This is a genomic window from Caballeronia sp. LZ008 (assembly GCF_031451435.1).
Lineage (GTDB): Bacteria > Pseudomonadota > Gammaproteobacteria > Burkholderiales > Burkholderiaceae > Caballeronia > Caballeronia zhejiangensis.
Genome location: NZ_JARUXK010000004.1, coordinates 531,520 through 587,525 on the forward strand (window position 1 = coordinate 531,520; position 56,006 = coordinate 587,525).

Genomic DNA, 56,006 nt, shown 5'->3' on the forward strand with positions numbered 1-56,006 from the left:
GGGCGTATCGGAAGCTGCTTTCTTTGCTTACTTTCTTTGCAGCAGCAAAGAAAGTGAGTGCCGCCCCGCACAGGGGCAGTGCTAATAGACCGACACGAACAAAGGATTTCACGAGGGCGGAAGCGAACAAGCAACGCAACGCAACGCAACGCAACGCAACGACAACCCCCGGAGGGACACTTCAATGCCAACATTGATCCGCGGCGGCACCATCATCGACGCTGACCGCACCTACCGCGCCGATGTTCTCTGCGCAGACCCGCAAGCCGGTGGCACGATCCTGGCGATAGGCCTCGACATAGAGGCACCGTCCGATACGCACACCATAGACGCCGGCGGTCAGTACGTCATGCCGGGCGGCATCGATCCGCACACGCACATGGAACTGCCCTTCATGGGCACCACCGCGAGCGACGATTTCTATACCGGCACCGCAGCGGGATTGTCAGGCGGCACGACGAGTATCATCGACTTCGTGATTCCGAGCCCGAAGCAACCACTCATGGATGCGTTCAAAGAATGGCGCGGCTGGGCTGAGAAAGCATCGGCGGACTACGGCTTTCACGTCGCGGTGACGTGGTGGGACGAGTCGGTGCATCGCGACATGGGCCTGCTCGTTCACGAACACGGTGTGTCGAGCTTCAAGCACTTCATGGCCTACAAAAACGCAATCATGGCCGACGACGAAGTGCTCGTGAACAGCTTCACGCGCTCGCTTGAACTCGGCGCGCTGCCGACCGTGCACGCGGAAAACGGCGAGCTCGTCTTTCAGTTGCAGAAGCAACTACTTGCGAAAGGCTTCAGGGGACCGGAGGCGCATCCGTTGTCGCGTCCGCCCGAAGTGGAAGGCGAGGCGGCCAATCGCGCGATCCGCATCGCGCAAGTGCTCGGCGTGCCGCTCTATATCGTGCATGTGTCGGCGAAAGATGCAGTCGATGTCATCGCCAAGGCGCGCAACGAAGGACTGCGCGTGTTCGGTGAAGTGTTGCCGGGCCATCTGGTGATCGATGAATCGGTGTATCGCGATCCCGACTGGACGCGCGCCGCCGCGCACGTGATGAGCCCGCCGTTTCGCACGAGCGAGCACCGCGAAGCATTGTGGCGCGGGCTGCAATCGGGACAGCTTCATACGACGGCGACGGATCATTGCGTGTTCTGCGCATCGCAGAAGGCGATGGGCCGCGAGGACTTCACGAAGATCCCCAACGGTTGCGGCGGCGTGGAAGATCGCATGTCGGTGCTGTGGCATCACGGCGTCAACATGGGACGTCTCACGCCGAACGAATTCGTGCGCGTGACATCGACGAACGCGGCGCAAATCTTCAATCTCTATCCGCGAAAGGGGGCGGTGCAGATAGGCGCGGACGCAGATCTCGTCGTATGGGATCCGAACGCGACCCGCACGATCTCCGTAAAGGCGCATCATCAAAAGGTCGATTTCAACGTCTTCGAAGGCATGCAAGTGCAGGGCGTCGCGACGCACACGCTCACGCGCGGCGCGCTCGCGTGGACCGACGGCGATCTGCGCGCGGAACGCGGCGCGGGACAGTATCTGAAGCGTCCGCCGAACGCGTCGTACTTCGAGGCGGCGCGCGTCGCCAACAAGCTGAAGGAACCGCATCCCGTGAATCGCGCTGAATCGGCTTGATTTGCGCATCGGTCGACGAAGCTCCGCGTTGCATTCGACGCGGAGTTTTGTCACGTTTCGCGGCGTGGTCACGCGCCTGCAAGCATAATCCGGCAGGCTATCGATTTTTTGCGCCGCCCGATCATGCCGATGAAAATCACAAAGAAGCTACGCCGCCTCGCCGCGCCAGGTTTGCTCTGTCTGCCGCTCGCGTGCGCGGCAAATCCCAACGCGCTGTGGGAAATCGTCCACGACTACTGCGAGCCCGCCGCCGAGGGCGCGCAGGTCCGGCAGAAATGCGCGGACGTGAATCTGGCGGGCGGCTATGCGGTGCTGAAGGATATCGTCGGCGTCGCGCAATATCTGCTGATTCCGACCGCGCGCGTGAGCGGCATCGAAAGTCCCGAACTGCTCGAGCCCCACGCGCCGAATTACTTTCGCGACGCATGGAATGCGCGCGGCTATGTCTTTCGCGCGTTGCGCCGGACGCTGCCGCGCGACGAAATTTCGCTCGCGATCAACTCGGCAAGCGGGCGCACGCAGAATCAATTGCACATTCATATCGACTGTCTCGCGTCGGATGTCGCCCAGACGCTGCGCGAACTGGGACCGGGCATCGGCACGGCGTGGAAGCCGCTGCCGGTGAGATTGCGCGGCCATGTGTACAGCGCGATGCGTATCGATGATGCTGATCTCGCGCATACGGATCCCTTCAAGCTCGTCGCGCCCTATGCCGCAAGCCGCGGCCAGACCATGGGCGAACAGACGCTGCTGCTCGTCGGCGCCGTGCGTGGCGATGGCGTGCATGCGTTCTTTCTTCTCAACGATCACGTTCAGCCAGGCAACTGGGCGTCATCCGAAGAGCTGCAGGATCATACGTGCTCGTTGGCCAATCGGTCTATAGAAAAGCCGTGAGGTTTTCAGAAGAATGAAGTGACGCAAATCGTTCGGAGTTCGGATGAATCGCAATCCGCAAATCAGAACTTTCGCGCCTTGTCACTTCTACTTCTGGGAACCACAATGAATGCACTTCGACATCACGTTTGACCCGTTGAAGGACGCGATCAATCGGCTTCAGCATGGTGTGTCGCTGGAGCTTGCGAGGGAGATTGCGTGGGACGATGTCGCGCCGAAGGTTGATGGTCGTCGCGACTATGGAGAGGTACGCGAAGTCAATTTCGCGCCCATTCGAGGCTTCATGTTTTGCGTAGTGTTCACGCAGAGAAGCGAAACGCGGCGCATCATCAGTTTGCGCCGCGCCAACAGAAGAGAGATAAATCGGTATGCAACAAACGTATAAAGGATTCATCCTTCCTACGCCCGAGGAAGAGGCGGCGATTCAGCGCGGCATCGAACTCGATCCGGATACGTGGAATCTGTCCTACGAAGAGTTTGAGCGACTGGAATCATCCGCCGCTTATCATCGTCGGCAGTCGATGTCTGGCGAGCTTCCGGCCGCATGACCCTCACCCCGCGTCGCGCGTGTTCATCCGATGCGCAAACACACGCGGCGCAATCCCTTCGACACGCGCTTCCGGCAACACGCGCTTCAACGTTCGCAAGGTGAACGCAAGGTCTTCGCTAGCAGTATCGAATTCGAGCCGCAGTTCGCAGCCTTCACGCTGCGCCTGACTCACGTAGATGCCAAGCGGCGAATGAAACAACGCGCGTATGCGTTCCCGCGACGCTTCGCTATCCGCGAAATGCGCAAGCGCCAGAACCCGCACACGTTGACATGCACCTAACCCATCATCCTGCAATTTTCGACGGCTGACCGCCCACGCAAGCGACATATCCATGGCCGTTGCTCCATCACGTTTCCCTTGTGTAGAAGGATACGGCGGCTCGCGTCAACGTCGCGCAAAGACATGTGCGCCGCGTGTAAAAAACGTATCAATCGAAGCCATGAAAGACCGCATCGTCCGGACCGATGGAAGCAGGCGACTTCCATGCCGCATCGCGCATCGAGTGACGCACCTGATGCTCGACGCCGAGCAGCACCGCGAAAATCGCCATGCGAACCGCAATGCCGTTGTCGGTCTGACGGAAGATCGCGAGGCGCGAGTCGTGATTCAGGTCGGTGGCGAGATCGTTCGCACCGGGGCGGCTGTCGCGCGGCAGCGGATGCATGATGAGCGTGTCGCGTCCGCATACATCGTCGACGAGCGCCTGGTTGATCTGGAAATCCGGCGTATAGCCTTCGATGGACTCATCGGCGAAACGCTCTTTCTGAATGCGCGTCGCGTAGACCACGTCGGCGCCCGCGAGTCCCGCGCGCAAGTCGCTCGTCTGTTCGATCACATGATCGCCGCGCGCGATGCGCTCGATGATATGCGCCGGCATCTCCAGCGAACCCGGCGACACGAGCGTAAATTTCAGTCCTTTGTAAAGCGAGAGCAGCTTGGCGAGCGAATGCACGGTGCGGCCGTACTTGAGATCGCCGACCATCGCGATATGCGCGCCATCGACGATCTTTCCGAGACGCGAAAACTCGCGCTGGATCGTATACAGATCGAGCAGCGCCTGACTCGGATGCTCGCCGGGGCCGTCGCCGGCATTGATGACGGGAATGTTCGTCGCGCGCGCGAATTCCGCGACGGAGCCTTGCTCCGGATGCCGCACGACAATCGCGTCGGCGTATCCGCTGATGACGCGGCTCGTGTCGTAGATCGACTCGCCTTTCGCCATCGACGAAAAGGTGAAGCCGGTCGTGTCGCACACGGAGCCGCCGAGGCGCGCGAACGCCGCGCCGAAACTCACGCGCGTGCGCGTGCTGGCCTCGAAGAACAGGTTCGCAAGCACCGCGCCTTCGAGCACGCGCGTGATTTTTTTGCGCCGCGCGATGGGCTGCATCATGTCGGCCGTGCGGAACAGCGCTTCAGCCGAGTCGCGCGAAAACTGGTCGATGGAAAGCAATTGCGGCCGGCCTTCGAAGTCGATGGTCAAATGTGCGCTTTGCGTATATGGGCCACCTTCCGGCAAACCGCCGAGAATCTCGCCGACATAGCGCGCGGCGATCTCCGGCATCGCGCGCGACTCCGGCGATTCGTCCGGCAGCAACCATGTGTCCAGCGCACGCCGCGACACGCCGATGCGCGATGCGAACGCGTCGCGCGTCATGTTCAGACGCCGCATCGCATCGCGAAGAATCGTCTGCTGCTGAAGTTCCTGAGTCACCGTCACCGCTCCCGAAATATACGCGGTGCGTATATTAGGTCACTCGCCGATCAGATGCAAGACGAGTTCGCGCTGATGCTGCGCCGTCCGGTGCTCGAACACGTAGATGCCCTGCCAAGTGCCGAGCACCATCCGGCCGGCCTCGACGGGAATCGAAAGCTGCACCGTGGTCAGCGCGGTGCGCAGATGCGCGGGCATGTCGTCGGGGCCTTCGGTGTCGTGCACGTAGCGGCCGGGCGCTTCCGGCGCGACCGACTCGAAATAGCGTTCGAGATCCACGCGCACGTCGGGGTCGGCGTTCTCCTGAATCAGCAACGATGCCGACGTATGCCGGCAAAACAGCGTGAGCAAGCCAGTGCGGATGTCCTGAAGGTCGATCCAGTGATCGACGTCGCGGGTGACTTCGTGCAGGCCGCGCGAGCCTGTCGCGACCGTCAGATGGTGGAGTGCCTGTTTCATGTCGGTCTCGGTGCGAGGAATGGGCGGTGCGCCACATCGTGAGTTTACCGGCTTCCCGCGTGGCGTTCGATTCGACGCGATGAACTATGCTGTCTGGACGATGGCTCCACGAAAGGCGCGCACGATGACACGAAACGCGGCTTACGGAACGCTCGCGCTGGCGGCTGTGCTCGCCGCGGCCCCGTACGGGACACACGCCGAAGAAAGGCGCGAGAACCGCGGCAACGATCCGTTTCTGCACGTTTCGAGCGCCATCGCCGATTGCGCCGCTCCGCGCGGCCCGGTCGAAACGCATCAGGAATGGCTCGACGAAGCGCATTACCGCATCGAACGCGGCAATAGCTGCTGGATCGCGGGGCGCTGCCGGCTCGCCAACAGCTACGACTACGACAAGGAAATCGCCGAAAGCGTGACGCGGCGCCTGAATTCGCTCAACGCCTCGCTGCAGTGGCGCGAGAAAACGAGTTTGTGGCTCACGTTGCAGCGCCGCTTCATCTATCTCGACGGCTGCGTGTCGGGCGACTTCGACACGGCGCGCTTCGTGAAAGAGCTCGGCGAAACGGCCGATGTCGAAAAGGTCATCGACCGAACGACGCGCCGGCCGTGATCTCGCAATTGACCTAAGCTAAAAGAGAGACCAAACACGAGGAACCGCCGCGCATATGCGCGTCCGGCTTTCGCCGATGAAAACGAACTTCGCTGACTGGCTGTGCAGACGCGTGCGCCACGCGCTGCTGCTGATGGCGTTCGCCCTCGTGCCGATGAGCGCCGTAGCCGCCGTGGCGGCGCCCGTCGTCGTGATTCCGCTGAAGGGCGCGATCGGGCCGGCGAGCGCGGATTACGTCGTGCGCTCGCTCGCCCGCGCCGCAGACGAGCACGCGCAACTCGTCGTGCTCGAACTCGACACGCCCGGCGGCCTCGATCTCTCGATGCGCTCGATCATTCAGGCGATGCTCGCGTCGCCGGTGCCGGTGGCCGCGTTCATCGCGCCGAGCGGGGCGCGCGCTGCGAGCGCGGGCACGTACATCACGTACGCGAGCCATATCGCCGCGATGGCGCCCGGCACGAATCTGGGCGCGGCGTCGCCGGTGCAGCTTGGCATCGGCGGATCGGCGCGCGAGGGCAAGGCGGCGTCGAACGCAGACGCGCAATCGACCGAAACGCGCAAGCAGATGCAGGACGCCGCCGCCTACATCCGCGGCCTCGCGCAATTGCGCGGACGCAACGTGCAATGGGCCGAGCGCGCGGTGCGCGAGGCGGTCGCGTTATCGGCGACGGAAGCGCTGGAGCAGAAAGTCATCGACGTGACCGCCAACGACGTTCCCGACCTGCTCGCGAAACTCGACGGCCGTCATGTCAAAACCGCGAGCGGCGATCGCGTTCTCGCGACGAAACAGGCGCCGCTCGTCGTGCTGCAACCCGACTGGCGCAGCCGCTTTCTCGCGACGATCACCGACCCGAGCGTCGCGCTCATCCTGATGATGATCGGCATGTACGGCCTCTTCTTCGAGTTCGCGAATCCGGGCATGGTGCTGCCGGGCGTCGCGGGCGCGATCTGCCTGCTCGTCGGATTGTTCGCTTTGCAACTATTGCCGATCAGTTTCGTCGGACTCGGATTGATCGTGCTCGGCATGGGCTTTCTCGTCGCGGAAATGTTTCTGCCGACATTCGGCTCGCTCGGCATCGGCGGAATCATCGCGTTCGCGATCGGCGCGCTCATGCTGATCGATACCGACGTCCCCGGCTTCGGCATTCCGGTCGGGCTCGTTGCCGGGCTCGCGCTCTTCACGGCGCTCTTCGTGTTCACCGTGTCGGGCGTCGCGTTGAAAGCGCGCAAGCGGCCCGTCGTGAGCGGCGGCGAAGCGATGCTCGGCACCATCGGCGTGATGCTGGCGCACGAATCCGGCAGCGGCTGGGCGCGCGTGCAGGGCGAACGCTGGCGCGTGCAGGCGGACGCGCCGCGAGCGTTGCCGCAAGAAGGCGCGCGCGTGCGGGTGATGTCGCGCCACGGTCTCACGCTGACCGTCGAGCCGCTCGAAGGCGAACGCGAGGCGGGCCATTCCTGAACACATCGACAACGAGGCTTGAAAATGGGGCTTACCTTCGGTTTCAGCGGCATTGTCATTGCGTTCGTCATCTTCATCGTCGCGTCGGCGGTGCGTATTTTTCGCGAGTACGAGCGGGGCGTCGTGTTCATGCTCGGGCGCTTCTGGAAGGTGAAAGGGCCGGGGCTCGTGCTCATCATTCCGGTCGTGCAGCAGGTCGTGCGAATGGACTTGCGCACCGTCGTGTTCGACGTGCCGCCGCAGGACGTCATCACGCGCGACAACGTGTCGGTGAAGGTGAATGCGGTCGTGTACTTTCGCGTCGTCGATCCGGAGAAGGCGGTGATTCAGGTCGCGCGTTTTCTCGAAGCAACGAGCCAGCTCGCACAAACCACGTTGCGCGCGATTCTCGGCAAGCACGAGCTCGACGAGTTGCTGTCCGAGCGCGAGCGCCTCAATACCGACATCCAGCGCGTGCTCGATTCGCAGACGGACGCATGGGGCATCAAGGTATCGAACGTCGAGATCAAGGACGTCGACATCAACGAAACGATGATCCGCGCGATCGCCCGCCAGGCCGAAGCGGAGCGCGAGCGGCGCGCGAAGATCATCCATGCGGAAGGCGAGTTGCAGGCATCGGAGAAGCTGCTGCAAGCTGCGCAGATGCTCGCGCAGCAGCCGCAGGCGATGCAGTTGCGCTATCTGCAAACGCTCACGTCGATCGCCGGCGACAAGAACTCGACGATCGTCTTTCCGGTGCCGGTCGATCTCGTGAGTTCCGTCATCGACCGGCTGACCAAAGGCTCGACGCAAACTTAGACGAGAGCAGGGAAGTCGATCACCGTGTCGTTCACGCGGTTCACGAGGTTCGTGAAATTGATGACGCTCATCGCAAACAGCGTGTCGATGACTTGCGCTTCCGAATAGCCCGCTTCGCGCACTTCGGTAAGACGCGCCGCGTCGATCGTGCCGGTCGTGCCCGCGACATGCCGCACGAAGCGCACGAGCGCATCGCGCTTTGCATTGCCGGTCGCTTCGCCCGCGCGAATTTGCTGCGTTTCCTTCTGCGACAGCCCGACCATCTTGCCGACGAGCGTATGCGCGGCGGCACAGTAATCACAGCCCGCGAGTTCGCTGACGGCGAGCTTGATCGCTTCGACATCGGCCTTGTCGAGGCTGCTCTTCGCGAGAATCGCATCGCCGTTGAGCGCTGCGCCGAGCGCGGCCGGGCTATGCGTGCCGATGGTCGCGTAAGCGTTCGGCACCTTGCCCGCGGCCTTCTTGATCGCGGCGAAAAGATCGGCGGTGACGCCCGTTGCTTCGTTGACGTTGATTTGGGAAAGACGTGACATGGTGTGCTCCTTCGTTCGGTGGTTGGCCATGTGGATGGCATGGGTTGAACTTTAGGCGCGTGCGTCTTTCGCGTGAATGCTCGCGCGGCTCGTAAAACCGCGCGATCGTCTCATCGTGCGAATGCGTCGGCTTCGTGCCATGATCGGGCTTCCGCACGCATCGCGAACGCGCACATGGACTATCTGACGAGCCTGAAGGTGTTTTGCACGGTGGTCGAAGCGAAGAGCTTCGCGCGTGCGGCCGACATACTCGGCTTGTCGCCGCCCGTCGTATCGCGTGCCATCGCCGGCCTCGAAGACCGCCTCGGCAGCCGGCTCTTCAATCGCACGACGCGGCAGATCTCGCTGACGGAAACCGCCGAGCGCTTCTTCGCCGACTGCTCGCGTCTGCTCGACGAATTGCAGGCGATGGAAGAGCGCGCGTCGAACCGCGCGAGCGAAGCGACCGGCCTGTTGCGGCTCGTCTCGCACACGACCGTGATGATGAGCCGCTACGCGCCGCTCGTCGCGAGCTTCAGGCGCGCGCATCCGCATGTGCGCCTCGACGTGACGCTGACGGAGCGACCCATCGATCTCGTCGGCGAAGGCTACGATCTCGCCATCGTGCTGCCTTTCATGCTATCGACCGATACCGCCGTCACGCGCCTGCTGGAAACCATTCCGCTCGTGCTCGTCGCGAGCCCCGCGTATCTCGCGCAACGTCCCGCGCCGCGCCATCCGTCCGAACTCGCCGATCATGTGTTCGTGCCGATGTCGCCGTCGATCCGCAAGCCGGCGCTCACGTTCCGCATCGGCGGCGAGGAACTGCGCGTGCCGCTCAGTCACGACATCACGTCGAACAGTGCGGTGTTCAATCGCGAGATGGCCTTGCAGGGCTTCGGCATCGGCGTGTTGCCGACGGCGCTCGTGGCCGACGAGGTCGCGTCGGGGCGGCTCATCACGCTGCTCGACGCCTACGAGCGCGTCGATTCCGCGATCGAAATCCGGATCGCGTACAGCACGCGCGCGCTGTTGCCGGCCAAGGTGCGCGCGTTCGTCGAGCATGCCGTGCGCTTCTGCGCCGACGAGAGCCTGCGTCCCGACGCGCCGGCAAACCGTCTTCGCGCCTTGTAGCACAAGGCTCGGCGCGATTCTTTCCGTCTGCGTCATTCATTCATGCGCGCCGTGACGGTTGACTTGGTGCATATGCACAACTAGTCTTCCGGGCTATGACGGGCAATGGATTCAGGCCTTCCTTCAAACTTAATTGTGCATATGCACTTATCGCAAATGACGACTCCTACGACGAATATTCCTTCGGTAGCGGCGCCGGCGCTCGCGCGGCCCACGCGCAAGATTCCCTGGATGCTGCTCGCGCTTGGCCTGGTCGGGCTCGTGCTGATCGCGGCGGCGACGTACTGGGCGCTCGTGCTGCGCTTCATTCAGACGACCGACGATGCCTACGTCGGCGGCGATGTCACCGTGCTTGCGCCGAAGGTGAACGGTTTCGTCACCGACGTGCTCGTGCAGGACAATCAGCCCGTTAAGGCGGGGCAAGTGCTGATCCGCCTCGACGCCCGCGACTACGATGCGCGCCTCGCTCAAGCCGACGCCGAATTGTCGGGCGCGCGCGCGGCGGTGGTCGAGTTGCAGGCGAAGGACGCGCTGCAGGCGGCCGTCATCAACCAGCAGCAGGCGGAAGTGCGCGCGTCGTCGGCGGAACTCACGCGCACCGGGCAGGACCGTTCGCGCTATCGCGAACTCGTGAAGGACGATGCGGTGTCGAACCAGATCGTCGAGCGCGCGGACGCGGACTACACGAAGGCGCAGGCGGCGGTGGATCGCAGCGGCGCGTCGCTCGTCGCGGCCAAGCGTCAGTTGAGCGTGATCGAAGCGCAGATCGCCGATGCGCAGGCGCGCGTCGCGACAGCGGAAGCGGCACGTCGTGTCGCGGAGCTGAACGTCGAATACACGACGATCCGCTCGCCGGTCGATGGCTATGTCGGCAATCGCACGGCGCGCGTGGGCGTGCTCGCGAACGTGGGCACATCGCTGCTGACCATCGTTCCGTCGACGGGCCTTTGGGTCGATGCGAACTTCAAGGAAGATCAGTTGAAGAAGATGCGCGCGGGCGACGAAGCCGACGTCGAACTCGACGCATCGAGCGTGCCGCTCACCGGTCACGTCGAAAGTCTCGCGCCCGCGACCGGCGCGACCTTCAGCGTGCTGCCCGCCGAGAACGCGACGGGCAACTTCACGAAGATCGTGCAGCGGGTGCCGGTTCGCATCCGCCTCGATGTGCCGAAGGGCATGGAAACGGTGCTGCGTCCGGGCTTGTCGGCGACGGTGAAGGTGCATCTCGCGAAGCAGTCGAACGGCTGAGGAGCGCGGCGATGACACACACCATTCCTTCCGATCCCGCGAGCCAGCCGATACGGCAACGCGTGTTCGCCTTCGCGCTGATGTGCCTCGGCTTCTTCATGGCGACGCTCGATATTCAGATCGTCGCGTCGTCGCTCAAGGATATCGGCGGCGGATTGTCGGCGAGCCAGGACGAGCTGTCGTGGGTGCAGACGTCGTATCTGATCGCCGAAATTCTGGTCATTCCGATGTCGGGCTGGCTCTCGAAAGTGTTCTCCACGCGCTGGCTGTTCGTCGCATCGGCAATCGGCTTCACGCTCACGAGCATGTTGTGCGGCATGGCGTGGGACATCAATTCGATGATCCTCTTTCGCGGACTGCAAGGCGCGCTCGGCGCCGCGATGATCCCGACCGTCTTCACGACCGCCTTCGTGCTGTTCCCCGGCAAGCAGCGATTGATTGCATCTACAACTATCGGCGCGCTGGCGTCGCTCGCGCCCGCAGTCGGACCGGTGATCGGCGGATGGATCACCGATCAATGGTCGTGGCACTGGCTCTTCTATCTGAACGTGGTGCCGGGTCTCGTCGTCGCGTTGCTCGTGCCGAAGTACGTGCACGTCGACGAGCCCAATGTTTCGCTGCTGAAGAAGGGCGATTACATCGGCATCGTGCTGATGTCGGGCTTTCTCGGCTGTCTGGAATACGTGCTCGAAGAAGGGCCGCGCAAGAACTGGTTCGGCGACGACGTCATCATCGTCTGTGCGTGGATTTCGGGGATCTGCGGCTTCCTGTTCCTCGTGCATGCGTTCACGGCGAAGGATCCGATCGTCGATCTGCGTGCGCTCGCGGTGCGCAACTTCGCGATCGGCAGTCTGCTTTCGTTCGTGACGGGCATCGGCATCTTCGTGTCGGTGTTTCTGACGCCCGTGTTCCTTGCGCGCGTGCGTGGCTTCGATTCGCTCCATACGGGTCTCGCGCTGCTTTCCGTCGGCTGTTTTCAACTGCTTTCCATCGGCGTGTACGGGTTCGCGTCGCGCTTCATCGACATGCGCGTGCTGCTCGCATTCGGTCTGATCTGCTTCGGCGCGGGCTGTTACTTCTATACGCCGCTGACGCACGACTGGGGCTGGCAACAGTTCCTGCTGCCGCAGGCGCTGCGCGGCATCGGCCAGCAATTCGCGGTACCGCCCATCGTGACGATGGCGCTCGGTTCGCTTCCGCCATCGCGGCTCAAATCGGCGAGCGGGCTGTTCAATCTGATGCGCAATCTCGGCGGCGCAATCGGCATCGCGGTGAGCGCGACGATGCTCAACGATCGCCTCAATCTGCATTACCTGCATCTGAACGAGAGCGTGACGATTGGCCGGCCGGTCGTCGACGACATGATCGCGCGCAGTTCGGCGCATCTCGCTTCCGTCGCCGGCGATGCGTTGAACGCGTCGCAAGCGGGGCTGGCATCGCTGCACGCGCTCGTGATGCGCGAGGCGCTCGTGCTGACCTTCGCCGATTGCTTCTACGTGCTCGCGCTGTGTTTCCTCTTCGGCCTGATGACGGTGATGTTCGCCAAGCCGATCACGAGCGCGCCGCCTTCGTCCGACGCGCATTGAACCGGGCCTTATCTGGATGCTTCGATCATGAAGAAACTTCTCGTCGCAATACTTTCCGGCGTGACCGCGCTGACGCTCGCCGCGTGCGCGGTGCAGCCCGCCACGCACGCCGATCTTCCCGCGACGGTCAACGCGACCGCGCCCACGGACTGGAGCGTCGATGTGCCGAGACAGGCCGTCGATCCCGCTGCATGGTGGAATCAGTTCAACGATCCGGTGATGCATGAACTCGTCGCGTCGGTGCTGAACGATAACCTCGATGTTCAAGCCGCCGTCGAGCGCGTGAAGCAGGCGCAAGCGCTCACGACGCAACGCCGCGCGGCCTTGCTCCCGCAACTGGATGCGAGCGCGGGCGGCGCGTACACGCGGCAGAACACGCCGCCGCCGCTCGGCTATGTGAAGCAGGCGGGCTTCGGCCTCGCGCTGAGCTGGACGCCGGACGTGTTCGGCGGCGAGCGGCTGGAACTGCTGGCATCGCAGGCGCAGCTTGTCGGCCGCGAACACGCCGCGGATCAGATCAGGCTCGCGCTCGCCGCGGATACGGCCGCTGCGTATGTCGACCTTCGCTGGGCGCAGGCGGAATCGAAGATCCTGCAAGACAATCTGCAGATTCGCGAACGCGCGTTGAAACTCACGCAACGACGCCTGCAATACGGTCTGTCGACTCAACTCGATGTCGCGCGTGCGCAGAATCAGTTGAGCGACCTGCAATCGCGCATCCCGCGCACGCAATCGACGATCCAGCATCAGCTGAGTCTGATCGCGGTGTATTCGGGCCGCACGCCGGAATCCATCGACAGGCTGATGCTCGCGGATGCGGGCGACGCGCCCGTGATTCCCGTTCCCGCCAGCGGCGCGCCGCAGATGTTGCCGTCCGATGCCCTGTTGCGCCGCCCCGATGTGCTCGTCGCGTATGCGACCGTTCAGCAGCGCGCGGCGGAAGTGGGCGTCGCGCGTGCCGAGCGTTATCCGAAGTTCTCGCTGCGCTTGTCGGATGGCTTGCTCGCCTCGTCGTATCTCGGCTTGCCGACGCTGACCGATAACCTCTTTTCCGCCGCGCTCAACGCGACGAGCCCGATCTTCAACGCCGGACGCATCACGGCGCAGGTCGAGCAGAACGAGAGCCGGATGCGCGAGTCGGAACTGCATCTGCGTCAGACGATGCTCGAAGCGCTGAAGGATGTCGAGGATACGCGCAGCGATCTCGTCAGCACGACCGAATCGACCGCGCGTCTCACCGAAGCGCTCTCGGCATCCGGTCAATCGCTCACGCTGTCGACGCAGTTGTACAAGGGCGGCGCGGCCAGCTTTCTCGATGTGCTCGACGCGCAACAATCGTATCTGCGCGATGCCGATGCGCTGAATCAATCGAAGCGCGAACACGCGCTTGCCGCGGTGGCGCTTTATCGCTCGCTCGGCGGCGGTTGGAGCGCGACCGGCGACGACGATGCGATCAAGACCGCCAGCGATAAAACGGAGACGCCGAAATGAGTTTGATCGAAGAAACCGCCGCCGGCCTCGACGGTCTCGCGCAATTGCGCAGATTGATCGCAAGCGGGCGCAAGCCGGGCATTCTGGTATCGCTGGATTTCGATTTCATCGAAGTGGAAGCGGGCAGGGCAGTGTTCGCGGGCGTCCCCGGCGATCACGCGTATAACCCGATCGGCACCGTGCACGGCGGCTATGCGGCGACGCTGCTCGATTCCGCGTGCGGCTGCTCGGTGCATTCATGCCTGACCGCGACGCAGGCGTACACGACGCTCGAACTGAAGGTCGCGTATCACAAGGCGCTCACGCGCGACTCGGGCGTGTTGCGCGCGGAAGGACGCGTGCTGTCGATCGGACGGCGCGCCGCGTTCGCCGAAGCGACGCTCAAGGACGCGAGCGGCAGATTGTTCGCATCGGCGACATCTACGTTGCTTGTCATGGAGCGATAAAAAGCCCGGCTTTCCATCGCAGGAAGCCGGGCCGCGAGCAACCGCAAAAGCCGCTTATTTCACGCTTTCCAGCGCCTTTCGCACCGTCGCGAAGATCTGATCGATCTGATCGTCTTCGATGATGAGCGGCGGCGAGAACGCGAGGATATCGCCGGTGTAGCGCACGAGCACGCCCGCCTCGAAGCACTTGACGAACACTTCATACGCGCGCGCGCCGGGTGCGCCTTCGCGCGGATCGAGCTCGATGCCCGCGACGAGGCCAAGATTGCGAATGTCCTTCACGAACGGCGCATCGCGCAGCCCGTGTGCGGCGCTTTCGAACTTCGCGGCCTTCGATGCCGCGCGCTCGAACAGCTTGTCGCGCTGATACAGATCGAGCGTCGCGATGGCCGCTGCGGTCGCGACCGGGTGCGCCGAATAGGTGTAGCCATGGAACAGTTCGATGGCGTTGGCCGCGCCCGCGTTGACGACCGTGTCGTGCACGTTGCGATGCGCGGCGACGGCGCCCATCGGAATGGTCGCGTTGTTGATGGCCTTGGCCATCGTGATGAGGTCGGGCGTTACGCCGAAGTATTCACTGGCCGTCGCTTTACCCAAACGTCCGAAGCCGGTGATGACTTCGTCGAAGATCAGAAGAATGCCGTACTTCGTGCAGATATCGCGCAGCTTTTGCAGATAGCCTTGCGGCGGCACGAGCACGCCGGTCGACCCGGCGAGCGGCTCGACGATCACGGCGGCGATCGTCGACGGATCGTGCAGCGCGACGATGCGCTCGAGGTCATCGGCGAGATGATCGCCCCACGCGGGCTGGCCTTTCGTGAATGCGTTGTGCGCGAGATCGTGCGTATGCGGCAGATGATCGACCGACGGCAGCAGCGCGCCCGAGAACGTCTTGCGATTCGGCGCGATGCCGCCGACCGAAATGCCGCCGAAGCCGACGCCGTGATAGCCGCGCTCACGGCCGATCAGACGCGTGCGCTGGCCTTCGCCGCGCGCGCGGTGATACGCCAGCGCGATCTTGAGCGCCGTATCGACCGACTCGGAGCCCGAGTTCGTGAAGAAGATGCGGTCGAGGCCTTCGGGCATCAGGCTCGCGACTTTGGTCGCCGCTTCGAATGCGAGCGGATGGCCCATCTGGAAGGTCGGCGCGAAATCGAGCGTCGAAAGTGCCTTTTGCACCGCATCGACGATCTCGTCGCGGCAATGGCCTGCGTTCACGCACCACAGTCCGGCCGTGCCGTCGAGCACTTCGCGGCCATCGGTCGAGCGGTAGTACATGCCCTTGGCGCTGTCGAGCATGCGCGGCGCGGCCTTGAACTGGCGATTGGCGGTGAACGGCATCCAGAACGACGAGAGGTCTTCGATCACGGGGCGAGCGGTCATCACAGGGTCTCCTGAAGAAGTACGGTCACTGTATTCCCCGGCAAAATTGCAAGGCATAGACAGTCGCTTCACTGCGCTGCCAACTGTGCTGGCAGAATGCTGCAAACTGTATTGGCCGGCGGACTTTCTCCGCGTTATTCTCGACGCCATGATCGAACTCAAGCTGGAGCGCGGCGCGCGGCAGGCGCCGACGCTCGTCGAACAAATCGTGCGCGCGTTCTCCTCGGCGATCGAGGAGCAGACGTTGCGCGAGGGCGCGCTTCTGCCATCGGTGCGGCGTCTTGCCGAAGCCGAAAGTCTCAGCACATTCACGGTGACGGAAGCGTATGGCAGGCTCGTGTCGATGGGCCTCGTCACGGCGCGGCGCGGATCGGGTTATCGCGTGGCAATACGCGGGCGCAGCGAGCGCGTGCGCGCCGTCGAATGGCAGCCGCCGAGCCTCACCGCGACGTGGCTTTTGTCGGACGTATTCGCCGATCATTCCGTGCCGATCAAATCGGGCTGCGGCTGGCTGCCTAACGAATGGGTCAACGAGAGCGGTCTGCAGCACGCGTTGCGCGCGGTGAGCCGCGTACCGGCGGGGCGCATCGCGGATTACGGGCATCCGTACGGCTTCGCGCCGCTGCGCGAGCGGATCGCGGAGCAGATGGACCGCCACGGCTTGCCGATCGACGCCGCATCCAACGTGCTGCTGACCGCGGGCGCGACGCAGGCGCTCGATCTCATCGTGCGCACGCTGCTGCGTCCGGGCGATGCGGTCGTCGTCGAAGATCCGGGCTACTGCAATCTGCTGCAGATTCTGCGGCTCGCGGGTTTGCAGGTGCATGGCGTGCCACGCACGGCGGCCGGTGTCGATACCGACGTGTTCGAGCGCATCGTCGTCGAGCATCGACCGAAAGCGGTCTTTCTCAACACGACCTTGCAGAATCCGACGGGCGCGACCTTCGGCATGGCGTCGGCGTTTCGGCTGATGCAGATTGCGGAGCGGCACGGCCTGTGGGTCGTCGAGGACGATGTGAACCGCGAGCTCGCCGCGCCCGGCGCGCCCTTGCTCGCCGCCATGGAAGGGCTCAGCCGCGTGCTCTACGTCGGCGGTTTCGCGAAGACGATCACGCCCGCGTTGCGCTGCGGTTATGTCATCGCCGAGCGCGACGTATTGCGCGAACTGGCGCGCACGAAGATGGCGGTCGGGCTGACGTCATCGGAGGCGACGGAGCGCATCGTTGAGAAAGTGCTGACGGAAGGGCGCTACGCGCGGCATGTCGAATTCGTCGTGGAAAAGCTCAAGGATGCGCATGCGCTCGTCGAAGAACGCATGGATGCGCTGGGCGTCGAGTTGTTCCGGCGTCCGCGCGCGGGGCTTTTCCTGTGGGGCGCGTTGCCGATCCATCCGGCGGATGGAAGCGACGTCGCGACACGCGCATTGCAGCACGGCATATGGCTCGCGCCCGGCTCTTATTTCCGTCCGGACGATGCTCAAAGCGCATGTTTTCGATTCAACGTCCCTTATTCCGTGGACGATGCGCTTTGGACATTTCTGGAAAGAACGATAAAAGGCTTTTAAAACGGACACGACAAACTCGCATCATCGTGTCCGTTAATCGGATATTTATTGCGCCACTTGCGAAGAAGCGGAAGCCGAAACTTGCCCGCGTTGAATCTGCGCGGTGCGTTCCGTATTGCCGAAATCGCCGCGTCCTTGTGCGGCTTCTTCCGCAGCGAAGGTCTGCGCGCTGACGCCATGCTGCGAAGCCGGCGCACCGACATCGGGACGATAATGCGGCGCCGGTCCATAACCGCTTGCAAATGCCGAGCCGGCGAAAAGAGAACTCAATGCAATAGCAAAGCCCACTACGAGTCGCTTGTTCACGAGGACGCTCCAACGAAGATATGAGGAGATGCGGTTGTCTGAAGCGACAACTGCAATCGGAGAAGCGAATCGTTGCTACGAAACGCCCCCGACATGTGAACGCAGTGTAGAAGGACTGAGCCTTTTTTTAATCGCACGAAAAGCCAATTGAGTTTTCGTCGATCTCAAACAATGGGATGACGTCAGGGTTTCATACGGAAGCATCGCCCGTTGTCGTGGATGGCGATGTTTCGGCACCGCCTTGTTCCGGCAATGCGGCTTTTGCCGCGCGTTTGCGGGGCGCGCTGCGCTTCACCGCCGGTTTCACTGCCGGTTTCGCCGCGACGGATTTCCTTGCTGCCGGCGCCGCTGCTTTCTTCTTCGCAGCAGTTTTTTTCGCCGCCGCTTTCCTCGCTACAGCCTTCGGTTTGACCGCGTTCTCCGCACTTTCCGCATCGATCAGAAACTTGCTGCGATCCTTCACGTTCGCGATCCACGCGGGCGGGCGCGCCCAGCCGCTCCACGTTTCACCCGTCTTCGGATTGCGATACTTCGCGGGCAGCTTGCCATTTTTCGCGAGTTTGGTCATCGCTTCGTGACGGCCGGCGGGCGCGGGGTACGCGACCTGCGGCTTGCCCGCGCGTTTGGCCTTCTTGCCGTGACGGTCGATATCCGCGGTCGTGAGGCCGTGCCTTTCCATCAGCGCGCGAATATCGTCGAGTACGGCTTGCGCGCGTTTCGCGATCAGCTTCTCGGTCTGCGCCTGGAGCTTCTTCAACTTCGCCTGCATCTGCTTGAGCGTCGCCATCGTTGTCTCCTTGTTGTCGGTTATGTATGTGAGTCTAGGCGAGAGCGAAGCAAGCGGGATAACCTCGCCGCCCGCGAACGAAGTTATCCGCATTGGATGGATCGTTCGCGGGCAACGTATTCCAAATCACTCGCCGTAGATATCGAAGTCGAAGTACTTCTGTTCGATGCGCTTATACGTGCCATCCTTGATCATCGCGGCGATGGCGCCGTCGAGCTTATCCTTCAGGTCCGTATCTTCCTTGCGCAGGCCGATTGCCGTGCCCGGACCGAAGATCGCACTGTCTTCCAGCGCGCCGCCCGCGAAACCGTAGGGCTTGCCGCGCGGCGTCTCGAGAAAGCCGCGTTCGGCTTGCACCGCGTTTTGCAGCGACGCATCGAGCCGTCCGGCGAGCAGATCCTGATAAACCTGATCCTGATCCGCATAGGACACGACCTTCACGCCTTTCGCGCCCCAATGCACCTTCGCATACGTTTCCTGCATCGAGCCTTGCTCGACGCCGACAGCTTTTCCCGCGAGCGATTCCGCCGTCGGCTGGATGTTCGAATCGCGTTTGGCGACGAGGCGCGTGGGCACGTGAAAGAGCTTGCTGGAGAACGCGATCTGCTTGACGCGCGCGGGCGTCATCGACATCGTGGAGAGCACGCCGTCGAACTTGCGCGATTTGAGGCCGGGAATCATGCCGTCGAATGCATTTTCGACCCATACGCATTTCGCGTTGAGACGCCGGCACAGTTCATTGCCGACATCGATATCGAAGCCGACCAGCGTGCCGTCGGGCGCTTTCGATTCGAAAGGCGGATAACTCGCATCGACGCCGAAGCGGATAGTCGACCACTCTTTTGCATGCGCTCCGATCGATACGGCAAGCATCGAACCCAACAACACCGTTACCAGCCTCTTCACGATAGTCCCTTCTTTCTATGAGTATTCGAATGGTGGCGAATTTAACCGCCGTTGAAGATTATAGAGGCGTGCGCGCAGTGCAAAAGAAAAAGCGGCCGCGAAAAATCGCGGCCGCTCGAGGCAAAACTGATAACTTTTCCGATGCTTAACCCGCGCGTACTTCGACGCGGCGCGGACGCGCTTGCTCGCGACGCGGAATCGTGAGTCTCAGCACGCCATTGCTGAGATTCGCGTCGATCTTCGTCGTGTCGAAGTCTTCGCTCACCGTGAAGGCGCGTACGAAACGCGGCGCGCGCAGTTCGGCATGATGCACGCGCACCGTGCCCGGCACAGGCAATGATGCTTCGGCTTCGATGGTGAGGCGCGCATCGTGCACCTTCACGTCGAGCTTCTCGCGCGACACGCCGGGCAGATCGGCCCACAGCGTGATGCCATTGCTATCCTCGACGATATCGACCGCGGGTGTGACCGTTGCGCGGCGTGCATTGTCTTCGTTCTTGCGCGCAGCGTCGTTCGTGTTTTGCGCGGCGACTTGAGTGTTCTCGGTCATGATGTGCTTCCTCTTACTGAATGGTGATCGCACGCGGCTTCGATGCTTCGCGCTTGCCGATGGTGATGGACAACGTGCCGTTCTCATAGCGCGCTTCGACCTTGTCTGCGTCCGCGTTTTGCGGCAGTTCGATCACGCGGCGGAAGCTGCCGGTGAAGCGCTCTTTCGCATACGTGCGCGCGCCTTCCACCGTTGCCTGCGCCTTGCGTTCGCCGCTAATGGTGAGCGTGCCTTTATCGACGGTCACATCGAGCGATGCAGGCTCGACGCCCGGCGCGAACGCGACGATATGAATCGCATCGTCCGTGCTGCCGATGTTCAGACGCGGGAAAGCATCCGCGCGGCTCGAACGCATGCTCGAAGGAAGATTGCCGAAGAGCGAGGACATCTGCCGCTGCATGCGGTCCAGTTCAGAGAAAACGTCGCCGCTGAAATAAAAGTCACTCATGGTCCAGTCTCCGATAGTGCGGCCAGCGCGGCCTGCAACAGGAAGTCGAATCGACGACGCGGTTATCGCCGTCAGTGCATCGAAAGTAGGAGCGAAGGCTATCGTTTCAATACCGCCGCGCTATGTTTCAAGCGCAATTTTTTTTCTCCGGGCGGCTCTTGAAAGAAGCCGAAGCGCGCTTACATCCGTCCGAATGCGCTTCTTGCAGGTCGTTCTGCTACCGTCGAATACAGCGCAACTGCTGCTGTTTTTCATCTCATGAAGCCGGCATCATCATCGCGTGAAAGATCGATACGGATTCAGGCGAAGGAGCCGCTCATGGAACTCTTGAAGATGTTGCGCATCGTGCTTTGGAGCTTTTTCGGCGTGCGCAAGCGCGCTTCGCACAACGCAGACTTCGCGCAGGTCAGGTTGCCGCTATTGCCGGTCATCGCCGTGATGCTCGCGGGCGCATTCGGCCTGACGCTGCTGACGGTGGCGAAGCTCGCCACGGGCATCGCGCACTGAACGCACGAGCGCGCCGTCCCGCTCTTACAATGGCGATCGGATGATTGCCACGAGCGAGGACGGGAACGATGAAAGTATGCGTTTATGGCGCGGGCGCCATCGGCGGATGGATCGGCGTGAAGCTCGCGCAGGCGGGCTGCGATGTCAGCGTGGTCGCGCGCGGCGCGACGCTCGATGCGCTGAAGACGGAAGGGTTGCGGCTCGTCGAAAAGGACGCCACGCATGTCGTGAAGGTCGCGGCGAGCGCCGAACCCGCTGATCTCGGCGTGCAGGATCTCGTCGTGGTTGCAGTGAAGGCGCCCGCGATGGAATCCGTCGCCGCGCATATCGCGCCGCTGCTGTCGAATGAAACCCCCGTGCTGACCGCGATGAACGGCGTGCCCTGGTGGTTCTGCGACGGCCTTGGCGAACCGTTCACCGGCAAACGTCTTTCGTCCGTCGATCCGCAAGGCAAGATCGCCGCGGCGATTCCGGGCACGCAGACGGTCGGTTGCGTGGTGCACGCGAGTTGCTTCGTAGAAGCGCCGGGCGTCATCCGGCATCATCAGGGCAAGGGGCTGATTCTGGGCGAGGCGACGGGCGCACCGACCGCACGCACCGAATCGCTCGTTTCGCTCTTCTCGAAGGCGGGCTTCGACGCCACGCTCTCCGCGCAGATTCAACGCGACGTCTGGTTCAAGCTATGGGGCAACATGACGATGAACCCCATCAGCGCGATCACCGGCGCGACCACCGACCGCATTCTCAGCGACGATCTCGTGCGCGGCTTCGTCACGAACGTGATGCTCGAAGCGAAGGAAATCGGCGCGCGCTTCGGCATTCCCATCGAACAGAAGCCCGAGGATCGCCACGCCGTGACGCTCAAGCTCGGCGCGATGAAAACGTCGATGTTGCAGGACGTTCAGGCGGGCAAGGCGGTCGAGCTCGATGCGCTCGTCGCGTCCGTGCGCGAGTTGGGCGCGATGACCGGCGTGCCGACGCCGTTCACCGATGCGCTTCTCGGGCTCGCACGCCTGCACGCTCGCACGCTCGGGCTCTATCCGGCCTAAGCCGGCTCACCGCGCCACTCTGTCCGGCGAAGGCAGCACCTTCGCGCACACCCGACATCTTCAGAGGAACCCCATGGAGCAACAGGATCAGCGGGAAACCGCGAGCGAGCTCGTCGCAATGCGCGACATGCTGCGCGAGTTCGTCCGCGAGCGGGACTGGAGCCGCTTTCATTCGCCGAAGAATCTGGCTGCGGCGTTGTCGGTGGAAGCGAGCGAGTTGCTCGAACCGTTCACGTGGCTCGCCACCGGCGACAGAACCGAACTCGACGAATCGAAGCTGCAAGCCATTCGCCACGAAATGGCGGACGTGCTCGCCTATCTCGTGATGCTCGCCGACTCCCTCGACGTCGATCTGCATCGCGCGCTGATCGAGAAGATGGCGCTGAACCGGTCGAAATATCCGGTGCACAAAGTGAAGGGCGACGCGCGCAAGTACACGGAGTACGACGACTGACACCCGGACGAACGCCACTGGCGCACGATGCGCCCGCGCGGTTAAGCTTGGCGTTCAGCCCGTTCCCTTAGAGGATTGTCGATGGACTTTTCGCTTTCTCCGGAGTTGACCGATCTGCAGGCGCGCGTGCGCGCTTTCATCGCTGAAGAGATCGTGCCGTTCGAGCGCGATCCGCGTTGCACGCCGCATGGCCCGAACGAAGCGCTGCGCGCCGAGTTGATCGCGAAAGGGCGCGCGGCGAAGCTGTTGTCGAGCCACGTATCGCCCGAATTCGGCGGCCTGGGCCTGAATCACGTCGCGAAAGCCATTCTGTTCGAGGAGGCGGGCTATTCGCCGCTCGGTCCGGTCGCGCTGAACATCGCCGCGCCCGACGAAGGGAACATGCATCTGCTCGAAGCCATCGCTACGCCGCAGCAAAAGGAGTGCTGGCTGCGTCCGCTCGCGGCGGGCGAGATTCGCTCGTGTTTCTGCATGACCGAGCCGCCGCCGGGTGCGGGCGCCGATCCGGCGATGCTGCAGACCATCGCCGTGCAGGACGGCGACGACTACGTGATCGACGGACGCAAATGGTTCATCACGGGCGCGGAAGGCGCGGCGGTCGCGATCATCATGGCGAAGTTCGCCGACGGTCCCGCGACGATGTTCCTCGCCGATATGTCGAGCCCCGGCATCGTGATCGAGCGCGCGATGGATTCGCTCGATACGTGCTTTCCCGGCGGCCACGGCGTCGTGCGCTTCGAGGGCCTGCGCGTGCCGAAGGAAAACGTATTGGGCGAGCCGGGCGAAGGATTTCGCTACGCGCAGGTGCGGCTATCGCCGGCGCGTCTCACGCACTGCATGCGCTGGCTCGGCGCCGCGCGGCGCGCGCACGATGTCGCGACGGCGCATGCGCGGCAGCGTCAGGCGTTCGGCAAGGCATTGGGCGAGCACGAAGGCGTCGGCTTCATGCTCGCCGATAACGAAATGGATCTGCACGTCACGCGTCTCGCCATCAGGCATTGCGCGTGGGTGCTCGATCAGGGCGTGCTCGGCAAGCACGAATCGAGCATCGCGAAAGTGGTGTCGTCGGAGGCGCTGTGGCGGGTCGTCGACCGCTCGGTGCAGGTGCTCGGCGGGCAGGGCGTCACGCACGAAACCGTCGTCGCGCGGATTTTCGCGGATATGCGCGCGTTCCGTATCTACGACGGTCCGTCGGAAGTGCATCGATGGAGCATCGCGCGGCGCATCCTGCGCGGGCCGAAGCCGCGCGGCGAATCGGCCTGACGAATGCGCGCTTACTGCACGCGGGTTTCGCCGCGAGCCTGCCGTTGCGCGATGATGCGGCTCGCGCGCATCGCGTTGTCCGGGTAGTCCAGCCAGTCGTTCGGATCGTAGCCGACCGAGCGCCACAGCAGAAATTCCTGCCGGACCTGGTCGCGCGTTTTCGGCGCGTTCGGATCGGTGGTTTGCGCCGGCGGTTGCGCGAGCGCGGACGCGGCGCAGCACAAAGCGAGCGCGCCGAGGATGATGCGGGAAATGGATGTCATGACGAATACCTCACACCGCGTAGCACGGCGATTTCATTCTAGGTGACGGAACGAAAACGCGCAGAACACGTTGTTCGCGTTCGGCGCGTCGCGTTTCATATGTCGTGTGCTGACGAACCGCCCTATACTCGATTTCTTCGGGCGGGGCGTTCCGGCGATTCATAGAACCATAGCCTGAGCCAACGAATACACGACAAACAGGCCCAGTCATGAGCACGTCGAGCGTTGCCATCAGCAGCAGTTTTCCGGAGATGGACGAACTGAAAGCGATTCGCGTCGCGGGCGGCGCGCGCTTCGCGTGGCACACGATCGGCGAAGTGCGCGCACGCGAGCATATGTTTCCGATCCTGACCGCGGCGATCGGCTCGGACGATCCGCAAGCGCCCGCCATCGGCTTTTTCGGCGGCGTGCATGGGCTCGAATGCATCGGCACGCAACTCGTCCTCGAATACATGCGCGCGCTGTTGCGACGGCTCGAATGGGACGACACGCTGCATCATCAACTGCGCGCGGTCCGGCTCATCTTCATGCCGATCGTCAATCCCGGCGGCATGTTCGCGCGCACCCGCGCGAATCCGAATGGCGTCGATCTGATGCGCAACGCGCCGCAAAGCGCCGAAGGACGCGTGCCGTTTCTCGCGGGCGGACAGCGCATCGGGCCGTGGCTGCCGTGGTATCGCGGCCCGGCCGATGGCCGCATGGAAGTGGAGAGCGCGGCGCTGCTTTCCGTTGTCGAGGAACAGTTGATGTCGCGGCCGTTGAGCTTCGCGCTCGATTGTCATTCGGGCTTCGGCTGGGACGACAGCATCTGGTTTCCCTACGCGCGCACCGAGCGGCAAATGGCGCATCTGCCGGAAATGTTTCTGCTGAAGACGATGTTCGAGGAGTCGTATCCGCATCATGGCTACGCGTTCGAGCCGCAGAGTCATCAATACCTGCTGCACGGCGATCTGTGGGATTTCGCGTATGACCGCTCGCGCGCACCCAACATCTTCCTTCCGATGACGCTCGAACTCGGCTCGTGGCGCTGGATTCGAAAGAATCCGATGCAGCTTTTCTCGCGCCTCGGCATCTTCAATCCGATCAAGGCGCACCGGACGAGGCGCGTGCTGCGGCGTCATCCGAACTTCTTCGATTTCCTCACGCGCGCGGCGTTCTCGTCGCGTCGCTGGCTACCGAGCGGCGAATTCCGCGAGGACGTGCTGCGGCGCGCGCGCGAGCACTGGCAACGCACGGCCCTGCGATGAGCCAGTGGATCCTTCTGCGCGGCCTCACGCGTGAAGCGCGTCACTGGGGCGCGTTCGATGCGGCGCTCGCCGCGCATGGGCTCGCAGGCGCGGGCGAGCGCGCGATATGCATCGATCTGCCGGGCAATGGCGTCGAACGCGCGCATGGGGCGCCGCTTTCCGTCGTCAGGATGATGGCGTTCGTTCGCGAGCGCGCCGCCGCGCTGAACATACGCATGCCGTGCCGCGTGCTTGCGATGTCGCTCGGCGCGATGGTCGCCACTGCATGGGCCGAACATCATCCCGGCGAGATCGAGCGGCTCGTGCTGATCAACACAAGCATGCGCCCGTTCGCGGGCGTGTCCGAACGCCTGCGTCCCAATGCGTGGCCGATGCTCGCGCGAATCGCGATGACGTGGACGCTGCCCGAGCGATGCGAAACGCTCATCCACGCGCTGACGTGCAATCGTATCGACACGCGTGACGCGGATATCGCGCACTGGGCGCATCTCCGGCGCACGCACGGCGCGAGCGCGGCGAACGCGCTGCGTCAACTCGCGGCGGCGGCGCGCTTTCGCGCGCGCGTCGATGCACCGCCATGTCCCGTATTGCTGCTATCGTCGGCGGCGGACCGGCTCGTCGATCCGATATGCTCGCTGCGCATCGCGGCGCAATGGCGTGCCTCGCACGCGGTGCATCCGTGGGCGGGCCACGATCTGCCTCACGACGATGCCAACTGGACGTGCGCAGCCATCGCCGCGTGGCTCGACGAGCGCAAGCGCACGCGTGACGTTTCCGTGACGAGTGCATGACACCCATTGTTTCAAGGTCAATATGAAACCGCCCATCATCAATCTCGATGCGCTCGAACCCCAACCGCTTCCGCCGGAATTCGCGCCGACGGGCGCCGCCGCCGAACGTTACGCGCCGCGCATTGCGCGTATCGGCGGCATGCTCGGCGCGAGGAAGCTCGGCTATAGCCTCATCGTGCTCGAAGCGGGCAAGCGCGCGTTTCCGTTTCATCATCATCGTGTGAACGAGGAGATGTTCTTCGTGGTGGAAGGCGAGGGCGAAGTCCGCATCGGCCAGGAGACGCATGCGATTCGCGCGGGCGACGTCATCGCCTGCCCGCCGGGCGATGCATCGACGGCGCATCAGATCGTCAACACGGGCGCGCAACCGTTGCGCTACCTTGCGGTCAGCACGATGCAATCGCCCGAAGTGGTCGAGTATCCGGATACGGGCCGCCAGGCCGTGCTCGTCGCCGACGAGCCGGGCGTGAAGGGCTTGCGCGCCGTGTTTCGCGCAAGCGATTCGCTGCACTACTGGGACGGCGAATAGAAATGCAGCAGGCACGACGATGGCGAACACCGTCGTCGCTGCCTTCCATGCTTCGTCCATGTAACCGTCACGAATTTCCCGTTAGCGCATGTAACGGACGTGCGTTTCGCGCGACGCATAGGGGAAATCTCGTGTTGCAACGCAGCATCCCATTGCGTATGCTGTTCCTGGCAGGTGGCACAGGCCGCCGCCGCACGCATTCGAGCATCGACACGAACAATCAAACGCCGGCAAGCACAGAGCGTTTCATCGGGCGGGCCGGTAAGCATTACGGTCGTCAGCCTGAGGGAGCCGCACATATGGAACTGACCACATCGTCGCAACCGACGCTGCACGTCTTTCATCAGGAAGGAGGGTGGCATTGGGGCATCACCGTCGAGCGAGCGGCGGGAGGCGGAATGAAGGTCGTCGCGTATAGCGACGAAGGCTTCGGATCCGAGGAAGAGGCACGCGAGGACGGCGAACACGTCCTGCGCTCGGAAGACTGGCGCTCGCGCCAGAGTTTCAGCCGCAGCGAGCGGCGTCAAGGGTATTCCTGATCGGGGCGGCACACGCTCGCCCCCGTTATCGTCCCACCGTTCTTTTTTCCCCTCGTTGCACCCACGCCTCGCTGCATCTTTCGCCTGCACCGGAAACGCGCGACACTGAACGCATCCGCATTCCGACAAGGCGCGTCCCATGCCGTCCGTTCCCTGTCCCTCGCACGCGACACCCGACAATCCCCGTTTCGCAATACGCCGCATGACGCCGCGCGATGTCGACGTCGCGCTCGAATGGGCCGCGACCGAAGGATGGAATCCCGGTCTCGACGACGCCCGCTCGTTCTTCGCCGCCGATCCGCACGGATTTTTCGTCGGCACGTGGGACGGCGCGCCGGTCGGCTGCATCTCGGCAGTCGCATACGGCGATGCGTTCGGTTTCATCGGCCTCTATATCGTGGTTCCGGAATGGCGCGGCAGGGGCTTCGGCATGCGCTTGTGGAACGAAGGCATGGCGTATCTCGGCGCGCGCACTATCGGGCTCGACGGCGTGCTCGCGCAGCAGCCCAACTATCGGAAATCCGGCTTCGTGCTGGCGTATCGCAACGTGCGCTATGAAGGCATCGCATCGGCGGATGAAGATCCTGCCGATGGAGCCACGAACACCGATGCGCTGAACATCCCCTTCGCGCGGCTTCTCGATTACGACACCCGCGTGTTCGCGTGCGAGCGCACCGCGTTCCTGCGAGCGTGGCTGTCGCAACCGCAGGCGCACGCGCGCGCACTCGCCGCGCTCGATGGCGACGCGGTGAGCGGCCTCGCCGTGATCCGGCGTTGCGGCGCGGGCCACAAGATCGGTCCGCTCTTCGCCGACGATCTGAGCACGGCGCGCGCGCTGTATCGTGGGCTCGTTTCCGTGCTGCCCGGCGAGACCGTGTTCCTCGACGTGCCCGAGATCAATCCTGCGGCGGTGGCGCTCGCGGTCGAACACGACATGACGAGCGTCTTCGAAACGGCGCGCATGTACACGCGTGCGGCCCCGGACGTGCCGCTCGCGCGTGTCTTCGGTGTAACGACCTTCGAGCTCGGCTGAGAACGCCAAAGACCGGTCAGGCCGGCGGCGTGCCGTCGTGAAAGAAGGTCTTCAGTTGCGAGCGCAGTTCGGGCGAATCCGTGTGCTGATGGACGGCGACGGCATGCTGCACGGCCGCTTCCATCAACTCGTCCTCGCTGTCGGCGGACAGGACGACGCTGCATTTCACGTCGCTCGGGCACTCGCGACAATCGATGTACTTGCGTGTCATGGCATCCTCCTCGCATGAGACGCTGAATCCAGTATAGGCGGCGCGCCGCGTCACGGTGACGAGGTTTGCACGCGCGCGCACACTCCGGTAACGTGTGACGTCTGTGCCACGCGCGAGCCCGCTCATGAGCCACGATCATCCGCACCATCACGACCACGATCACGATCACGATCACGCCGGCAGTGAATTGCCGGAGATGGACCTGCGCGTGCGCGCGCTCGAATCGCTGCTGGTCGAAAAAGGGTATATCGATCCGCGAGCGCTAGACGTCTTCATCGAAACCTACGAGCACAAGGTCGGGCCGCGCAATGGCGCGCGCGTCGTCGCGAAGGCGTGGAGCGATCCCGCGTTTCGCACATGGCTTTTGGACGATGCCACCGCCGCCATCGCCTCGCTCGGTTTCACCGGCCGGCAAGGCGAGCACATGGTCGCGCTCGAGAACACGGAGGACGTACATAACATGGTCGTCTGCACGCTGTGCTCGTGCTACCCGTGGTCGGTGCTCGGGCTGCCGCCGGTCTGGTACAAGTCGGCGCCGTATCGCTCGCGTGCGGTGATCGATCCGCGCGGCGTGCTGCGGGATTTCGGCGTCGAATTGCCGGAACAGGTCGAGTTGCGCGTATGGGATTCGACCGCCGAAGTGCGCTATCTCGTCGTGCCGATGCGTCCCGCCGACACCGATCATCTCGACGAAGACGCGCTCGCCGATCTCGTCACACGCGATTCGATGATCGGCACGGGCGTCGCGCTCGCGCCGTCGCAGGCAACGGGAGCATCGGCATGAACGCGGCGCACGACATGGGCGGCATGCAGGCGTTCGGCCCCATCGAAATCGATGCCTGCGACGCGCCGGGCGCATCGCCGTTTCACGCGGAATGGGAGCGCCGCGTGCTGGCCGTCACGCTCGCGATGGGCGCGACGGGCCAATGGAACATCGACACGTCCCGTGCCGCGCGCGAAAGCCTGCCGCCCGCGCAGTATCTCGGCAGCAGCTATTACGAAATCTGGTTCGAAGGCTTGAAGAAACTCTTGACGGCGAAGGGACTCGCGAGCGCCGATGAGATCGCGAGCGGCCGTTCGCAATCCGCCGCGAAGCCGAACGTGCGCGTGCTGAAAGCGGAGGACGTGAGCGCCGCGCTGTTGCGCGGTGCGCCGGTCGATCGTCCGGCTACGTCGGCGGCGCGCTTTTCCATCGGTGATGAAGTCCGCACGAAACTGATGAATCCGCCGACGCACACGCGTCTGCCGCGCTATTGCCGCGGCAAGCTCGGGCGCGTCGTCGCGGTGCGCGGCACGCACGTCTTTCCCGATGAAAACGCGCTCGGTCACGGCGAGCATCCGCAATGGCTCTACACCGTGCGTTTCGAGGCGAAAGACTTGTGGGGCGCGGATACGACCGCGTCGTCGGTGTGTGTCGATTGCTGGGAGCCGTATCTCGAATGACCTCGACCGACGCTGAATCGAAGCTGAAAGAACTGCGCGCCGCGTTGCCCGAACTGCCTTTCGACGGCGACGGTCCCGTGTTTCGCGCGCCGTGGGAAGCGCAGGCGTTCGCGATGGCGCTCGCGTTGCACGAGCGCGGCGTGTTCACCTGGAAGGAGTGGGCGCACGCGTTGAGCATCGCGATCGAGGACGCGCAGGCGGCGGGCGATCCCGATCACGGCGACACGTATTACGCGCATTGGCTCAGCGCGCTCGAACGCCTCACTGCCGAAAAGGGATGCGTGAGCGACGCGATGCTTGCGCAGCGGCGCGACGAATGGGACGAGGCCGCGCGCGCCACGCCGCATGGCCAGCCGATCGTGCTTACGCGCGCATTGCCCGCCGCGACGCTCGATGCGTATCGCGCGGCGATCTATCGGATCGAAGCGCAGCCGGACATCGACATGAAGATCGGCGTCGGGAATCGCGATGTCGTTGCCTTGCTCGAAAAGCATGGCGTCGCAAGCGCGGTGTTCGTCACGGCGTTCAATCCGTTCGGTCATGTGCTCACGCCGCAAGAAAATGCGCTGCGCCAGCGGGCGCTGATCGAACGCGTCGGACAGATGGGATTGCAGGCGCTGCCGGGCGCGGGCATTGATCCGCAGCATGTCTGGGTGGCCGAAGCGAGCCTCTTCGCGCTCGGCGCGACCCGCGACACCGCCGATACGCTGATGACGCAATTCGCGCAGAACGCCGTCGTGTATGTCGACCGCGCGGGCGTGCCGGAATTGCTGCTGCATCCGGATCATCGCTGAAACTAACCAACAGGAGAAACTTATGCCGCTCGTTCGCATCGATCTGCAGAAAGGCAAGGACAGCGCGTATCGCACGACTATCGGCGATGTCGTGTACGACGCGATGCGCTCGACACTCGACGTGCCCGAGAACGATCGCTTTCAGATCGTCGCGGAGCACGGCGCGACGGACTTCATCGTCGATCGCACGTATCTCGGCATCAGCCGCACGGACGATTGCGTCGTGATCCAGGTCACGCTCAACGAAGGCCGCGACCTCGCGAAAAAGAGCGCGTTCTACAAGGCGGTCGCCGATGGCTTGCACGAACGTCTCAAGCTGCGGCGCGAGGATGTTTTCATCAGCCTCGTCGAAGTGAAGAAGGAGAACTGGTCCTTCGGCAACGGCGAGGCGCAGTACGCTCCCAAATGACCGAAGCAACGATTCCCTTCGATGTCCGCCCGATGCCGCTTCCCGATCACGCGCCCGGCGACGTGCGCGTGTGGCTGCTTCATATCGATTTTTCGATGCCGCTCGACAGCGCCGCCTACGCCGTGATGAACGCGGATGAACGCGCGCGCGCCGCGCGTTTTCTGCGTCACGCGGATGGCGCGCGTTTCGGCGCGGTGCGTTGCGCGCTGCGACATCTGCTCGCGGCCGAAACGGGCGACGATCCCGCGCGTCTCGCGTTCGATGCCGTCGATCGCGGCAGGCCGTTTCTCGTTCGCCGGAACGCGCCGGATTTCAACGTGTCGCATTCGGGCGGCTATGGCTTGATCGCGATGTCGCGAGAAAGGCGCGTGGGCGCCGATATCGAGGAAGCGCGCGCGACGTTCGATTGGCGCGATCTCGCGCCCGCGGTGCTCGGGGATATCGACCGGCGCGAAATCGAAGCCTTGCCCGACGATGCCGCCCGAAACCGCGCGTTCTTCGACTGCTGGACGGCGAAAGAGGCGGTGCTGAAGGCGCACGGCGATGGCATCGGCAGCACGGATGTCGCGATGCACGGCTTTTCGGTTCTTCCGCGCAGGGACGTTCGCTATGCGGTGACGCGCGGCGCGGGCGCGTTCGACGCTATTTCGCTCACCGCGCCCGACGGATACGCTGCGGCGCTAGCCTGGTCCTATTGATGCGTCGCAGCGACGCTCACGCCACTTTCGTGCGCAGCAAGTCGCGATGCGTGAGATACAGCCGCAAGTCGAATTCGATCTGATGGTAGCCGGGCTGCATCAACTCGCACAGGCGATAGAAGGCCTTGTTGTGATCGCTTTCCTTCAGATGCGCGAGTTCATGCACGACGATCATCCGAAGAAACTCGGGCGCGGTGTCCCTGAAAAGCGACGCAATGCGGATTTCCTTCTTCGCCTTGAGCTTCGCGCCCTGCACGCGCGAGATGGCGGTGTGCAGGCCGAGCGCGTGACGCAGCACGTCGAGCTTGCTGTCGTAGAAGACTTTGTCGATTGCAGGCGCGACGCGCAGGAATTCCTGCTTCAGATCTGAGCAATATTCATAGAGCGCGCGATCGGACTGAACGGCGTGCCTGTTCGGATAGCGCGCGTCGAGATACGAACCCAGTTGTTGCTGGGCGATCAGTCGGCGAACCTTGTCCTGCAGCACGTTCGGGTAGGCGCTCAGGTATTTCAGGTGTTGCATGACGGCCAAATTCGATAAAAATGCCTGCGTGCGCAGGCGGGCGTGGGACGCATCGGGCAGCGTCCGCAGCGTGATTTGCGCAGCGATTCAGCAATCATTTTAGTCAACGCCGCGCGGCCTCGCCGACGCCGTTCGCACAAGCGTGTTTCGACGCACGCAATTGCGTAAGTTTATGTTTCAGGCCGGTTTCGACCCCAGCGACCGTGCGAACATGCGCCCTCTTCGGGCAAGGGCGACAAAGGCGGTTTCTTCATGGCATCGAGCAAGGCTCATCATGCGACGGGATGGGCGGCAGGCATCATCGCGGCGGCGATCGTGACGCATCCGGCCACGGCGGGCGGCGCGAACATGCTCGCGGGCGTTTTCGCGCTGCTCGCGGGCGTCGCCGGGGCGACCGCGCCGGACTGGCTCGAAGTCGCGTGGTGGACGCGCGCGCGCAAGCTCTGGATCACGCATCGCACGCTCACGCACTGGGGCATCGGCTGGGTTGCGCTGCTCGCGCTTTCGTATCACTTTCTCGGCCGGCATCCGGCGGCGCCCGTCGCGTTCGGCTTCGCGTGCGGCGGGCTCATGCATCTCTTTGCGGACTGGCCGAACCCGCTCGGCGTGCCTTGGATCGCCGCGCGCCATTCGCTCAATCTATGGACGAGCGGCCATTGCGATCTGATCATCGTCGCGGCTGCGTGGGCTGCAGCGCTTTTCGTCGTCGACGATGTCTGGTTTCATCATGTCTATGGCCGCATGCTGCTGAACGCACTACATATCTAGCACGACATCGCGAGGAGTCACGTTCTCATGCAACCGAATCCCATGCGCAACCGCTTCGCTTACTTCCTTGCCGCCTTTGTCGCGATGCTCGCGCTCGGCGGCTGCGCGGGCTTCTTCAATCGCGACGCGATGCGCGTGAGCGTCGCGGGCATCGAGCCGCTCGAAGGGCAAGGGCTGGAGATGCGTTTCGCCGTGAAGCTGCGCATTCAGAACCCGAACGACGCGCCGATCGACTTCGATGGCGTCGCGCTCGATCTCGATCTCAACGGCCGCGCATTCGCGAGCGGCGTCAGCGATCAGCGCGGAACGGTGCCGCGTTTCGGCGAAACGGTGCTGTCCGTGCCGGTGACGGTATCGGCATTCTCGATGGCGCGCCAGGCGTTCGGCTTTGCGAGCGGCGACACCGTCAGCAAGGTGTCGTATGCGGTGCGCGGCAAACTCGCGGGCGGCGCGTTCGGCGGCGCGCGCTTCGCCGACAGCGGTTACGTCGATCTGCCGGGCATGGGCGCGCCCGGCTACTAGGGCGCGGACGGCTCCCACGGATCGTAAGGCACGACGCGATCCGCCTCGTTGGCGTCGTTGCGGGCGATCACGGCGCGCGCTGCTTGCGTCGCGCTCAGATTGACCGGCTGATGCGGCACGCCCGGCGGAATGAATACGAAGTCGCCCGGCTCGTTGATGACCGATTCCGCCAGTCCCGGCCCATAGCGCGTCTCGATGCGTCCTTCGAGTATGTAGATGCCGGTCTCGTAGCCAACGTGGATGTGCGGCTCGCCGCGTCCGCCCGGCGGCACGACGACGATATGCATCGCGAGTCCGCGCGTGCCCGCCGTCTTCGCCGACAGCCCGACGAAATACGGCAGATGCTGAACCGTCGCGAGTTGCTCTTTCGGACGCACCGTGACGACCGTCTGCTGCGCTGTCTCTTCAGTGAAATCCTGCATGGCGATGCCTCCGTGAGCCGCTCTTCAGCTATCGACAATAGTCGAAAGCCGATGTCGCGCAAAGGTCATGCGATGCGGCTAACGTGGCCGGAATGCGCGCACCGTCTTTGTGCAACCGCACATGCCCGACCCGCGAGCGATGCGCCGGGGCGGCGCATAATCTCCTTGATTCGAAGCGCGAGCCGCAATCGCACCGCAACCGAAAGCCTCGGGAGGACACCATGCTGGTCAAGAACGAAGCGCGGGTCGAACATCTCATCAACGATCTTCTCGAGTTCGCGAGAGGGCGATTGCCGGAGCCAAGCTTCAAGGTCATCGAGCCGCTGCTTCGCTATTACTACGAGCAGGTCGATGTCGAGGATATCGCGAGCCGCGATGTCGCCGATCTCTACGGCGCCGCGATGGCGCACTGGCAGACCGCGCAGAAGTTCGTGCCGGGGCGCGAGGTGCTGCGCGTCTACAACCCGAATCTGGAGCAGCACGGCTGGCATTCGGATCACACGGTCGTCGAGATCGTCAACGACGACATGCCGTTTCTCGTCGATTCGGTGACGATGGAACTCAACCGCCTGGGGCTCGCGCTGCATTCGGCGATTCATCCGGTGTTTCGCGTCTGGCGCGCGAGCAAGGGCGCGCATACGGGCGAGATCGAGCGCATCGGTCAGGGTCATGCCGAAGCGGGCGACGGCAACTCCGAGCTCGAATCGTTCATCCATTTCGAAGTCAATCGCTGCGGCGACGGCGAGCGTCTCGACGAAGTGCGCGAGAACATCGCGCGCGTGCTCGGCGACGTGCGCGCGGCGGTCGAAGACTGGCCGAAAGTCACCGAGGCCGCGCGTGTAGCGATAGACGATCTGAAGGCGCGCGATACGACGCCCGACGGCATCGAGTCCCGCGCGTTCCTCGAATGGATGGTCGCCGATCACTTCACGTTCCTCGGCTGCCGCGATTACGAACTCGTCGAGCATGAAGGCGGCTTCGCGCTGCGCGGCGTGGCCGGCTCGGGCCTCGGCATTTTGCGCGAAACCTTGCGCGCGCCGTCCGACGGGGACGTGACGCCGCTGCCGCCGGGCGCGGCCGCGATCATCGAAGGCGCGGCGCCGATCTTTCTGACGAAGGCGAATTCGCGCGCGACGGTGCATCGGCCGGGCTATCTCGACTATGTCGGCGTGAAGCGCACGTCGCCGGATGGCAAGGTGATCGGCGAACGGCGCTTCCTCGGTCTCTATACGTCGACGGCGTATCTCGTGCCCACGTCCGAGATCCCGATCGTGCGCCGCAAATGCGCGAACATCGTGCGGCGCGCGGGCTTTCTCGCGAAGGGGCATCTGGCGAAGTCGCTTATCACGGTGCTCGAACAATATCCGCGCGACGAACTGTTCCAGGCCGATGAAGACGTGCTCTTCGATATCGCCATCGGCGTGCTGCGTTTGCAGGAACATCAGCGCACGCGGCTTTTCGTGCGGCGCGACCGCTTCGACCGCTTCGTGTCGTGCCTCGTCTTCGTGCCGCGCGACAAGTTCAACACCGACTTGCGCCGCCGCATCAGCCGTGTGTTGATGGAAGCGTTCAACGGCAAGAGCATCGAGTTCACGCCGCTCCTGTCCGAATCGCCGCTCGCGCGCATTCATATCGTCGTGCGTGCGGACAGAGGCGCGATGCCCGAAGTCGATACCCGCGAACTCGAAGCGCGCGTCGTGCAGGTCGCGCGCCGCTGGCAGGACGATCTCGCCGATGCGCTCATCGACAGTCACGGCGAGGAAGCGGGCAACCGGCTCCTGCAGCGTTATGCCGATTCGTTCCCGGCGGGTTATCGCGAGGACTATCCGGCGCGCACGGCGGTGCGCGACATCGAATTGATCGAGGCGACGCATACGCGGCCCGGCGGCTTGTCGATGAGCCTGTACCGGCCGATCGAAGCCGGACGCCGCGCGTTTCGCTTCAAGGTGTATCGCGTCGGCGATCCGATCGCGCTGTCGCACAGCCTGCCGATGCTGGAGCATCTCGGCGTGCGTGTCGATGAAGAGCGGCCGTATCTGATCGAGCCGACCGGCGCGCCGAATGCGTGGATCCACGATTTCGGGCTGGAGTTGCAGGACGACGTGGAGTTCGATATCGACCGCGTGAAGCCGCTCTTCGAAAACGCGTTCGCGAGCGTGTGGTCGGGCGAGATCGAGAACGACGACTACAACCGTCTCGTTCTGCGCGCGGAGTTCGGCGCGCGCGACGTGACGATCATGCGCGCCTATGCGAAATATCTGCGGCAGGTTGGCTCGACCTTCAGCGATGCGTATATCGAGCGCGCGCTGATCGGCAATCCGCTGATCGCGAAGAAGCTGCTGCAACTCTTCATGGTGCGTTTCGATCCGGCGCGCGGCGGCTCGGCGGAAGATCGCGACAAGGCCGCCGAACGCGTGCTCGCCGATATCGAAGCCGCGCTCGACAAGGTGCCGAATCTCGACGAAGACCGCATCCTGCGTCAGTTTCTGGGCGTCATCACGGCGACGGTGCGAACCAATCATTTCCATCGCGATGCGCAAGGCCAGCCGCGTCCGTATGTGTCGTTCAAGCTCGATCCGTCGAAAGTGCCGGGCTTGCCCGAGCCGAAGCCGATGTTCGAAATCTGGGTCTATGCGCCGCGCGTCGAGGGCGTGCATTTGCGCGGCGGACGCGTTGCGCGCGGCGGGCTGCGCTGGTCGGACCGGCGCGAGGATTTCCGCACTGAAGTGCTCGGCCTCATGAAAGCGCAGATGGTGAAGAACACAGTGATCGTGCCGGTCGGATCGAAGGGCGGCTTTGTCGTGAAGAATCCGCCGCCCGTATCGGATCGGGAAGCGTTTCTCAATGAAGGCATCGCGTGTTATCAGATGTTCCTGCGCGGCCTGCTCGACGTGACCGACAACCGCACGCCCGATGGCATCGTGCCGCCGCCCGATGTCGTGCGCCACGATCCCGACGATCCGTATCTCGTCGTCGCCGCCGACAAGGGCACGGCCACGTTCTCCGACTACGCGAACGCGATCGCGCACGAATACGGCTTCTGGCTCGACGATGCCTTCGCGTCCGGCGGGTCGGTCGGCTACGACCACAAGAAGATGGGCATCACGGCGCGCGGTGCGTGGGAATCGGTGAAGCGGCATTTCCGCGAGATGAACTTCGATACGCAGACGACCGATTTCACCGTGGTCGGCATTGGCGACATGTCCGGCGACGTCTTCGGCAACGGCATGCTGCTGTCGCGCCATATCAGGCTGATTGCGGCGTTCGATCATCGGCATGTGTTTCTCGATCCGACGCCCGATGCGGCCACGAGCTTCGATGAGCGCGCGCGTCTCTTCGCGCTGCCGCGCTCCAGCTGGGCCGACTACGATCCCGCATTGATCTCGACGGGCGGCGGCGTCTATCCGCGCACGGCGAAGTCGATTCCGATCTCGCCGCAAGTGCAGGCGGCGCTCGGCATCAGCGCATCGGTGCTCGCGCCGAACGAACTGATCCGCGCGATCCTGCTGGCCGAGGCGGATCTGCTCTATAACGGCGGCGTCGGGACGTATGTGAAGTCGAGCGCGGAGACGCATCAGCAAGTCGGCGATCGAACGAATGATGGCGTGCGCGTGAACGGCGCGGAACTGCGCGTGAAGGTCGTCGCGGAAGGCGGCAATCTCGGGCTCACGCAACTGGGGCGCATCGAGTTCGCGCACAAGGGCGGCCGCATCAATACGGATGCCATCGATAACTCGGCGGGCGTCGACTGTTCGGATCACGAGGTCAACATCAAGATTCTGCTTGGCCTCGTCGTCGCGGATGGCGAGATGACCGAGAAGCAACGCAACGCGCTGCTCGCCGAAATGACCGATGAAGTCGGCCTGCTCGTGCTGAAGGACAACTATGCGCAGACGCAGGCGCTGTCGATCGCAAAGCGCCATGTCGCCGAAACGCTCGACGCCGAAGCGCGCATGATGCGCTTCCTCGAACGCGCCGGGCGCCTGAAACGGCGCATCGAGTTCCTGCCGAACGACGACGACATCAACGAGCGCGCGGCGGCGAAGTCGGGGCTGACGTCGCCAGAACGCGCGGTGCTGCTCGCGTACGGCAAGATGTGGCTCTACGACGAACTGCTCGAATCGGACGTGCCCGAAGACGCGCTCGTCGCGGACATGCTGCCCGAGTATTTCCCGAAGCCCTTGCAGCAGCGCTATAGCGAGACGATGCAGCGCCATCCGCTGAAGCGCGAGATTCTCGCGACGCATCTGACGAACGCGCTCGTGAATCGTGTGGGCTGTACGTTCGTGCATCGGCTGATGGAAGAGACCGATGCGCGCCCGAGCGATATCGTGCGCGCGGCGCTGATGTCGCGCGATGTCTTCGATCTCGACGATTTGTGGCGCAGCATCGACGGACTCGACAACATCGTCGCGGATGAAGTGCAGGCGCGCATGTTCGTCGATGTCGTGCGTCTGCTCGACGATACGTCGCTGTGGTTCCTGCGTCATCTGAAGCACAACGGATCGGGCTCGAACGAGGCGAAGGGTTTGCTCGCGCGTTGCCGCGAGGCGGCGCTTCGACTCGCGCCGCAACTGCCGGCGCTCTTGCCCGCGACGCAGCTCGACGCGTGGTACGCGCGGCGGCGCGATCTGGAGGATGCGGGCGTCGAGAGCAGTCTCGCGGCGCGCGTCGCGAGCGGCGAGATCGCGACCGCCGTGCTCGACAGCGCGGAAGTGGCGGCGTGTTCCGGGCGCGGCCTGGAACTTGTGGCGAGCGTGTATTTCGGCATCGGCACGTTGCTCGATTATCGCGGCATCGCCGAACGGGCGATGGCACTGCCGATCACGACGCACTGGGACTTGCTCGCGCGCGCGGCGGCGCTGGAAGAGCTCGCGCGATTGAAGCGCGCGCTGACGGTGAGCGCGCTCGAACAGTCGCGCGGCATCGATGCGCCGGATGTCATTGTCGAGAGCTGGCGCGCGAAACGGCAGGACGCGCTGGATCGGTACACGCGCTTGCTGGCCGAATTGCGGGCGAGCGGCGGCGCGAGTTTGTCGATGCTGCTGGTGGTCGTGAGGGAGATGGCGGTGCTGGAGAGAGCGTAGGGACCGTGGGGATTGGCGGCCTTTTATCAATTCTCAACAAATCGTCTCAGGCGTTCCCCTCGGCACTCATTTTTAGGAACTGTCCTTCTTTTTGAAAGATTTGAATTGCCAAATAATTGTCGATTTTTCGAAAGCACCTGTCTGACGGCAGGTGTTTTCAAGATTCGACGTTTTGGAGGCAATTCATGAGCGTTATCAAAGGACGCCTGGCGATCGCGGTTGCGGTCGCGTCCGTTGCAGTTCTGTTTGGCGGATGCGCGACCGAGGCGTCGCACTCGGTTGCGGTTCCCGCCGTCGCGAGTTCCCAGAAGCCGTTCGCGGGCAAGCCCGTGCCCGTGGCCATCGGCAAGTTCGACAATCGCTCGAATTACATGCGTGGCGTGTTCTCGGATGGCGTCGATCGCCTCGGCAGTCAGGCGAAGACCATCCTCGCCACGGCCTTGCAGCAAAGCCGGCGCTTCACCGTTCTGGATCGCGACAACCTTGGCGAAACGAAACAGGAAGCCGGGTTCGCGAACAAGGCGCAGTCGATTCGAGGCGCGAATTACATCATCACCGGCGACGTGACGGAGTTCGGCCGCAAGGATGTCGGCGATCAGCAATTGTTCGGCATTCTCGGACGCGGGAAGACTCAGGTGGCCTATGCGAAGGTCAGCCTCAATATCGTCGATATCGCCACGTCCGAGATCGTGACGTCGAGCCAGGGCGCCGGTGAATTCAGTTTGTCGAGCCGCGAAGTGATCGGCTTCGGCGGAACGTCGAGCTATGACTCCACGCTCAATGGCAAGGTGCTCGATCTTGCGATCAGCGAAGCGGTCAATCACCTGGCCGAACAAGTCGATGCCGGCGCCCTGCCGGCCGCAAAGTAATTCCACTCGTTTTCATCCGAACAACAACATGATCGTCAAGATTCACAAACTGACCGGCTTCGCGCTGCCGGTCGCGGTGGCGTGCTCGCTGCTGACGGGTTGCGCAACACAGACCACGTCGCTTTATCAATGGGACGGCTATCAGCCGCAGGTCTACGAATACTTCAAGGGACAAACGAGTCCGTCCGACCAGATCGCCGCACTCGAAGCGGCCCGCGAGAAGGTCTTCGCAAAGGACAAGACATTGCCTCCGGGCTTTCGCGCGCATCTCGGCATGTTGTACGCGACCGTGGGCAAGGGCGCCGAGGCTCGTCAGCAATTGACCGAGGAAAAGGAGCGCTTTCCCGAGTCGTCTACGTATATGGATTTTCTGTTGAGCAAACTTCAGTAAGCACCGACCATGACTTTCAATATTTCCCGCAAACTCATCGCGGTGCTGTCGATCCTCTTGACGATGACCGCATGCGCTTCGCGCTCGCCGAGCCAGACGGACTACACGGCGTTCCGCAACAGCAAGCCGCGTTCGATTCTCGTTCTTCCGCCTGTCAACGACTCGAAGGATGTTGGCGCGACCTACGGCATGCTGTCCCAGATGACGATGCCGCTCGCCGAGGGCGGTTACTACGTCGTGCCGGTCGCCGAGATGGAAGAGACCTTCAGGCACAACGGTCTGACGACTGCAAACGACATCCAGGACGTTTCGGCGGCGAAGCTGCGCAGCATTTTCGGCGCGGACGCAGCGTTGTACACGAAGATCACCGCATACGGCTCGTCGTATCAAGTGGTCGCGAGCACGACTCAGGTCACGGCCGCGGCGAAGCTCGTCGATCTGCGCTCAGGCGAAACGCTTTGGAGCGGTTCGGCCACGGCGAATGGCAAGGAGGTCGGCACGAACGTGAGCGTCGGGTCCGGTCTCATTGGCGCGCTTGCGCAAGCTGCTGTCACGCATGTCGTGAATGTCACCAGCGACAAGTCATGGGCCGTTGCGGGACTCACTAGTCAGCGCTTGCTGGCAACGGGTGGATCGAACGGTCTGCTGTATGGGCCACGCTCGCCGAAATACGGAACGGACTGACCGGGACATAACGCGAGAAGCGACAACGCGCCGAATCATCGGCGCGTTTTTTTTCGCCGATTAAACCGTCGTTTCCTTAATAGATGATCGTTAAATAAGGAATACACAGCAAAGCCATGAAGCACTGTATCCACTCGCTCGCCGCATCGGCAACTTTGTCCGATACATGCTAGATCGCATGCACGATTTAACTGCTCGGGCACTTTACATCGCGTAAATCAAGGCATTAAATCAACAGGCGGGCCGAAGCGGCCGCTTGTTGCAATTCATCCCCGTTCTCGTGATTTCTCCGACGTGCATCCGATCGACATGCCACGCACGATCCGATGGCGGGTTCCTTGCGCTTTCGCGTACCAACTGGCAGGGTCGGACACGTCGCGGCGCTTCATATAGCAGCGAGGTCTCACAATGAGCAACATTTCAGGCGAAGCGATCGACACCCTCAAGGCGTCGGTGCGAGGCAGGCTCATCACACCGTCGGATTCCGATTACGACGAAGCGCGCAAGGTCTGGAACGCGACTATCGACAGGCGCCCCGCGCTCATCGTGCGTTGCGCCGGCGCGGCCGACGTCATCGCCGCGCTAGCGTTCGCGCGCGAGCAGGGCGTACTCGTTTCGATTCGCGGCGGATCGCACAACATCGCGGGCAGCGCAGTCAGCGACGACGCCTTGATGATCGATCTCTCCGCGCTGAAGTCCGTGCGTATCGATCCGCAAGCGAAGCGCGCCTATGTCGAGCCCGGCGCGCTGCTCTCCGACTTCGATCACGAAGCGCAGGCATTCGGCCTCGCGACACCGCTCGGCATCAACTCGACGACGGGCGTCGCCGGTCTCACGCTCGGTGGCGGCTTCGGCTGGATCAGCCGCAAGTTCGGCGTGACAGTCGACAATCTCGTCGCAGCGGAGATCGTCACGGCCGACGGCACCTGGCGCCGCGTGAGCGCGGACAGCGAGCCCGATCTCTTCTGGGCATTGCGCGGCGGCGGCGGCAACTTCGGCGTCGTGACGCTCTTCGAATATCAGCTGCATGAAGTCGGTCCGCAGATATACGGCGGCCTCGTCGTCTTTCCGCTCGAACAGGCGAATGAGGTTCTGCCGAAGTATCGCGAGTTCGTCGCGCAATGTCCCGACGAGCTCACCGTGTGGGCCGTGCTGCGTCTCGCGCCGCCGCTGCCGTTTCTTCCCGAGGACGCGCACGGCAAGCCCGTGGTCGTGTTGGCGAGTTGCTATGTCGGCCCGGTCGAAAACGGCGAAAGGGCGCTCGCGCCCGTACGCAGCTTCGGCACGCCCTATGGCGAACATCTCGGCGCGATGCCGTTCGCAGCATGGCAGAAGGCGTTCGATCCGCTGCTCACGCCGGGTGAGCGCAACTACTGGAAATCGCACAACTTCGCGAGTCTGAACGACGAAACCTTCGACATCCTGACGAATGCGGTGAAGTCGCTTCCGTCGACGCAGTGCGAGGTCTTCATCGGCGCGATGGGCGGCCAGACGAATCGCGTGCCCGTCGATGCAACCGCATATGCGAATCGCGATTCGATCTACACGATCAACATTCACGGCCGCTGGAGCGAGGTCGCGGACGACGAGAAGTGCACGAAGTGGGCGCGCGACATGTTCTCCGCGATGACGCCGCATGCAATCGGCAGCGTCTACGTGAACTTCATGACGGGAGAAGAAGGAGACCGTGTGAGAGCGGCGTATGGTCCGAATTACGAGCGGCTCGCCGAAGTGAAGCGGCGCTACGATCCCGATAACCTGTTCCGCAGCAATCAGAACATCACGCCGGCGGCGTGACGGCAGGTGCGTCGTGTTTCGCGATGAAACACGACGCACCGCAAGCGTCGTTCAGGGCCGATTCAGTTGACGGCCGATATCGCGCGTGCCGAACTTCGACGCGTCGTTATCGGCTTCTTCGTAGACGAGCTTGAGCGTTTCGACGCTCAGATATTGACGCAAGAGGCCCAAAAATCTTGGCTCGACCGCGAGACGCAGCCGGTCGAATCGTTGATGCAAGCGGCTCCGTTCGAGATAATCCGCGACGGCCCGCGCGAACTTCTCACGATCCATTTCTGCCGTTTCGGTCGCGCGCGGCGCGGGGTTCCTGAGGTCCTCGACTTGCCGCAAATCCAGCTTCAATCCCTGCGTTTCGAAGATCCGGGCACGGCTGCCGTCGGCGGCGAGAACCCAGGTGATGGCGGTCATGATGCTCCTGCTGTTCGCCAGCCCAAGCGGGCTCCCGCCATTGTGCGCCTAATCTTCGTTTAGCGGCTTCGTTGGCGCCCCGCATTCGTTTTCGCGGCGCAGCAACGCGCGCGCGAATGTGCATCAAGGCAGCATCGAACCGCTCGCTGCGAAGCGCGTATGGAACGAAAACGCCTGATCGAGACGATGCGGCGTATGTCCGCCGAGCGCTGCTGCATCGCGGTAATAGTCGCGCAAAAGATCGCGATAGAGCGGATGCGCGCAGTGCTCGATCACGCTCATCGCGCGTTCGCGTGGCGCGAGGCCGGTGAGGTTGGCGAGCCCGCGTTCAGTCACGACGATATCGACATCGTGCTCGTTGTGGTCGCAATGGGGCACCATCGGCACGATGCTCGAGATACGGCCGTCCTTCGCGACCGATTTCGTCGCAAACACCGCATACGCCGCATTGCGCGCGAAGTCGCCCGAGCCGCCGATGCCGTTCATCATGTGCGTGCCGCCGACGTGCGTCGAATTCACGTTGCCGTAGATGTCGGCTTCGAGCGCCGTGTTGATCGCGATGAGACCGAGACGCCGAATCACTTCAGGATGATTGCTCACTTCCTGCGGCCGCAGCACGAGCCGGTCGCGATAGCGTTCGATCTCGTTGAACACTTTCTCCTGCCGTTGCGCGGACAGCGTGATCGACGCGCCCGATGCGAACGTCGCCTTGCCTGAGTCGAGCAGATCGAAGGTCGAGTCTTGCAGCACTTCGGAATAGATCGTCAGCGCTTCGAACGGCGACGCCGCGAACCCCGACAGCACAGCGTTCGCAATGGTGCCGATGCCGGCCTGCAACGGCGGCAACTGTTTCGGCAGACGCCCGCGCGAGACTTCATGCTGGAAGAACTCGATGAGATGACCGGCGATCAACGCCGTGTCCTGGTCGGCGGGCAACACGGTGGATGCGCTGTCCGGCTTGTCGGTGATGACGATCGCGGCGATCTTCTCGATCGGAATCTCGATGGCGGCCGCGCCGATCCGGTCATGCGGGCGCACGATCGGCAGCGCTTCGCGCGCGGGACGGCGCTCGGGAATCCAGATGTCGTGCAGGCCTTCGAGCGAGAGCGGCTGCGCCAGATTGATCTCGACGATCACGCGTTCGGCGAGGATCGCGAAGCTCGCGGTATTGCCGACCGAGGTCGTCGGCACGATGCCGCCGCTCTCGGTGATCGCGGCTGCTTCGACGATCGCGAGGTCGAGCTTGCCGAGGCGATTCGCGCGCAGCAGTTCGACCGTCTCCGACAGGTGTTGATCGACGAACATTACGTCGCCGCGGTTGATCGCGCGGCGCAAGGTCGTGTCGACCTGAAACGGCAGGCGTCGCGCAATCGCACCGGCTTCGGTCAGGATGCGGTCCGTGTCATGACCGAGCGATGCGCCCGTCATGAGCGTGATACGCAACGGTTCGTCTTCCTCGCGGGCGCGGCGCGCGATTTCGAGCGGCACGGCTTTCGCGTCACCCGCGCGCGTAAAGCCGCTTGCGCCGACGATCATGCCGTCGCGAACGAGTTGAGCCGCTTCGGCGGCCGAGGTGATTTTTCCGCGCAACGCGGCACAGCGAATACGATCTTCGTACATCGACGTCTATCTTCAAGAGCTTCGTTTAACCGAAGGCGATTATAGGTAGCGCGGTTTGCCGTCGAAATCGCAACGTTGAAAGACATTGTTCCAATGCCGTGCGACATTGCGCTTTGTCCAAATCGATGCACGCAAGCGCGTTCGCACGCGCCATGAAAGTGCGGCAAAAAAGCGCGCTGGCGAAAAATCGATTCGACTATAAGACGCGCGACGCCGTGGATTAATCGCCGGACCAGGAAGTCAGCTTTGCATGGCGAGGAAGGATGCGTTCAGCGATGCGCGTCGAAGGGCGCATCCGGATCCACCAGCGCCGTGCGGACGAAGTGCAGGCACGCGAGCACGCGCTGCACCTCGCGCCGCCTGCTGCGTTCGTCGCGCGTGCGTTCGAGCATGTCTTCTGCGATCACGATCGACGCGACGACCGAAGCTATCGCGCGACGTAGCGTCCTGCTATCCGGCGTACGGAAGAGCACGGCGATATCGCGCAACACGCGCGCGAGCGACGTGCTCCACGCGATGCGCAATGCATCGGGAAAGCACGCCGTATGCAGCGCGCGGGAGTCGCGCCGAAGATCGATCATCGCTTGTCCGACTTCGAGCGTGACGAGCATCCACAGAAGCGCATGCCGATGTTCACGCGAGCGTCGCGTGAGCAAGGCGCGCAATTGCGACATCAGATCGTGCGTGCCCGAATGGAAGCGCTCGCCGAGTCCCGCGAGCTTGCCTTCGCATGCGAGCGCCGCTTGCGCGCGCAATTGCGCGAGCGTCTTGCCGACGAGCCAACGCGTGCGTGGCGGCACGATGACCGCGCACGCGATGGCCGCGCCAAGCATCGCGACGAGAACGGCAACGCCGTTGTTCAGCAACAGGCCCGGATCGTAGACGATGCGATTGTCGGGCGCGGCGAGCAGGCAGAAGAACACGCAGAAGCCGATGCCATAGCCCGCGCTCGACGGACGCATCGCGAGAAAAGCGCCTGCCGCGAGCGGCGGCGCGAGCATCGCGCACAGGAGCGCCAGGCCGTCGATCGCCGGATACACGCGACACAGATATGCATATCCGATGACGATCGCGAGCGCCGCACCCGCGGCCATCTGCGCGATGAATTTCGAAGGCCGCGCCAATGCCGACGACAACGCGCACCCGAGCGTCGCGCCGATGACGGCGTAGCCTCCGCTCGGCCACGCCGTCACGATCCAGAACCAGGCCGTCGCCGCGATCACGATGCCTGTACGCATGAAGGTCGCGACGACGACGAAGCGGCTGGTCCGCGCGTCGTATCGCGGCGCCGTGCGATGGTTCGGAATCGACAGATAGCGAATCGTATCGGCGATGAAGCGATACAGCAGCTCCGCCGATGTCGTGAAATCGAGTTGCGTCGCGTGATCGGTGTGAGGGAGCGCGCGTTGTGCATCGCGCAGGCGCTTCGGCAGCGTCGCTTTGTAGCGCTCAAGATGTTCCTTCAGCGCTTCGCTTTCGAAGATCTGCGCAAGCTCTTCGAAGAAGGGCGCGACTGCATCGCTCGCGCGCAGACGCTTTATCGATTGATCGAGCGCATGCAGGCGCGCGCACGCGTCCATGAAGGCGCTGTTCAGTTGCGCCAGCTTGCCGTTGCCCTGACGCATCGCGGGCGACTCATACGTGGCGAAACCACGCGTCGCTTCGAAGCCGACGATCTCATCGACGAAATCGGCGAAGCGGCGTTCGCGCGCGATACGCGAAAGACGTCCGCGCAATACGTCGGCGGCGAATGCGGCGAAACGCATCCGGCGCGCATCGAGCGACTGCGTGAGCGTCGCGCTCGCATGACGCGGAAACACGAGCGCGCTCACCACGCTCGAACACACGATGCCGAGCATCACTTCCGCACCGCGCGTGAGCGTTGCGATGAGCAGGCTGTTCGGATCGGTGACGGCGGGAATGCCGATCAGCGCAGCCGTATAGCCCGCGAGCACGAAGCCATACCAGCGAAAGTGCCGGTAACGCACGGCGAGCGCGGTGCACGCCGCGACCCATATCGTCAGCGCGAGCGCATGGAGCTCGGGCTGTTGCACGAACACGGCGCCGAGCGCGAGCGCGGCGATCATGCCGAGCGCCGTGCCCGCGAAACGATAGACGCTCTTCGCGAGCACCATGCCGGAGAACGGCTGCATCAGGACGAAGGTAGTCGTCATCGCGACGCGCGGCTGCGGCAATTCCAGCCGCATCGCAATGCTCATCGCGATGAACGCGGCCAGCAAGGTCTTTGCGAGATGCAGCCAGACGTGGCCATCGGTGACGAGCCAGTCGCGCATCGACAGGCGTGCTTGCTGGAGCGACATGCTGACCGCCGATAGTCCTCTCGTCATGAAGGCGCCGATTGTAGGCAAGCGGACCGGGCGGATTAATGTGCAAATCAGGGAACATTCTTTCCTGATTCAACAACAATCGATCGCGCGCCAAGGCGGACAATAGCGCTTCCGAAGTGAATGTGACGGTTTGATGGACACCCTACAGAACATGCGGGTTTTCACTCGCGTGATCGAAGCCGGCAGCTTCACGGCTGCGGCTCAGTCGATGAACTCGACGACCGGCGCGATGTCGCGCGCCGTATCCGAACTCGAAGCCCATTTGCGCACGCGCCTGATGAACCGCTCCACGCGGCGTCTCGCGCTGACATCGGCGGGCGAGCGTTATCTGAAGCGCGTGCGGCAGATTCTCGCCGATATCGACGGCGCCGAAGAAGAAGCAAGCTGCGCGTATGAGCATCCGACGGGCACGTTGCGCATGTCCAGTTTCGCGAGCGTCGGACAACATTACATATTGCCTGCGATCGCGCGATATCGCGCGCTCTATCCCGATGTGAAAGTCGAACTCACGCTATCGCAGCGCATGCCCGATCTCTTCGAAGGCAGCAGCGACGTAGCGGTGGTGTCGGCGGGCGCGCTGTCGGATTCTGAAGTGATTTCGCACAAGCTGGGCGAGACCTTCAGCATTCTGTGCGCGTCGCCGGAATACATACGTTCGCGCGGCGCGCCCGACGTGCCCGCCGATCTCGCGCAACACGATTGCCTCACGCTGCAGACGCCCGCGTTTCCCGCGCGCGAGTGGACGCTCGAAGGGCCGGAAGGCCGCGAGACGATGCAGATCAGCGGAACGGTGCAGGTGAACATCGCGGAATCGCTCGTCGTCGCGATTCGCGAAGGCATGGGCATCGGCATGTTGCCGCTCTATGCTGCGATCGAAGGCTTGCGCAATGGCTCGCTCGTGCGCGTGCTGCCGCAGCACACGCTGCAGCGCACGAATCTCTATGCGCTCTATGCGTCGCGCAAGTTCGTCGATGCGAAGACGCGTACGTGGGTCGAATTCCTGCGCGCGCATCTTCCCGACGTAATCGCGCGCGATGAAGCGTTGCTCGCGGAAGTGGGCCGAACGCCATCGAAGGTTCTGCGCGCCGCGTGAATCACGTATCGCTCCACATGCGCAACAGGTTGTGATAGCAGCCGACGAGCGTGCGTTTCGCGCTTTCGTCGCCGTTGGTCGCATTCAGGCGTTGAATGGAGTTGTCGAGATCGAAGAGCAGCGCGCGTTGCGCATCGTCGCGCACGAGGCTTTGCGCCCAGAAGAAACTCGACACGCGTGCGCCGCGCGTGACGGGCCGCACCTGATGCAGGCTCGTCGCGGGATAGACGATCGCATGTCCCGCGGGCAGCTTCACTTCCTGCACGCCGTACGTGTCTTCGATGATGAGCTCGCCGCCGTCGTATTCGTCGGGCGGCGTGAGAAAGAGCGTGATCGATACATCGGTACGCACGCGCGCGCCATGCCCCGGCACGATGCGGATCGCGCCATCGACATGACTGCCGAAATGCATGCCGCCTTCATAGCGATTGAAAAGCGGCGGATACACGCGATTGGGCAGCACCGCGCTGATGAAAAGCGGATGACGCTCCAGCACGCCGACGAGCGCGTCGCCGAGTTCGAGCGCGATCGGCGAGCCTTCCGCGATCTGCATGTTGCGCTTGACCGGCGCGCCCTGATAGCCGGCGGTCGCGCGGCCATCGACCCATGAGTCGCTTGCTTCGAGACGCGCGCGCATTGCGGCGGCGTCCTCGGGGGAGAGCACGTTCGGTATCGAGAGGATCATTGTTATTGCCTTCGCGAGCGCGCGCCATGAGTCGCATGGCGCGCGCATTCGCATCACATCACATCAACGGAAGCGGTAATTCAACGTCGCGATGAACGTGCGGCCGAGACCCGGCACCGCGCGTCCGCCATCGGACGGAATCAGGGCGTCGTAGTACTTCTTGTCGAACAGGTTCTGCACGTTGAACTGGATATCGTAGCGCTTCTGATGATATGCGGCCATCGCGTCCCAGCGCACGTAGCCGCCCGCTTGAACGAGATTGTTGTTCGCCGCGTAGCGCGACGATACATACGAAGGCCCGCCGCCGATCTGCCATACGGGCGTGAAGTCGTACGTCGTCCACAGCGTCAACATGTGCTTCGGCGTGTTGGCGGGCGTGTTGCCTTGCGTGCCGTCGAATGCCTTCAGGATGGTGCCATCCATGTACGTGTAGCCGCCGAACATCTGCCATTGCCGCGTGATGTGGCCGGCGATGCCGAGCTGATAGCCGCGCACGCGCACGTCCCCATCGAGTGAATAGCTGCCGTCCGAAGCGAGCGTGCGCGCATTGGTCTTCTCGATGTTGAAGAGCGATTGCGTGATCGACAGGCCGCCGTTCAGCAGATCCCACTTCGAGCCGATTTCATAGGACTTGTTGTGCTCGGGCGGCAGGTTTTGCTGGCCGTTGGTGAGCGTGAGCGCTTCGAGCGACGGATCGAACGACGTGCCGTACGAGACGTAGTACGACTGCCAGTCCGTCGGCTGCCATACGACGCCTGTGCGCACGCTCGTGAAATAGTTCGTCTGCGTCGCGTAACCGGGCTGATTGATCGAGTTGTTGATCGCCGCTTCATAGCGGTCCCAGCGCACGCCGCCGATCCACTTCCAGTGCTCGCCGATCGAGATGGTGTCGTTCAAATAGACGCCGATGCCGTTCGCGCTCGACTCCGCGAGATTGGTCGCCACTTCGCGATAGTTCGCCGGACGCGGCACATACGCCGGATCCACGAGCGGCACGATGGCGAGCGTGTTCGACGGCAGACCCGGCGTGGTCGCCGTGAAGGTCTGGTTGCTATACGTTTCGTGACTCAGATCGACGCCCGCGAGCATGTCGTGCTTCAAGGGGCCGGTCGCGAACTTGCCTTGAACGTCGGTCGTGTTGTAGACCGAGTGATCGTTGATGGTGCGGTCCTTGCCTTGCAGACGCACGAAGAGCGACGAGAGCGGCAGCGTCGTGTAATTGCCGTTCGAGAGCGCGGGCGACGTGCCGAGCGGGCCCGTCAGCACGGCCGCCGCGTTGGTCGCGCGCGCTTCGGTGCTGTAGTGGCTGAACTGCGTCTGGTTGCGCAGCGTGAACATGTCGTCGAAGCGATGTTCGATGCGCGCGTTCACCGTCTGCACATCCTGAATCGTGCGGTCGTCGGTGAAGCCGTAGAAGGTCTTCGTATCGACGGGCGCGGGATGGCCGTTCAACGGCGGAATGCCGTAGTCGGGCTGATCGCGGTTGTGCTGGATCAGCGCCGACAACGTCACCTGCGTCGGCGTGCCGATGCCGAATTTCACTTCGGGCGCGATGCCGTAGTCCTTGTTGATCATCTCGTCGCGCGTCGAGCCCATCGACTGGCCGAACGCGTTGATGCGGAACGCGGAGGTATCCGTCATCGGCTGATTGATATCGACCGTCGTGCGATAGCGGTCGTGCGTGCCGGCTTGCAGCGAGACATCGGCGCGCGGATTCAGCGTCGGCTGCTTGCTGACCTGATTGATGACGCCGCCCGTCGAACCGCGCCCGAAGTACAGCGACGACGGCCCGTACAGCACGTCGATCGATTCCAGATTGAACGTATCGCGATAGTACTGGCCGCGATCGCGGAAGCCGTCGAGATAGATGTCGGTGCGCGCCGAGAAGCCGCGCAGGTTGATGTTATTGCCGATCTGGCCGCCTTCGGCCGCGCCGAGCGTGACGCCGGGCACGTTGCGCAGCGCATCGGAGAAAGAGCTCACGGCCTGCGATTGCAGCACCGCCTTCGGCACCACGACGACGGCTTGCGGAATGTCGCGCAGGGCGGTCGGCACCTTTGCGCCGACGCTCGACATCTCCGGCTGGAAGTCGGGCGCGTCGGCCTGACCCGTCACCTTGACGGCGGGCAGGGTCGCGGTTTCGGGTGCGGCGGCGGAGGGCGTGTCTTGCGGTGCGGCTTGTGCGGATTGCGGGGCGGTTTGGGCGTAAAGCGGCGCGGCCATGGGCACGGCGGCAATAGTCACCAATGCCGCAGCAAGCGGCGTCTTTCTCAACATGTCGTTTTCCCGATGCTTGTTAGTGAAATTCAAATCGGCAGCGAAGCGGGTTTTCGACTGCCGACGTTGACCGATCCGAGATCGAGGCGAAGGCGGGCGACGTCGTCGAGAAAGAACCGGCGGCGGCGCCCTGAGAGCGCACGTCGCGCTCGACGGGCTTCATTGAGTCAACCTATCGGCGCGATGGTGTTAAATGCGAATCAGTATCATTACATGTCTCAGAAACATTTGGAAATATCCTAGTTTCGCGACGGGTCTTTTTGCCCCTTTTTGTGACGGCGGCGCAACGTAAGATTCTGTAAGGTTGGCTTTGGCGCTTGGGCGGCGCCGCTGAAGGCTTGCTGGACGGGATCGAGCGGGCGAGCAGCAGGCGATGAAGAACGACGCTACGACGAAGCGCTTCAGAACCCCGCGACGCCCGATGTAACGAGCGAGTAAGGTCCGCTCGTCAATTGCTGTCTGAGAAACTCGATGCACACGCGAATCTTCGCCGAATGCGACGAGCGCGCCGACGTCACCGCCCACACGTCCGCGCGCTGCCGATAAGCCGGCAGAACGGGCACGAGACGGCCGTTTTGAAGACTGCCGGCGGCGTCCCAGATCGAGCACATCACGATGCCGAAACCTTCCTCGGCCCACTGCCGCACGATGTCGCTGTGGTTCGAAGCAATCGGCCCGGTCACTTTGACGCTTTCCTCGCCGTTCGGCCCGGCGAGCCGCCAGACGCCGAAACGCTGATCGCGCCCGCGAAACAGCAGGCAATCGTGATGCGCCAGTTCGGCCAGCGTTCTAGGCGTGCCGCGCCGTTCGAGATACGCGGGCGCGGCGGCGAGCACGCGAAAACTGTCGACGATCTTGTGCGCGATCAGATGCGGCTCCAGCACTTCGCCGACGCGAATGTCGATATCGAAGTTCTCGCCGACGAGATCGACGCGCCGGTCGAGCAGTTCGAGCCAGATTTCCAGCCCCGGATGGCGACGCCGTAGCAAGGTGAGCGCGGGCGAAACATGCTCGCGCCCGAGCCGCAGACTCGTGCCGATCCGCAAGACGCCGCGCGGATCGTCGAGGCCGGCGAAGGCGTCGGCCATGCCCTGGACGTCGTCGAGAATCTTTTGCGCCCATTGGAACGCCGCTTCGCCGTCGCTCGTGATGGACACGCGGCGCGTCGTGCGCGTGAAGAGCCTGACGCCGAGACTCGTCTCCAGCATCGCAATGCGCTTGCTGACGTGCGCCGGCGAGATGCCGGTCTCGGTCGCGGCGGCGATGAAGCTCGAACGCCGCGCGACGATGCAGAACAACTGCAAGTCGCGCAGGAATTGGTCGTTGTTCGCGACGAGCGCGCTTTGCGTTTTCATTCGAACGATTTGGCCCGCTTGCGGCAGTGGATCAAGCCTAGCCGCAAGCGCGGCGCACGCGCAAGAACATCAGTTCGACAGCGACAGATACGGCGAGCTGAACGCCTGCGGCGGAAACACCGGCTGCGCGGCGCCCTGACGCGTGAAGCTGTAGCGCACATAAACGGCGGCGAGCCACTCGCGATACTGATACGCGTTGCCGAACGATGCCGTCGCGCCGAACGCGAGTTGTGGCGCGAGCTGGTATTCGCCCGTCGCGCTGAGCGAATACGACACGCCCGTCTTGCTCTGGCCGGGATAGACCGCGCCCGCATCCGGCGTCGCGCCGGAACTCGCGGCTCGCGCCTGATACGTGCCGTTCGTCGGAAAATAGTCCGACGCGTCCTGCCGATAATGCTGCACGCCGATCGAACCCTTCAGGTCGTACGTGAAAAGCCCCGTGCGTCCCATGTATTCGACCGGGAAGTTCAGGATCACGTACTGCTGCGGGCTGAAGTAGCCGCCTTGGCCATACGTGAAGTACGACAGGTTCTTGTCGTAGTGCATCAGCGTGGTGTTGGCGCCGACGGTCAGCGTCTGGTCGGCATCCTTGATGAGACGCGTGTAGATGCCGCCGCCGCCCTTCACCGCGTTGTTGGTCGCGACCTGATTGCCGTCGAGGAACTGATACGCCGCGTTCACGTAGACGCCGCTCGTGCCGTCGTCCCAGCCGAGGTCGGCGCGCGCGCCCGTCGATGTCACGCCGCCCCATTCGAGGTTCGCGCCCTGATCGCGCGCGCCGGCGTACGAAAGCAGGCTGTCGGTGACGGCGCGGCGGGCGACGGCGAGCGAATACGACACCTTGTCGGTGATCGCGTTCTGATACTGCAATCCGCCGACGACATTGGTCTCGCGAAAGCCGAGCGGCGTCGTGCCGACATCGCCCTTGAAGTTGCGGTTCTCGTAGCCGAGCGAGAGCCCGACGCCCGTCGCCGTCTGCGAGCCGTAGTTGTTGGTCGGCGGCGTGGCGGTCGCGCCGAGGCCGGAGCCGAAGCGCGCGAGCGTGTTCGGCTCGCTGCTCGCGGTGCCGGCGTCGAGCGTGACGGGCGTCGCGCGCACGATGACGTGGCCGTTGCCGGCCTTGATGCGGCCTTCGATGGGCGCTTCGATATCGGTCAGGTTCGAGAGGCCGTCCTCGCCGTCGCGGCTGCGGAAGATGAGGCCGCCGGAAATCGTGCTCGCCTGCTCGCGATTGATCTGCGCGAGTTCCTCCGCGACGCCCGCCGTCTGCGAATTCGCGACCGGCGCCGGAACGCCGCCCGTGCTCATCGTCGCGGCTGCGGCGGCGCGCTGCGCGGGTTGCGCCTGCGACGGGTAATAAGGCTGCGCGTAGCCCGCGGGCGGCTGCGGGATGTACTGCTGCTGCGCGTACTGCGGCGGCGCGTATGGCTGCGGCGCGTACTGTTGCGGCTGCTGGTAATAAGGCTGCTGCTGCGGCGGCGGCGCGCCGTAGGCGTACGGATCGGCGGGACGCGTCGTCGCGGTCTTGGGCGATGACGCCGGCTTCCTCTTCGAGCTGGCGGGCAGCGGCGCGTTGTACGCATTGGCTTGCGCCTCGCGCGCGCCGGGCGACATCGGCCAGGGCTCGGCATACGGATCCTGCGCGGCGTAAGGCTGCTGCTGATACGGCTGCGGTTGATATTGCTGCGGCTGCGGATAAGCCGGCTGATACCCGCCATCCTGTCCCGGATACGGCTGCAACGGCGCGCCCGATTGACCCGAGCCATACGCGTCGGGTCCGTAGCCGCCGCTCGGCACCGGACGCGGCGCGGCGTTGGGCATCGTCATCGGAGCGGAGGACGGCGCGACGTAAGGCACGGAATACGGCGCGGGCTGAGGAGGCGGCAGATAGTTCGGCACGGGCTGCGAATAACCTTGAGGAAGGGCCTGACGATAAGACGCGTCCGATGCGAGCGCCGGGTTCGACGCCGTATCGACGGCCGTCTTGCCTTCGAACGGATTGGTGCCGGGCAGCGGATTCGAGCCGACACGGCTCATCGCGGTTTCCCAGCCGGGCGGGACATTGCCGCGTCCCTGCGCCGACGCCGCCGGCGCGGGCGTATTCGCGGCGACGAGCGAGCGTTGCAGGAACTGCGCGGCGAGATCGAGCTTGCCTTGCGCGCGATACATCCGGCCGATCGCGGCGAGCACGCCCGGATCGTTCGGCGCGGCTTCGTACGCCTGATTCGCGTAGGTCTGAGCGAGCTTGAAATCGCGCACGCCGCTCGCCGCCGACATCGCCGCCGTCTGCAAGCCGATATCGTCCGGACGGCGCGACAGCGCTTTTTGATAGCACGAGAGCGCGTTGCGGTCATCGCCCGCCGATGTGTACATGCGGCCGAGCGCCGCCTGCAGGTCGGCGTTGTCGGGCATCGCGGCGAGCCACGGCGCGATCACGTCGTAGGCGGCGGCGAGATCGCCTTGCCGGCGCACGACATCCGCACGCGCGATGACGATGCCCACGTTCAGATTGTTGAAGTCCGCGCGCTGCTGCGTCGTGAGCGGCATCGATTGCAGGCGGCGCATCACCGAGCCGAGCTCGGCTTCCTGCTGCGTCGCCGACAGAATGCCCGCGTATTGCAGCAGAAGACCGGTGTCGTTCGGCGCATTGGCGATGGCGCCGCGCACGAGCGACAACGCCCGCGCCGGATCGCCCGCCTTGACGTAGGCCGATGCCACCGCGCCCATCAATTCCGCATTGCCCGCCGCAACGGGTTCCGCGCGGCGCAAGATCGCGAACGCCTGCTGACGCTGACCGGACGCAGTGGCGCGCGTTGCGAGATCGGCCTGCTGATGCACCCACAGGCGATGTTGCAACGCGGTCATCGCCGGCGTGCGTTGCGCGGCCGGAATGCGGTCGAGTTGCGCGAGCCCGGCCGGCCAGTCCTGCGTTTCGGCGGAGAGCAGCGCGCTCGCGTAGAGCGCGTCGGTCATGTCGGGATGCGTGGCGAGCAGGCCGTCCATCATGCTGCGCGCATTGCCGACCGCGCCCTGACGCACGTAGATGCGCGCGAGATCGAGCCGCAGCCACGGATCGTCGGGATTGTTGAGCAGCGCGTCTTCGAAGAGACTGCGCGCCGCACCGAGATCGCCGCGTGCTTCCGCCGCGCGCGCCTGTGCCGCCTGCGCTTCGCCGCGCAGCTTGTTGATGCCGCCGGCCTTCGCCTGCTGCTCCGTGTTCAGCCGATTGGCGAACTCGAGCGCTTCGTCGCCGCGCCCTTGCGCGGCCAGTGCGCCGACGAGTCCGCGAATCGCATCGGGATTGTCGGCCTGGCGGCGCAGCGCCATGCGATACGCCGCTTCCGCGCCGCGCGGGTCGCCGTTCGCGAGCAGCATTTCGCCGAGCAGCACTTGCGCGGTGACTTCGGACGGATCGGTTGCGATCGCGCGTTCGAACAGC

Annotated in this window: 55 protein-coding genes (1 of these 55 running past the window's edge); 35 read left to right on the forward strand and 20 right to left on the reverse strand. The window is 63.6% G+C overall.

The genetic code is table 11. The annotated features are described in order from the left end of the window. Positions 1-184: 184 nt before the first annotated feature. The 4 genes from hydA to QCE49_RS27195 all read left to right on the forward strand — a co-directional run bounded on the left by hydA (position 185) and on the right by QCE49_RS27195 (position 3,372). On the forward strand, positions 185-1,648 hold the full coding sequence (gene hydA, locus QCE49_RS27180; protein WP_250460269.1) for a dihydropyrimidinase: 1,464 nt from the start codon (positions 185-187) through the stop codon (positions 1,646-1,648). Positions 1,649-1,777: 129 nt separating this feature from the next. After that, a complete protein-coding gene (locus tag QCE49_RS27185; RefSeq protein WP_239295030.1) occupies positions 1,778-2,542 on the forward strand; it encodes a CDP-diacylglycerol diphosphatase in 765 nt (254 codons plus the stop codon). A gap of 109 nt (positions 2,543-2,651) precedes the next feature. After that, the gene (locus QCE49_RS27190) at positions 2,652-2,927 is read left to right on the forward strand and encodes a BrnT family toxin (RefSeq protein ID WP_034471857.1); all 276 of its coding nucleotides are present in this window, start codon (positions 2,652-2,654) and stop codon (positions 2,925-2,927) included. 193 nt (positions 2,928-3,120) lie between these two features. Further along, the gene (locus QCE49_RS27195) at positions 3,121-3,372 is read left to right on the forward strand and encodes a hypothetical protein (protein WP_250460267.1); all 252 of its coding nucleotides are present in this window, start codon (positions 3,121-3,123) and stop codon (positions 3,370-3,372) included. 148 nt (positions 3,373-3,520) lie between these two features. On the opposite strand, the gene QCE49_RS27200 is transcribed toward QCE49_RS27195, so the two are convergent. Both QCE49_RS27200 and QCE49_RS27205 read right to left on the reverse strand, forming a co-directional pair. Continuing rightward, positions 3,521-4,804: an aspartate carbamoyltransferase gene (locus tag QCE49_RS27200; RefSeq protein WP_033537153.1), complete on the reverse strand. Its 1,284-nt coding sequence runs from the start codon at positions 4,802-4,804 to the stop codon at positions 3,521-3,523. A 39-nt stretch (positions 4,805-4,843) separates the two neighbouring features. Next, positions 4,844-5,263 carry a secondary thiamine-phosphate synthase enzyme YjbQ gene (locus tag QCE49_RS27205; protein WP_008353705.1) on the reverse strand — a complete coding sequence of 140 codons (420 nt, stop codon included), beginning with the start codon at positions 5,261-5,263 and terminating at the stop codon, positions 4,844-4,846. Between the two features lie 124 nt (positions 5,264-5,387). On the opposite strand from QCE49_RS27205, the gene QCE49_RS27210 reads away from it, so the two are divergent. The 3 genes from QCE49_RS27210 to QCE49_RS27220 all read left to right on the forward strand — a co-directional run bounded on the left by QCE49_RS27210 (position 5,388) and on the right by QCE49_RS27220 (position 8,127). Beyond that, on the forward strand, positions 5,388-5,870 hold the full coding sequence (locus QCE49_RS27210) for a BON domain-containing protein (RefSeq protein WP_250460265.1): 483 nt from the start codon (positions 5,388-5,390) through the stop codon (positions 5,868-5,870). Between the two features lie 76 nt (positions 5,871-5,946). Then, positions 5,947-7,329, forward strand: a complete 1,383-nt coding sequence (locus QCE49_RS27215) for an NfeD family protein (RefSeq protein ID WP_409017517.1) — start codon at positions 5,947-5,949, stop codon at positions 7,327-7,329. Between the two features lie 24 nt (positions 7,330-7,353). Beyond that, entirely contained in the window at positions 7,354-8,127 is a 774-nt protein-coding gene (locus QCE49_RS27220) for a slipin family protein (RefSeq protein ID WP_175979171.1), read from the forward strand. On the opposite strand, the gene QCE49_RS27225 is transcribed toward QCE49_RS27220, so the two are convergent. After that, positions 8,124-8,660, reverse strand: coding sequence for a carboxymuconolactone decarboxylase family protein (locus QCE49_RS27225; protein WP_008353697.1), 537 nt, complete (start codon positions 8,658-8,660; stop codon positions 8,124-8,126). The genes QCE49_RS27220 and QCE49_RS27225 overlap by 4 nt on opposite strands. A gap of 174 nt (positions 8,661-8,834) precedes the next feature. Here QCE49_RS27225 and QCE49_RS27230 point away from each other — a divergent pair, with 174 nt between their 5' ends. The 5 genes from QCE49_RS27230 to QCE49_RS27250 all read left to right on the forward strand — a co-directional run bounded on the left by QCE49_RS27230 (position 8,835) and on the right by QCE49_RS27250 (position 14,544). After that, complete coding sequence (locus tag QCE49_RS27230) at positions 8,835-9,773, forward strand: LysR family transcriptional regulator (RefSeq protein WP_175979560.1); 939 nt, start codon at positions 8,835-8,837, stop codon at positions 9,771-9,773. Between the two features lie 156 nt (positions 9,774-9,929). Beyond that, on the forward strand, positions 9,930-11,021 hold the full coding sequence (locus QCE49_RS27235) for an HlyD family secretion protein (protein ID WP_250460263.1): 1,092 nt from the start codon (positions 9,930-9,932) through the stop codon (positions 11,019-11,021). Positions 11,022-11,032: 11 nt separating this feature from the next. Next, on the forward strand, positions 11,033-12,607 hold the full coding sequence (locus QCE49_RS27240; protein ID WP_175979173.1) for a DHA2 family efflux MFS transporter permease subunit: 1,575 nt from the start codon (positions 11,033-11,035) through the stop codon (positions 12,605-12,607). Between the two features lie 27 nt (positions 12,608-12,634). Continuing rightward, positions 12,635-14,098, forward strand: coding sequence for an efflux transporter outer membrane subunit (locus tag QCE49_RS27245; protein ID WP_250460261.1), 1,464 nt, complete (start codon positions 12,635-12,637; stop codon positions 14,096-14,098). Then, the gene (locus QCE49_RS27250) at positions 14,095-14,544 is read left to right on the forward strand and encodes a PaaI family thioesterase (RefSeq protein WP_008353692.1); all 450 of its coding nucleotides are present in this window, start codon (positions 14,095-14,097) and stop codon (positions 14,542-14,544) included. The genes QCE49_RS27245 and QCE49_RS27250 overlap by 4 nt, the downstream gene beginning before the upstream one ends. A gap of 54 nt (positions 14,545-14,598) precedes the next feature. Here the strand turns inward: QCE49_RS27250 and QCE49_RS27255 are convergent, their stop codons facing one another. After that, positions 14,599-15,927 carry an aspartate aminotransferase family protein gene (locus tag QCE49_RS27255; protein ID WP_175979175.1) on the reverse strand — a complete coding sequence of 443 codons (1,329 nt, stop codon included), beginning with the start codon at positions 15,925-15,927 and terminating at the stop codon, positions 14,599-14,601. A 148-nt stretch (positions 15,928-16,075) separates the two neighbouring features. Between QCE49_RS27255 and QCE49_RS27260 the strand changes: the two genes are divergently transcribed. Further along, positions 16,076-17,491: a PLP-dependent aminotransferase family protein gene (locus QCE49_RS27260; protein ID WP_250460258.1), complete on the forward strand. Its 1,416-nt coding sequence runs from the start codon at positions 16,076-16,078 to the stop codon at positions 17,489-17,491. Positions 17,492-17,536: 45 nt separating this feature from the next. On the opposite strand, the gene QCE49_RS27265 is transcribed toward QCE49_RS27260, so the two are convergent. From QCE49_RS27265 to QCE49_RS27285, 5 genes are all read right to left on the reverse strand, one after another. Next, positions 17,537-17,797 (reverse strand): hypothetical protein, encoded by a 261-nt coding sequence (locus QCE49_RS27265; protein WP_008353687.1) that lies wholly within the window; start codon positions 17,795-17,797, stop codon positions 17,537-17,539. Positions 17,798-17,987: 190 nt separating this feature from the next. Beyond that, positions 17,988-18,584 carry an H-NS histone family protein gene (locus QCE49_RS27270; protein WP_250460256.1) on the reverse strand — a complete coding sequence of 199 codons (597 nt, stop codon included), beginning with the start codon at positions 18,582-18,584 and terminating at the stop codon, positions 17,988-17,990. Positions 18,585-18,710: 126 nt separating this feature from the next. Then, positions 18,711-19,457, reverse strand: coding sequence for an ABC transporter substrate-binding protein (locus QCE49_RS27275; protein ID WP_284502730.1), 747 nt, complete (start codon positions 19,455-19,457; stop codon positions 18,711-18,713). Positions 19,458-19,635: 178 nt separating this feature from the next. Beyond that, positions 19,636-20,040 carry an Hsp20/alpha crystallin family protein gene (locus tag QCE49_RS27280; RefSeq protein WP_008353684.1) on the reverse strand — a complete coding sequence of 135 codons (405 nt, stop codon included), beginning with the start codon at positions 20,038-20,040 and terminating at the stop codon, positions 19,636-19,638. Between the two features lie 13 nt (positions 20,041-20,053). Continuing rightward, entirely contained in the window at positions 20,054-20,488 is a 435-nt protein-coding gene (locus QCE49_RS27285; protein WP_008353683.1) for an Hsp20/alpha crystallin family protein, read from the reverse strand. 318 nt (positions 20,489-20,806) lie between these two features. On the opposite strand from QCE49_RS27285, the gene QCE49_RS27290 reads away from it, so the two are divergent. From QCE49_RS27290 to QCE49_RS27305, 4 genes are all read left to right on the forward strand, one after another. Continuing rightward, positions 20,807-20,995, forward strand: coding sequence for a DUF2970 domain-containing protein (locus QCE49_RS27290; RefSeq protein ID WP_008353682.1), 189 nt, complete (start codon positions 20,807-20,809; stop codon positions 20,993-20,995). 68 nt (positions 20,996-21,063) lie between these two features. Further along, positions 21,064-22,044 (forward strand): 2-dehydropantoate 2-reductase, encoded by a 981-nt coding sequence (locus QCE49_RS27295; protein ID WP_008353681.1) that lies wholly within the window; start codon positions 21,064-21,066, stop codon positions 22,042-22,044. Between the two features lie 73 nt (positions 22,045-22,117). Next, positions 22,118-22,498, forward strand: a complete 381-nt coding sequence (locus QCE49_RS27300; protein WP_250440494.1) for a nucleotide pyrophosphohydrolase — start codon at positions 22,118-22,120, stop codon at positions 22,496-22,498. A gap of 81 nt (positions 22,499-22,579) precedes the next feature. Continuing rightward, positions 22,580-23,761 carry an acyl-CoA dehydrogenase family protein gene (locus QCE49_RS27305; protein ID WP_175979181.1) on the forward strand — a complete coding sequence of 394 codons (1,182 nt, stop codon included), beginning with the start codon at positions 22,580-22,582 and terminating at the stop codon, positions 23,759-23,761. 11 nt (positions 23,762-23,772) lie between these two features. Here QCE49_RS27305 and QCE49_RS27310 read toward each other — a convergent pair whose 3' ends face one another. Next, a complete protein-coding gene (locus QCE49_RS27310; RefSeq protein WP_033537146.1) occupies positions 23,773-24,024 on the reverse strand; it encodes a DUF4148 domain-containing protein in 252 nt (83 codons plus the stop codon). A 209-nt stretch (positions 24,025-24,233) separates the two neighbouring features. On the opposite strand from QCE49_RS27310, the gene QCE49_RS27315 reads away from it, so the two are divergent. The 5 genes from QCE49_RS27315 (at position 24,234) to QCE49_RS27335 (ending at position 28,163) form a co-directional block, all read left to right on the forward strand. Beyond that, positions 24,234-25,271, forward strand: coding sequence for a M14 family zinc carboxypeptidase (locus QCE49_RS27315; protein ID WP_250460254.1), 1,038 nt, complete (start codon positions 24,234-24,236; stop codon positions 25,269-25,271). Then, positions 25,268-26,062 carry an alpha/beta fold hydrolase gene (locus tag QCE49_RS27320; RefSeq protein WP_250460252.1) on the forward strand — a complete coding sequence of 265 codons (795 nt, stop codon included), beginning with the start codon at positions 25,268-25,270 and terminating at the stop codon, positions 26,060-26,062. Before QCE49_RS27315 ends, QCE49_RS27320 begins: the two co-directional genes overlap by 4 nt. A 22-nt stretch (positions 26,063-26,084) precedes the next feature. Beyond that, positions 26,085-26,591 carry a cupin domain-containing protein gene (locus QCE49_RS27325; RefSeq protein WP_033537144.1) on the forward strand — a complete coding sequence of 169 codons (507 nt, stop codon included), beginning with the start codon at positions 26,085-26,087 and terminating at the stop codon, positions 26,589-26,591. A gap of 299 nt (positions 26,592-26,890) precedes the next feature. Then, positions 26,891-27,130, forward strand: a complete 240-nt coding sequence (locus QCE49_RS27330; RefSeq protein ID WP_008353671.1) for a hypothetical protein — start codon at positions 26,891-26,893, stop codon at positions 27,128-27,130. Positions 27,131-27,269: 139 nt separating this feature from the next. Then, positions 27,270-28,163 carry a GNAT family N-acetyltransferase gene (locus QCE49_RS27335; RefSeq protein ID WP_409017521.1) on the forward strand — a complete coding sequence of 298 codons (894 nt, stop codon included), beginning with the start codon at positions 27,270-27,272 and terminating at the stop codon, positions 28,161-28,163. 16 nt (positions 28,164-28,179) lie between these two features. Here QCE49_RS27335 and QCE49_RS27340 read toward each other — a convergent pair whose 3' ends face one another. Beyond that, a complete protein-coding gene (locus QCE49_RS27340; protein WP_008353669.1) occupies positions 28,180-28,374 on the reverse strand; it encodes a DUF1059 domain-containing protein in 195 nt (64 codons plus the stop codon). A gap of 124 nt (positions 28,375-28,498) precedes the next feature. On the opposite strand from QCE49_RS27340, the gene nthA reads away from it, so the two are divergent. From nthA to QCE49_RS27365, 5 genes are read left to right on the forward strand one after another with little or no spacing between them, the layout of a single operon-like run. Further along, positions 28,499-29,158, forward strand: coding sequence for a nitrile hydratase subunit alpha (gene nthA, locus QCE49_RS27345; protein WP_008353668.1), 660 nt, complete (start codon positions 28,499-28,501; stop codon positions 29,156-29,158). Then, positions 29,155-29,817 (forward strand): nitrile hydratase subunit beta, encoded by a 663-nt coding sequence (nthB, locus tag QCE49_RS27350; RefSeq protein WP_175979185.1) that lies wholly within the window; start codon positions 29,155-29,157, stop codon positions 29,815-29,817. The genes nthA and nthB overlap by 4 nt, the downstream gene beginning before the upstream one ends. Continuing rightward, positions 29,814-30,611 (forward strand): nitrile hydratase accessory protein, encoded by a 798-nt coding sequence (locus tag QCE49_RS27355; protein WP_250460249.1) that lies wholly within the window; start codon positions 29,814-29,816, stop codon positions 30,609-30,611. Before nthB ends, QCE49_RS27355 begins: the two co-directional genes overlap by 4 nt. Positions 30,612-30,633: 22 nt before the next feature. Then, the gene (locus QCE49_RS27360) at positions 30,634-31,020 is read left to right on the forward strand and encodes a tautomerase family protein (RefSeq protein WP_008353665.1); all 387 of its coding nucleotides are present in this window, start codon (positions 30,634-30,636) and stop codon (positions 31,018-31,020) included. Next, positions 31,017-31,718 carry a 4'-phosphopantetheinyl transferase superfamily protein gene (locus tag QCE49_RS27365; protein WP_250460247.1) on the forward strand — a complete coding sequence of 234 codons (702 nt, stop codon included), beginning with the start codon at positions 31,017-31,019 and terminating at the stop codon, positions 31,716-31,718. The genes QCE49_RS27360 and QCE49_RS27365 overlap by 4 nt, the downstream gene beginning before the upstream one ends. A gap of 16 nt (positions 31,719-31,734) precedes the next feature. Here QCE49_RS27365 and QCE49_RS27370 read toward each other — a convergent pair whose 3' ends face one another. Continuing rightward, a complete protein-coding gene (locus tag QCE49_RS27370; RefSeq protein ID WP_008353662.1) occupies positions 31,735-32,241 on the reverse strand; it encodes a M48 family metallopeptidase in 507 nt (168 codons plus the stop codon). Positions 32,242-32,493: 252 nt separating this feature from the next. Between QCE49_RS27370 and QCE49_RS27375 the strand changes: the two genes are divergently transcribed. Beyond that, positions 32,494-33,009, forward strand: a complete 516-nt coding sequence (locus QCE49_RS27375) for a metal-dependent hydrolase (RefSeq protein WP_008353661.1) — start codon at positions 32,494-32,496, stop codon at positions 33,007-33,009. A gap of 27 nt (positions 33,010-33,036) precedes the next feature. Further along, entirely contained in the window at positions 33,037-33,531 is a 495-nt protein-coding gene (locus tag QCE49_RS27380) for an LEA type 2 family protein (RefSeq protein ID WP_250440502.1), read from the forward strand. Here QCE49_RS27380 and QCE49_RS27385 read toward each other — a convergent pair. Next, positions 33,528-33,953, reverse strand: a complete 426-nt coding sequence (locus QCE49_RS27385; protein WP_250460245.1) for a cupin domain-containing protein — start codon at positions 33,951-33,953, stop codon at positions 33,528-33,530. The genes QCE49_RS27380 and QCE49_RS27385 overlap by 4 nt on opposite strands. A gap of 221 nt (positions 33,954-34,174) precedes the next feature. Here QCE49_RS27385 and QCE49_RS27390 point away from each other — a divergent pair, with 221 nt between their 5' ends. The 5 genes from QCE49_RS27390 to QCE49_RS27410 all read left to right on the forward strand — a co-directional run bounded on the left by QCE49_RS27390 (position 34,175) and on the right by QCE49_RS27410 (position 42,781). Next, positions 34,175-39,040 carry an NAD-glutamate dehydrogenase gene (locus QCE49_RS27390; protein WP_250460243.1) on the forward strand — a complete coding sequence of 1,622 codons (4,866 nt, stop codon included), beginning with the start codon at positions 34,175-34,177 and terminating at the stop codon, positions 39,038-39,040. A gap of 185 nt (positions 39,041-39,225) precedes the next feature. Beyond that, positions 39,226-39,909 carry a CsgG/HfaB family protein gene (locus QCE49_RS27395; RefSeq protein ID WP_175979191.1) on the forward strand — a complete coding sequence of 228 codons (684 nt, stop codon included), beginning with the start codon at positions 39,226-39,228 and terminating at the stop codon, positions 39,907-39,909. Between the two features lie 28 nt (positions 39,910-39,937). Next, entirely contained in the window at positions 39,938-40,300 is a 363-nt protein-coding gene (locus QCE49_RS27400) for a DUF4810 domain-containing protein (protein ID WP_008353656.1), read from the forward strand. A gap of 9 nt (positions 40,301-40,309) precedes the next feature. After that, complete coding sequence (locus QCE49_RS27405) at positions 40,310-40,984, forward strand: DUF799 domain-containing protein (protein ID WP_250460241.1); 675 nt, start codon at positions 40,310-40,312, stop codon at positions 40,982-40,984. A 408-nt stretch (positions 40,985-41,392) separates the two neighbouring features. Then, positions 41,393-42,781 carry an FAD-binding oxidoreductase gene (locus QCE49_RS27410; RefSeq protein ID WP_250460239.1) on the forward strand — a complete coding sequence of 463 codons (1,389 nt, stop codon included), beginning with the start codon at positions 41,393-41,395 and terminating at the stop codon, positions 42,779-42,781. A 51-nt stretch (positions 42,782-42,832) separates the two neighbouring features. Here QCE49_RS27410 and QCE49_RS27415 read toward each other — a convergent pair whose 3' ends face one another. The 3 genes from QCE49_RS27415 to QCE49_RS27425 form a co-directional block, all read right to left on the reverse strand. Continuing rightward, on the reverse strand, positions 42,833-43,189 hold the full coding sequence (locus QCE49_RS27415) for a host attachment protein (protein ID WP_250460406.1): 357 nt from the start codon (positions 43,187-43,189) through the stop codon (positions 42,833-42,835). A 123-nt stretch (positions 43,190-43,312) separates the two neighbouring features. Beyond that, positions 43,313-44,809 carry an acetyl-CoA hydrolase/transferase family protein gene (locus QCE49_RS27420; RefSeq protein WP_250460404.1) on the reverse strand — a complete coding sequence of 499 codons (1,497 nt, stop codon included), beginning with the start codon at positions 44,807-44,809 and terminating at the stop codon, positions 43,313-43,315. Positions 44,810-45,078: 269 nt separating this feature from the next. Next, on the reverse strand, positions 45,079-47,130 hold the full coding sequence (locus QCE49_RS27425) for an FUSC family protein (RefSeq protein WP_250460402.1): 2,052 nt from the start codon (positions 47,128-47,130) through the stop codon (positions 45,079-45,081). A 160-nt stretch (positions 47,131-47,290) separates the two neighbouring features. Here QCE49_RS27425 and QCE49_RS27430 point away from each other — a divergent pair, with 160 nt between their 5' ends. Further along, a complete protein-coding gene (locus tag QCE49_RS27430) occupies positions 47,291-48,250 on the forward strand; it encodes a LysR family transcriptional regulator (RefSeq protein ID WP_033537142.1) in 960 nt (319 codons plus the stop codon). Between the two features lies 1 nt (position 48,251). Here the strand turns inward: QCE49_RS27430 and QCE49_RS27435 are convergent, their stop codons facing one another. From QCE49_RS27435 to QCE49_RS27450, 4 genes are all read right to left on the reverse strand, one after another. Continuing rightward, positions 48,252-48,935: a Fe2+-dependent dioxygenase gene (locus tag QCE49_RS27435; RefSeq protein WP_008353646.1), complete on the reverse strand. Its 684-nt coding sequence runs from the start codon at positions 48,933-48,935 to the stop codon at positions 48,252-48,254. Between the two features lie 63 nt (positions 48,936-48,998). Next, positions 48,999-51,212, reverse strand: coding sequence for a TonB-dependent siderophore receptor (locus QCE49_RS27440; protein WP_175979196.1), 2,214 nt, complete (start codon positions 51,210-51,212; stop codon positions 48,999-49,001). Between the two features lie 401 nt (positions 51,213-51,613). Beyond that, positions 51,614-52,567, reverse strand: coding sequence for a LysR family transcriptional regulator (locus tag QCE49_RS27445; protein WP_175979197.1), 954 nt, complete (start codon positions 52,565-52,567; stop codon positions 51,614-51,616). 69 nt (positions 52,568-52,636) lie between these two features. Beyond that, positions 52,637-56,006: the 3' portion of a cellulose biosynthesis protein BcsC gene (locus QCE49_RS27450; protein WP_250460398.1), read on the reverse strand. It continues 1,136 nt past the right edge of the window; 3,370 of the gene's 4,506 nt are visible here — the last part of the coding sequence; the start codon falls outside the window, past its right edge; it ends in the stop codon at positions 52,637-52,639.

Coding starts and splice junctions, on each gene's coding strand:
- hydA (WP_250460269.1), top strand. CDS start 185: ATGCCAACATTGATCCGCGGCGGCACCATCATCGACGCTGACCGCACC.
- QCE49_RS27185 (WP_239295030.1), top strand. CDS start 1,778: ATGAAAATCACAAAGAAGCTACGCCGCCTCGCCGCGCCAGGTTTGCTC.
- QCE49_RS27190 (WP_034471857.1), top strand. CDS start 2,652: ATGCACTTCGACATCACGTTTGACCCGTTGAAGGACGCGATCAATCGG.
- QCE49_RS27195 (WP_250460267.1), top strand. CDS start 3,121: ATGCGCAAACACACGCGGCGCAATCCCTTCGACACGCGCTTCCGGCAA.
- QCE49_RS27205 (WP_008353705.1), bottom strand. CDS start 5,263: ATGAAACAGGCACTCCACCATCTGACGGTCGCGACAGGCTCGCGCGGC.
- QCE49_RS27210 (WP_250460265.1), top strand. CDS start 5,388: ATGACACGAAACGCGGCTTACGGAACGCTCGCGCTGGCGGCTGTGCTC.
- QCE49_RS27215 (WP_409017517.1), top strand. CDS start 5,947: ATGAAAACGAACTTCGCTGACTGGCTGTGCAGACGCGTGCGCCACGCG.
- QCE49_RS27220 (WP_175979171.1), top strand. CDS start 7,354: ATGGGGCTTACCTTCGGTTTCAGCGGCATTGTCATTGCGTTCGTCATC.
- QCE49_RS27225 (WP_008353697.1), bottom strand. CDS start 8,660: ATGTCACGTCTTTCCCAAATCAACGTCAACGAAGCAACGGGCGTCACC.
- QCE49_RS27230 (WP_175979560.1), top strand. CDS start 8,835: ATGGACTATCTGACGAGCCTGAAGGTGTTTTGCACGGTGGTCGAAGCG.
- QCE49_RS27235 (WP_250460263.1), top strand. CDS start 9,930: ATGACGACTCCTACGACGAATATTCCTTCGGTAGCGGCGCCGGCGCTC.
- QCE49_RS27240 (WP_175979173.1), top strand. CDS start 11,033: ATGACACACACCATTCCTTCCGATCCCGCGAGCCAGCCGATACGGCAA.
- QCE49_RS27245 (WP_250460261.1), top strand. CDS start 12,635: ATGAAGAAACTTCTCGTCGCAATACTTTCCGGCGTGACCGCGCTGACG.
- QCE49_RS27250 (WP_008353692.1), top strand. CDS start 14,095: ATGAGTTTGATCGAAGAAACCGCCGCCGGCCTCGACGGTCTCGCGCAA.
- QCE49_RS27255 (WP_175979175.1), bottom strand. CDS start 15,927: ATGACCGCTCGCCCCGTGATCGAAGACCTCTCGTCGTTCTGGATGCCG.
- QCE49_RS27260 (WP_250460258.1), top strand. CDS start 16,076: ATGATCGAACTCAAGCTGGAGCGCGGCGCGCGGCAGGCGCCGACGCTC.
- QCE49_RS27270 (WP_250460256.1), bottom strand. CDS start 18,584: ATGGCGACGCTCAAGCAGATGCAGGCGAAGTTGAAGAAGCTCCAGGCG.
- QCE49_RS27275 (WP_284502730.1), bottom strand. CDS start 19,457: ATGCTTGCCGTATCGATCGGAGCGCATGCAAAAGAGTGGTCGACTATC.
- QCE49_RS27280 (WP_008353684.1), bottom strand. CDS start 20,040: ATGACCGAGAACACTCAAGTCGCCGCGCAAAACACGAACGACGCTGCG.
- QCE49_RS27285 (WP_008353683.1), bottom strand. CDS start 20,488: ATGAGTGACTTTTATTTCAGCGGCGACGTTTTCTCTGAACTGGACCGC.
- QCE49_RS27290 (WP_008353682.1), top strand. CDS start 20,807: ATGGAACTCTTGAAGATGTTGCGCATCGTGCTTTGGAGCTTTTTCGGC.
- QCE49_RS27295 (WP_008353681.1), top strand. CDS start 21,064: ATGAAAGTATGCGTTTATGGCGCGGGCGCCATCGGCGGATGGATCGGC.
- QCE49_RS27300 (WP_250440494.1), top strand. CDS start 22,118: ATGGAGCAACAGGATCAGCGGGAAACCGCGAGCGAGCTCGTCGCAATG.
- QCE49_RS27305 (WP_175979181.1), top strand. CDS start 22,580: ATGGACTTTTCGCTTTCTCCGGAGTTGACCGATCTGCAGGCGCGCGTG.
- QCE49_RS27310 (WP_033537146.1), bottom strand. CDS start 24,024: ATGACATCCATTTCCCGCATCATCCTCGGCGCGCTCGCTTTGTGCTGC.
- QCE49_RS27315 (WP_250460254.1), top strand. CDS start 24,234: ATGAGCACGTCGAGCGTTGCCATCAGCAGCAGTTTTCCGGAGATGGAC.
- QCE49_RS27320 (WP_250460252.1), top strand. CDS start 25,268: ATGAGCCAGTGGATCCTTCTGCGCGGCCTCACGCGTGAAGCGCGTCAC.
- QCE49_RS27325 (WP_033537144.1), top strand. CDS start 26,085: ATGAAACCGCCCATCATCAATCTCGATGCGCTCGAACCCCAACCGCTT.
- QCE49_RS27330 (WP_008353671.1), top strand. CDS start 26,891: ATGGAACTGACCACATCGTCGCAACCGACGCTGCACGTCTTTCATCAG.
- QCE49_RS27335 (WP_409017521.1), top strand. CDS start 27,270: ATGCCGTCCGTTCCCTGTCCCTCGCACGCGACACCCGACAATCCCCGT.
- QCE49_RS27340 (WP_008353669.1), bottom strand. CDS start 28,374: ATGACACGCAAGTACATCGATTGTCGCGAGTGCCCGAGCGACGTGAAA.
- nthA (WP_008353668.1), top strand. CDS start 28,499: ATGAGCCACGATCATCCGCACCATCACGACCACGATCACGATCACGAT.
- nthB (WP_175979185.1), top strand. CDS start 29,155: ATGAACGCGGCGCACGACATGGGCGGCATGCAGGCGTTCGGCCCCATC.
- QCE49_RS27355 (WP_250460249.1), top strand. CDS start 29,814: ATGACCTCGACCGACGCTGAATCGAAGCTGAAAGAACTGCGCGCCGCG.
- QCE49_RS27360 (WP_008353665.1), top strand. CDS start 30,634: ATGCCGCTCGTTCGCATCGATCTGCAGAAAGGCAAGGACAGCGCGTAT.
- QCE49_RS27365 (WP_250460247.1), top strand. CDS start 31,017: ATGACCGAAGCAACGATTCCCTTCGATGTCCGCCCGATGCCGCTTCCC.
- QCE49_RS27370 (WP_008353662.1), bottom strand. CDS start 32,241: ATGCAACACCTGAAATACCTGAGCGCCTACCCGAACGTGCTGCAGGAC.
- QCE49_RS27375 (WP_008353661.1), top strand. CDS start 32,494: ATGGCATCGAGCAAGGCTCATCATGCGACGGGATGGGCGGCAGGCATC.
- QCE49_RS27380 (WP_250440502.1), top strand. CDS start 33,037: ATGCAACCGAATCCCATGCGCAACCGCTTCGCTTACTTCCTTGCCGCC.
- QCE49_RS27385 (WP_250460245.1), bottom strand. CDS start 33,953: ATGCAGGATTTCACTGAAGAGACAGCGCAGCAGACGGTCGTCACGGTG.
- QCE49_RS27390 (WP_250460243.1), top strand. CDS start 34,175: ATGCTGGTCAAGAACGAAGCGCGGGTCGAACATCTCATCAACGATCTT.
- QCE49_RS27395 (WP_175979191.1), top strand. CDS start 39,226: ATGAGCGTTATCAAAGGACGCCTGGCGATCGCGGTTGCGGTCGCGTCC.
- QCE49_RS27400 (WP_008353656.1), top strand. CDS start 39,938: ATGATCGTCAAGATTCACAAACTGACCGGCTTCGCGCTGCCGGTCGCG.
- QCE49_RS27405 (WP_250460241.1), top strand. CDS start 40,310: ATGACTTTCAATATTTCCCGCAAACTCATCGCGGTGCTGTCGATCCTC.
- QCE49_RS27410 (WP_250460239.1), top strand. CDS start 41,393: ATGAGCAACATTTCAGGCGAAGCGATCGACACCCTCAAGGCGTCGGTG.
- QCE49_RS27415 (WP_250460406.1), bottom strand. CDS start 43,189: ATGACCGCCATCACCTGGGTTCTCGCCGCCGACGGCAGCCGTGCCCGG.
- QCE49_RS27420 (WP_250460404.1), bottom strand. CDS start 44,809: ATGTACGAAGATCGTATTCGCTGTGCCGCGTTGCGCGGAAAAATCACC.
- QCE49_RS27425 (WP_250460402.1), bottom strand. CDS start 47,130: ATGTCGCTCCAGCAAGCACGCCTGTCGATGCGCGACTGGCTCGTCACC.
- QCE49_RS27430 (WP_033537142.1), top strand. CDS start 47,291: ATGGACACCCTACAGAACATGCGGGTTTTCACTCGCGTGATCGAAGCC.
- QCE49_RS27435 (WP_008353646.1), bottom strand. CDS start 48,935: ATGATCCTCTCGATACCGAACGTGCTCTCCCCCGAGGACGCCGCCGCA.
- QCE49_RS27440 (WP_175979196.1), bottom strand. CDS start 51,212: ATGTTGAGAAAGACGCCGCTTGCTGCGGCATTGGTGACTATTGCCGCC.
- QCE49_RS27445 (WP_175979197.1), bottom strand. CDS start 52,567: ATGAAAACGCAAAGCGCGCTCGTCGCGAACAACGACCAATTCCTGCGC.